47 protein-coding genes and 3 pseudogenes (1 of these 50 running past the window's edge) are annotated in these 57,671 nt (G+C 46.0%); 28 read left to right on the forward strand and 22 right to left on the reverse strand.

The genetic code is table 11. The features are described 5' to 3' along the window. Window positions 1-318 precede the first annotated feature (318 nt). The 4 genes from yqaB to luxS all read left to right on the forward strand — a co-directional run bounded on the left by yqaB (window position 319) and on the right by luxS (window position 3,733). A complete protein-coding gene (gene yqaB, locus Q1A40_RS05030) occupies window positions 319-885 on the forward strand; it encodes a fructose-1-phosphate/6-phosphogluconate phosphatase (protein WP_299998354.1) in 567 nt (188 codons plus the stop codon). Beyond that, entirely contained in the window at window positions 882-1,310 is a 429-nt protein-coding gene (locus Q1A40_RS05035; RefSeq protein ID WP_299998355.1) for a YqaA family protein, read from the forward strand. The genes yqaB and Q1A40_RS05035 overlap by 4 nt, the downstream gene beginning before the upstream one ends. Window positions 1,311-1,507: 197 nt before the next feature. Further along, window positions 1,508-3,064, forward strand: a complete 1,557-nt coding sequence (gshA, locus tag Q1A40_RS05040) for a glutamate--cysteine ligase (protein ID WP_299998356.1) — start codon at window positions 1,508-1,510, stop codon at window positions 3,062-3,064. A 153-nt stretch (window positions 3,065-3,217) separates the two neighbouring features. Beyond that, window positions 3,218-3,733: an S-ribosylhomocysteine lyase gene (gene luxS, locus Q1A40_RS05045; protein WP_299998357.1), complete on the forward strand. Its 516-nt coding sequence runs from the start codon at window positions 3,218-3,220 to the stop codon at window positions 3,731-3,733. A 120-nt stretch (window positions 3,734-3,853) separates the two neighbouring features. Here the strand turns inward: luxS and Q1A40_RS05050 are convergent, their stop codons facing one another. Together Q1A40_RS05050 and Q1A40_RS05055 are read right to left on the reverse strand one after the other, a co-directional pair. After that, entirely contained in the window at window positions 3,854-4,402 is a 549-nt protein-coding gene (locus tag Q1A40_RS05050) for a GNAT family N-acetyltransferase (RefSeq protein ID WP_299998358.1), read from the reverse strand. Window positions 4,403-4,424: 22 nt separating this feature from the next. After that, window positions 4,425-4,717, reverse strand: a pseudogene (locus Q1A40_RS05055) (LysR substrate-binding domain-containing protein); the annotation flags it as partial. A gap of 484 nt (window positions 4,718-5,201) precedes the next feature. Between Q1A40_RS05055 and Q1A40_RS05060 the strand changes: the two are divergent. From Q1A40_RS05060 to Q1A40_RS05075, 4 genes are all read left to right on the forward strand, one after another. Then, window positions 5,202-6,920: a ShlB/FhaC/HecB family hemolysin secretion/activation protein gene (locus Q1A40_RS05060; RefSeq protein ID WP_299998584.1), complete on the forward strand. Its 1,719-nt coding sequence runs from the start codon at window positions 5,202-5,204 to the stop codon at window positions 6,918-6,920. 19 nt (window positions 6,921-6,939) lie between these two features. Next, complete coding sequence (locus Q1A40_RS05065; protein ID WP_299998359.1) at window positions 6,940-15,513, forward strand: hemagglutinin repeat-containing protein; 8,574 nt, start codon at window positions 6,940-6,942, stop codon at window positions 15,511-15,513. A gap of 245 nt (window positions 15,514-15,758) precedes the next feature. Beyond that, window positions 15,759-16,406, forward strand: coding sequence for a polymorphic toxin type 28 domain-containing protein (locus tag Q1A40_RS05070; protein WP_299998360.1), 648 nt, complete (start codon window positions 15,759-15,761; stop codon window positions 16,404-16,406). Further along, window positions 16,403-16,789: a contact-dependent growth inhibition system immunity protein gene (locus Q1A40_RS05075; protein ID WP_299998361.1), complete on the forward strand. Its 387-nt coding sequence runs from the start codon at window positions 16,403-16,405 to the stop codon at window positions 16,787-16,789. Before Q1A40_RS05070 ends, Q1A40_RS05075 begins: the two co-directional genes overlap by 4 nt. Before the next feature lie 51 nt (window positions 16,790-16,840). Here the strand turns inward: Q1A40_RS05075 and Q1A40_RS05080 are convergent, their stop codons facing one another. Next, window positions 16,841-17,005 carry a SymE family type I addiction module toxin gene (locus Q1A40_RS05080; protein ID WP_299998362.1) on the reverse strand — a complete coding sequence of 55 codons (165 nt, stop codon included), beginning with the start codon at window positions 17,003-17,005 and terminating at the stop codon, window positions 16,841-16,843. Window positions 17,006-17,044: 39 nt separating this feature from the next. Beyond that, window positions 17,045-17,158, reverse strand: a pseudogene (locus Q1A40_RS05085) (IS3 family transposase); the annotation flags it as partial. 73 nt (window positions 17,159-17,231) lie between these two features. Here Q1A40_RS05085 and Q1A40_RS05090 point away from each other — a divergent pair. Then, window positions 17,232-17,996: a helix-turn-helix transcriptional regulator gene (locus tag Q1A40_RS05090; RefSeq protein WP_299998363.1), complete on the forward strand. Its 765-nt coding sequence runs from the start codon at window positions 17,232-17,234 to the stop codon at window positions 17,994-17,996. Here the strand turns inward: Q1A40_RS05090 and leuA are convergent. From leuA to Q1A40_RS05150, 12 genes are all read right to left on the reverse strand, one after another. Further along, window positions 17,983-19,653 (reverse strand): 2-isopropylmalate synthase, encoded by a 1,671-nt coding sequence (gene leuA, locus Q1A40_RS05095; RefSeq protein WP_299998364.1) that lies wholly within the window; start codon window positions 19,651-19,653, stop codon window positions 17,983-17,985. The two genes, Q1A40_RS05090 and leuA, sit on opposite strands and share 14 nt — an antisense overlap. A gap of 366 nt (window positions 19,654-20,019) precedes the next feature. After that, the gene (gene emrB / locus Q1A40_RS05100; protein WP_299998365.1) at window positions 20,020-21,555 is read right to left on the reverse strand and encodes a multidrug efflux MFS transporter permease subunit EmrB; all 1,536 of its coding nucleotides are present in this window, start codon (window positions 21,553-21,555) and stop codon (window positions 20,020-20,022) included. Window positions 21,556-21,570: 15 nt separating this feature from the next. Beyond that, complete coding sequence (emrA, locus tag Q1A40_RS05105) at window positions 21,571-22,740, reverse strand: multidrug efflux MFS transporter periplasmic adaptor subunit EmrA (RefSeq protein ID WP_299998366.1); 1,170 nt, start codon at window positions 22,738-22,740, stop codon at window positions 21,571-21,573. Between the two features lie 201 nt (window positions 22,741-22,941). Then, complete coding sequence (gene mprA / locus Q1A40_RS05110; protein WP_299998367.1) at window positions 22,942-23,460, reverse strand: transcriptional repressor MprA; 519 nt, start codon at window positions 23,458-23,460, stop codon at window positions 22,942-22,944. 169 nt (window positions 23,461-23,629) lie between these two features. Beyond that, entirely contained in the window at window positions 23,630-24,808 is a 1,179-nt protein-coding gene (locus Q1A40_RS05115) for an MFS transporter (RefSeq protein WP_299998368.1), read from the reverse strand. 344 nt (window positions 24,809-25,152) lie between these two features. Continuing rightward, window positions 25,153-26,151: a glycine betaine/L-proline ABC transporter substrate-binding protein ProX gene (gene proX / locus Q1A40_RS05120; RefSeq protein ID WP_299998369.1), complete on the reverse strand. Its 999-nt coding sequence runs from the start codon at window positions 26,149-26,151 to the stop codon at window positions 25,153-25,155. 60 nt (window positions 26,152-26,211) lie between these two features. Beyond that, window positions 26,212-27,300, reverse strand: a complete 1,089-nt coding sequence (gene proW, locus Q1A40_RS05125) for a glycine betaine/L-proline ABC transporter permease ProW (RefSeq protein ID WP_299998370.1) — start codon at window positions 27,298-27,300, stop codon at window positions 26,212-26,214. Continuing rightward, complete coding sequence (gene proV / locus Q1A40_RS05130) at window positions 27,293-28,495, reverse strand: glycine betaine/L-proline ABC transporter ATP-binding protein ProV (protein WP_299998371.1); 1,203 nt, start codon at window positions 28,493-28,495, stop codon at window positions 27,293-27,295. The genes proW and proV overlap by 8 nt, the downstream gene beginning before the upstream one ends. A 699-nt stretch (window positions 28,496-29,194) precedes the next feature. Then, complete coding sequence (locus Q1A40_RS05135; protein WP_299998372.1) at window positions 29,195-29,716, reverse strand: rhodanese family protein; 522 nt, start codon at window positions 29,714-29,716, stop codon at window positions 29,195-29,197. A 63-nt stretch (window positions 29,717-29,779) separates the two neighbouring features. Next, window positions 29,780-30,310, reverse strand: coding sequence for a DUF4865 family protein (locus Q1A40_RS05140; RefSeq protein ID WP_299998373.1), 531 nt, complete (start codon window positions 30,308-30,310; stop codon window positions 29,780-29,782). After that, window positions 30,307-30,696 carry a tautomerase family protein gene (locus tag Q1A40_RS05145; protein ID WP_299998374.1) on the reverse strand — a complete coding sequence of 130 codons (390 nt, stop codon included), beginning with the start codon at window positions 30,694-30,696 and terminating at the stop codon, window positions 30,307-30,309. Before Q1A40_RS05145 ends, Q1A40_RS05140 begins: the two co-directional genes overlap by 4 nt. Then, a complete protein-coding gene (locus Q1A40_RS05150) occupies window positions 30,696-31,004 on the reverse strand; it encodes a carboxymuconolactone decarboxylase family protein (RefSeq protein ID WP_299998375.1) in 309 nt (102 codons plus the stop codon). Before Q1A40_RS05150 ends, Q1A40_RS05145 begins: the two co-directional genes overlap by 1 nt. 88 nt (window positions 31,005-31,092) lie before the next feature. Here Q1A40_RS05150 and Q1A40_RS05155 point away from each other — a divergent pair, with 88 nt between their 5' ends. The 6 genes from Q1A40_RS05155 to Q1A40_RS05180 all read left to right on the forward strand — a co-directional run bounded on the left by Q1A40_RS05155 (window position 31,093) and on the right by Q1A40_RS05180 (window position 37,849). Next, window positions 31,093-31,998: a LysR substrate-binding domain-containing protein gene (locus Q1A40_RS05155; RefSeq protein WP_299998585.1), complete on the forward strand. Its 906-nt coding sequence runs from the start codon at window positions 31,093-31,095 to the stop codon at window positions 31,996-31,998. A 445-nt stretch (window positions 31,999-32,443) separates the two neighbouring features. Further along, complete coding sequence (locus tag Q1A40_RS05160; RefSeq protein ID WP_299998376.1) at window positions 32,444-33,421, forward strand: ABC transporter substrate-binding protein; 978 nt, start codon at window positions 32,444-32,446, stop codon at window positions 33,419-33,421. 93 nt (window positions 33,422-33,514) lie between these two features. Continuing rightward, window positions 33,515-35,227 carry an iron ABC transporter permease gene (locus tag Q1A40_RS05165; RefSeq protein ID WP_299998377.1) on the forward strand — a complete coding sequence of 571 codons (1,713 nt, stop codon included), beginning with the start codon at window positions 33,515-33,517 and terminating at the stop codon, window positions 35,225-35,227. Next, window positions 35,215-36,243 carry an ABC transporter ATP-binding protein gene (locus Q1A40_RS05170; protein WP_299998378.1) on the forward strand — a complete coding sequence of 343 codons (1,029 nt, stop codon included), beginning with the start codon at window positions 35,215-35,217 and terminating at the stop codon, window positions 36,241-36,243. The genes Q1A40_RS05165 and Q1A40_RS05170 overlap by 13 nt, the downstream gene beginning before the upstream one ends. After that, complete coding sequence (locus Q1A40_RS05175; RefSeq protein WP_299998379.1) at window positions 36,240-37,298, forward strand: MBL fold metallo-hydrolase; 1,059 nt, start codon at window positions 36,240-36,242, stop codon at window positions 37,296-37,298. The genes Q1A40_RS05170 and Q1A40_RS05175 overlap by 4 nt, the downstream gene beginning before the upstream one ends. Continuing rightward, on the forward strand, window positions 37,289-37,849 hold the full coding sequence (locus tag Q1A40_RS05180) for a histidine phosphatase family protein (protein WP_299998380.1): 561 nt from the start codon (window positions 37,289-37,291) through the stop codon (window positions 37,847-37,849). Before Q1A40_RS05175 ends, Q1A40_RS05180 begins: the two co-directional genes overlap by 10 nt. A gap of 208 nt (window positions 37,850-38,057) precedes the next feature. On the opposite strand, the gene Q1A40_RS05185 is transcribed toward Q1A40_RS05180, so the two are convergent. Next, window positions 38,058-38,372 carry a hypothetical protein gene (locus tag Q1A40_RS05185; RefSeq protein WP_299998381.1) on the reverse strand — a complete coding sequence of 105 codons (315 nt, stop codon included), beginning with the start codon at window positions 38,370-38,372 and terminating at the stop codon, window positions 38,058-38,060. Between the two features lie 625 nt (window positions 38,373-38,997). Here Q1A40_RS05185 and Q1A40_RS05190 point away from each other — a divergent pair. Further along, complete coding sequence (locus Q1A40_RS05190; RefSeq protein WP_299998382.1) at window positions 38,998-39,444, forward strand: GNAT family N-acetyltransferase; 447 nt, start codon at window positions 38,998-39,000, stop codon at window positions 39,442-39,444. Window positions 39,445-39,698: 254 nt separating this feature from the next. Continuing rightward, window positions 39,699-40,334, forward strand: coding sequence for a metal-binding protein ZinT (zinT, locus tag Q1A40_RS05195; RefSeq protein WP_299998383.1), 636 nt, complete (start codon window positions 39,699-39,701; stop codon window positions 40,332-40,334). A gap of 69 nt (window positions 40,335-40,403) precedes the next feature. On the opposite strand, the gene dcuR is transcribed toward zinT, so the two are convergent. Next, the gene (gene dcuR / locus Q1A40_RS05200; RefSeq protein ID WP_299998384.1) at window positions 40,404-41,123 is read right to left on the reverse strand and encodes a two-component system response regulator DcuR; all 720 of its coding nucleotides are present in this window, start codon (window positions 41,121-41,123) and stop codon (window positions 40,404-40,406) included. Beyond that, window positions 41,120-42,736 (reverse strand): sensor histidine kinase, encoded by a 1,617-nt coding sequence (locus tag Q1A40_RS05205; RefSeq protein ID WP_299998385.1) that lies wholly within the window; start codon window positions 42,734-42,736, stop codon window positions 41,120-41,122. Before Q1A40_RS05205 ends, dcuR begins: the two co-directional genes overlap by 4 nt. Before the next feature lie 160 nt (window positions 42,737-42,896). Between Q1A40_RS05205 and pheP the strand changes: the two genes are divergently transcribed. The 3 genes from pheP to Q1A40_RS05220 all read left to right on the forward strand — a co-directional run bounded on the left by pheP (window position 42,897) and on the right by Q1A40_RS05220 (window position 46,533). Beyond that, window positions 42,897-44,270, forward strand: a complete 1,374-nt coding sequence (gene pheP, locus Q1A40_RS05210; protein ID WP_299998386.1) for a phenylalanine transporter — start codon at window positions 42,897-42,899, stop codon at window positions 44,268-44,270. A gap of 114 nt (window positions 44,271-44,384) precedes the next feature. Continuing rightward, on the forward strand, window positions 44,385-45,293 hold the full coding sequence (locus Q1A40_RS05215) for an EamA family transporter (protein ID WP_299998586.1): 909 nt from the start codon (window positions 44,385-44,387) through the stop codon (window positions 45,291-45,293). Window positions 45,294-45,510: 217 nt separating this feature from the next. Next, window positions 45,511-46,533: a sensor domain-containing diguanylate cyclase gene (locus Q1A40_RS05220; protein ID WP_299998387.1), complete on the forward strand. Its 1,023-nt coding sequence runs from the start codon at window positions 45,511-45,513 to the stop codon at window positions 46,531-46,533. A gap of 30 nt (window positions 46,534-46,563) precedes the next feature. Here Q1A40_RS05220 and ampH read toward each other — a convergent pair whose 3' ends face one another. Beyond that, entirely contained in the window at window positions 46,564-47,709 is a 1,146-nt protein-coding gene (ampH, locus tag Q1A40_RS05225) for a D-alanyl-D-alanine-carboxypeptidase/endopeptidase AmpH (RefSeq protein ID WP_299998587.1), read from the reverse strand. Window positions 47,710-48,138: 429 nt separating this feature from the next. Between ampH and lpxP the strand changes: the two genes are divergently transcribed. The 4 genes and pseudogenes from lpxP (at window position 48,139) to Q1A40_RS05245 (ending at window position 51,974) form a co-directional block, all read left to right on the forward strand. Beyond that, complete coding sequence (lpxP, locus tag Q1A40_RS05230) at window positions 48,139-49,068, forward strand: kdo(2)-lipid IV(A) palmitoleoyltransferase (RefSeq protein ID WP_299998388.1); 930 nt, start codon at window positions 48,139-48,141, stop codon at window positions 49,066-49,068. 235 nt (window positions 49,069-49,303) lie between these two features. Further along, a pseudogene (locus Q1A40_RS05235) lies at window positions 49,304-49,934 on the forward strand (YagU family protein). 420 nt (window positions 49,935-50,354) lie between these two features. Continuing rightward, a complete protein-coding gene (sbmA, locus tag Q1A40_RS05240) occupies window positions 50,355-51,566 on the forward strand; it encodes a peptide antibiotic transporter SbmA (protein WP_299998389.1) in 1,212 nt (403 codons plus the stop codon). 192 nt (window positions 51,567-51,758) lie between these two features. Further along, complete coding sequence (locus Q1A40_RS05245; RefSeq protein ID WP_299998390.1) at window positions 51,759-51,974, forward strand: DUF2754 family protein; 216 nt, start codon at window positions 51,759-51,761, stop codon at window positions 51,972-51,974. Window positions 51,975-51,980: 6 nt separating this feature from the next. Here the strand turns inward: Q1A40_RS05245 and ddlA are convergent, their stop codons facing one another. After that, entirely contained in the window at window positions 51,981-53,078 is a 1,098-nt protein-coding gene (ddlA, locus tag Q1A40_RS05250; RefSeq protein ID WP_299998391.1) for a D-alanine--D-alanine ligase, read from the reverse strand. A 678-nt stretch (window positions 53,079-53,756) separates the two neighbouring features. On the opposite strand from ddlA, the gene Q1A40_RS05255 reads away from it, so the two are divergent. Beyond that, window positions 53,757-54,017 (forward strand): sigma-S stabilization anti-adapter protein IraP, encoded by a 261-nt coding sequence (locus Q1A40_RS05255; RefSeq protein ID WP_299998392.1) that lies wholly within the window; start codon window positions 53,757-53,759, stop codon window positions 54,015-54,017. Between the two features lie 409 nt (window positions 54,018-54,426). Here the strand turns inward: Q1A40_RS05255 and proC are convergent, their stop codons facing one another. Beyond that, window positions 54,427-55,236, reverse strand: coding sequence for a pyrroline-5-carboxylate reductase (proC, locus tag Q1A40_RS05260; protein ID WP_299998393.1), 810 nt, complete (start codon window positions 55,234-55,236; stop codon window positions 54,427-54,429). A 186-nt stretch (window positions 55,237-55,422) separates the two neighbouring features. Here proC and Q1A40_RS05265 point away from each other — a divergent pair, with 186 nt between their 5' ends. The 3 genes from Q1A40_RS05265 to Q1A40_RS05275 all read left to right on the forward strand — a co-directional run. Continuing rightward, on the forward strand, window positions 55,423-55,881 hold the full coding sequence (locus Q1A40_RS05265) for a YaiI/YqxD family protein (RefSeq protein ID WP_299998394.1): 459 nt from the start codon (window positions 55,423-55,425) through the stop codon (window positions 55,879-55,881). Between the two features lie 342 nt (window positions 55,882-56,223). Further along, entirely contained in the window at window positions 56,224-56,757 is a 534-nt protein-coding gene (aroL, locus tag Q1A40_RS05270; RefSeq protein WP_299998395.1) for a shikimate kinase AroL, read from the forward strand. 359 nt (window positions 56,758-57,116) lie between these two features. After that, window positions 57,117-57,671 carry the 5' portion of an AroM family protein gene (locus tag Q1A40_RS05275; RefSeq protein WP_299998396.1) on the forward strand. 123 nt of this gene lie beyond the right edge of the window, so the window shows 555 of its 678 coding nt (coding positions 1-555); it begins with the start codon at window positions 57,117-57,119; its stop codon lies beyond the right edge, outside the window.

Raw genomic sequence — 57,671 nt, forward strand, 5'->3', positions numbered from 1 at the left:
CATCCGTAGCTCAGCTGGATAGAGTACTCGGCTACGAACCGAGCGGTCGGAGGTTCGAATCCTCCCGGATGCACCATTTTTAATCATCAATATATAACCTCAAGTTCCACATCCTCTCTGTTTTAAACCTCCAATTAAACGCTAATTTTCATTAATGCCGCTTAGTCGTGTTTATGACCCGTATCATCTGTATCCTGTCTGGCTCTGTTTCTCTTATTCTCCCTTTCGATGATGAGGGATCCTCTCGTTACAATAAGCGACAATATTAACCATTTACGCTAAAGTAGCACCCCGGCATTTTATAATGTGAGAGATGAGATGTACGAACGCTACGATGGATTAATCTTCGATATGGACGGCACCCTTCTGGACACTGAGCCGACGCACCGTAAAGCTTGGCGTATCGTGCTTGAAGGTTATGGTATGGATTACGATGAAGAGTCTATGATAGCGCTGAATGGTTCGCCAACCTGGCGTATTGCTCAGGCAATTATTGACCGTCATGATAGCGTTCTTGATGCACATCACTTGGCTGCCGAAAAAAACAAAATACTATGCAGTATCTTACTGGATTCTGTTCAACCCTTGCCGTTGATTAATGTGGTTAAAGAGTGGTATGGCCGCCGGCCGATGGCAATCGATACGGGAAGCGAAAGCCGTCTTGCTTTAGCCCTGCTTGAAAAGCTGGACTTACGAAAGTACTTTGTCGCAGTGGTTACAGCTGATGATGTAGAACATCATAAACCTGCACCGGATACTTTCCTACGTTGTGCTGAACTGATGGGTATTGCGCCTGAGAAATGCCTGGTATTTGAAGATGCGGATTTTGGTATTCAGGCTGCACATCGGGCGGGTATGGATGCTGTAGACGTGCGTGTACTGTGACAGAGATACTGTCATTTGCTTCTCTCTTCACCAGTAGCTTCCTGAGTGCCACATTGCTTCCGGGAAGTTCTGAAGCCGTGCTGGTCGCATTATTGGTTGCAGGTGCAGGGCCGGTATGGGCACTTGTTTTAATAGCAACAATAGGTAATAGCCTTGGTGGTATGACTAACGTTATGCTGGGGCGCTTTTTTCCTGAGCGTATCCAGTCACGCTGGCAGGGAAAAGTGAAAGATTGGTTGGTTCGCTTTGGCCCGGCAACGCTCTTGTTGAGCTGGGTGCCATTAATAGGCGATCTACTGTGCCTGCTGGCTGGGTGGTTACGTTTTAGCATGGGACCGGTAGTATTTTTCTTGTGCCTGGGTAAAGCGCTGCGTTATATCATCGTAGCGGCAGCAACCTTACAAGGGATGGCTTGGTGGCAATAGTGGCGTGGTATCTACATTTATCCGTCATACTTTAAGTTGCCTGGGTATTGTCAGCGATCGGAACGCCGAATCACATAGTCAATCTATGTACATCGACGGACTGAGCTTGGCGCCCACAGGCAGTTTGAATTATTTTGGGTATATAATCGGCAAATAATTATGCTTATTACAATAAATTCAACAGGCGGGAGGTCAATTTGATCCCGGACGTATCACAGGCGCTAGCCTGGCTGGAAAAAAATCCTGAGGCAGTGACAGGTATTGGTCGTGGCCTGGAGCGCGAAACTCTTCGTGTAACGCCCGCAGGGAAATTAGCAACAACCGGGCATCCAGAAACTCTGGGCTCAGCATTGTCGCATAAGTGGATTACCACTGACTTCGCAGAAGCTCTCCTGGAATTTATTACTCCGGTCGATAACAATATTGAGCATATGCTGGCGTTCCTGCGCGATATTCATCGCTATACGGCACGTGAGCTAGGTGATGAACGTATGTGGCCGCTCAGTATGCCCTGTTTCATTGGAGACGGGCAGAACATAGAGCTGGCCCAATATGGCAGTTCTAATATTGGGCGTTTTAAAACACTCTACCGTGAAGGACTAAAAAACCGTTACGGCGCGTTAATGCAGACTATCTCTGGCGTGCACTATAACTTCTCACTCCCCTTGTCGTTCTGGCAGGCTAAATGTGGTGTTGAAGATATCCAGAGCGGCAAAGAGGCCATCTCTGATGGCTATTTCCGTTTGATCCGCAACTATTACCGCTTTGGCTGGGTTATTCCTTATCTCTTCGGAGCATCGCCAGCAATCTGCTCTTCTTTCTTACAAGGTAAACCAAGTTCGCTGCCGTTTGAAAAAACGCCCGGAGGCATGTATTACCTGCCTTATGCGACATCATTGCGCCTGAGCGATCTTGGCTACACCAATAAATCACAAAGTGCATTGGGTATTACTTTTAATGACCTTGAGACCTATGTCAAAGGTTTGAAAGCCGCGATTCATACGCCTTCTGAAGATTATGCCAAAGTGGGCTTAATGAAAGATGGCAAGCATCTACAAATCAATACCAATGTACTGCAGATTGAAAATGAGCTGTACGCCCCTGTCCGCCCTAAACGTGTTACGCGTGACGGTGAGTCGCCGTCTGACGCGTTATTACGTGGCGGTATTGAGTATATCGAAGTACGTTCGCTGGATATCAACCCGTTCTCGGCAATAGGGGTTGATGAGAAGCAAATTCGTTTCCTTGATTTATTTATGATCTGGTGTGCTCTGGCAGATGCGCCTTCGATGAGCAGCGAAGAGCTACTTTGTACGCGTGTTAACTGGAATCGCGTGATCCTTGAAGGACGTAAACCTGGACTGACTCTGGGTATCGGCTGTGAAACAGCTCAGCATCCACTTTCCGAAGTAGGGCATGGACTGTTTGCTGACCTGACCCGTGTTGCTGAAGTGCTTGATGGCATTGCCGGAAACCAGGATTACCAGCAGGTTTGTGCCGAACTGGTTAACTGTTTTGATGACCCGTCACAAACCTATTCTGCTCGTATACTACAATCTATGATTGAAAAGGGAATCGATGGCACAGGTTTGGAGCTGTCTGCACAGTATCGGCAGGAGCTGATTTCAGAGCCGTTAGAAATACTGACGATTGAGCAGTTACAGAATGAGCGTGATGCGTCTTGGCTTCGTCAGCAGTCTATTGAGGCCAGTGATTCTGAACCATTTGAACGCTGGCTGGAAAAAAACAGCTGACAGATAAAGAAAAGGCCACATACTTGTGGCCAAAAATTCATCGCTGAATCCAGTGATGATGATAATAAATGCGCGTCTTTCATGTATTAAGATGCATACTGGAAAGAATAGTTCATTTATTTTAAAAAAAAATCACTTATTGGAGGTAATGAGATGCCATTGTTGGATAGCTTCACTGTAGATCATACACGTATGGATGCTCCGGCTGTTCGTGTAGCGAAAACGATGCATACGCCTCACGGCGATACCATTACTGTATTTGACCTGCGTTTCTGCATTCCAAATAAAGAAGTGATGCCAGAAAAAGGTATCCATACTCTGGAACATCTGTTCGCTGGTTTTATGCGTGACCATCTCAACGGTAATGGTGTTGAGATTATCGATATCTCGCCAATGGGATGCCGTACTGGTTTCTATATGAGTCTGATTGGCGTACCAGAAGAGCAACGTGTTGCTGATGCCTGGCTGGCAGCCATGGAAGATGTGCTGAAAGTGAAAGAGCAGAAACAGATCCCTGAGCTGAACGTCTATCAGTGCGGAACCTGGCATATGCACTCTCTGGAAGAAGCGCAGGCTATCGCCCGTCACATTATTGAACATGGTGTTGGCGTTAACAGCAACGAAGCGCTGGCTTTGCCAAAAGAGACGTTGAAAGAACTGCATATCTAGTACAGTTCTGCTGACTCCCTGTACATTAAGAAGCCTGTTGCAATTTATGCAACAGGCTTTTTTTTTTTTGCCTGCGGCATGGCTCCGTATCTGGCATGCCGTGGGTTATTCGCTGACTGATTAAATGGATTTTTCAAGCCACCCCGTTCTGGTTATTTTATATAACCGATGCTTAGCCAGAACATGAGAGACAGCCAAGGCAGGATGCATAAAAGACGGCTGCTTTACCATACCCAGGCGTTTCATCAACCCTTCTGACGGTGTATTCTGAACCGCGGTAAACGCAACGATCTCATCAAGATATAGCTGATTAAAGGCAAAATTCAGTGCGCAGGTTGCGGCTTCCAGAGCAATTCCCTGGTGCCAGAAGTTTTTTGCCAGGCGCCAGCCAATTTCTGTACAGGGTGAAAAAGCGAAGCGCTCAGCCTGATGCAGTAAACCGACAGTTCCGACAAATTCTCCCGTTGTTTTTAACTCTACTGCCCAAAATCCCCATCCTTTGTTAGCCTCAATAATATTCTTAAAGCGGTTCGCCAGATTATCACTTTCTTCACGGCTTAATGGGGCCGGAAAATAGCGCATTACGTCAGGGTCAGCATTCAGTTCGGCGAACGGTTCTAAATCACTTGCCTGCCATTGCCTGAGGATCAAACGCGCTGTCTCTATCATATTTATAATCTCGTGAGTGGTTTCAGATCTTGAATGTATCGATGACGACTCTCAGTACGGATGATACATTATGATGAGGACAATAAAGGCACGAAACCTCCAGGCTAAGGCTTTAGTGCTCTAAGAGCCCGGTAAGCCGGCCTCGTTTTGAACCATCTGCGACAAGCTCTTCAGGAACATAGCTTAATCCCAGGCCTGGTCTGGCGGCTTCTGCCCCATATAACTATCAGAGAAGAGCCATCGTCCTTCAGGTGTATGGGTTACTTTTTTACCGTCTTGATTGAATTCCCAGAAATAGATACGTCCGTCACCAAACACACCCTTTTTAATGAATGGTATATTTCCTCACATTTCTGTGCCAGGAATAGTGGTATAAATATTCAGAATAATCATGTCAGATAAAAGTATGCGAAATTTCTTATAATTAACGAAAATCGCGATTCACAGAGATATGATTCGTTAGTTTTTCAAAAATCATTAGAACCATTTCATTTTTACTGGATGAGAAAAGCTGATAACATTTTATTTAAAATAAATATCCCTTTAAGATTCAATTCATTAATATAATCAACAAACATATTTCCCCTTGTATGAAAAGCATACCTTTTAGGATTTTTCCTTGGGTGCGATTTATGGCCGAAATAGAATGTTAACAAAAAATTTAGAATTGATAAGTAGGTTGATTTTAAAATAAAAAACACTTAATAGTGACGCTGTGGTTAAGTATGTGTTTGAATTTATTTTTACTAGAACTACAATATATAAAGCCAAATTAATGTGAAAATGATGATAAATGAAGATGGATTTTAACAAGTGGCGCCAGGGAAATGAATTTCTGACTCTATATAAAATAGGATTAATAGCCTTATTTACCTCACCTGCGGCATTAGCAGAAGTCAGCGGTGATAAAATTTTCCAGCGACAAGCACAGCAGCAAGATGTTTTACAGCAGCGGTTTGAAGCCAGTGCACCTGATATTCGCTTACAGGCTCCCGACAGCCAGTCGGCGGCAACGCATTTTCCCCAGGAATCAGTCTGTTTTGATATCTCGCGCGTTGAAATAAATGGCACAGAGGCATTTCCGCACTGGGTTCCCTTCCAGCGTCTTGCCAGCATTGCTGTCGGGCAGTGCCTGGGAGTGAAAGGCATTAACCAGTTGATTTCACTGCTGCAGAACCGACTGGTTTCGCATGGCTGGATAACGTCTCGTGTACTGGTGCCAGAGCAAGATTTATCTTCTGGCACACTTCAGTTAACCGTATACCCAGGCGTGATTCGGCAGGTTCGTTATCGCGATGATGCTAATACAGGCGCAACGCTATATAGCGCCATGCCAGCTCATTCCGGTAATTTATTGGACTTACGTGATATTGAACAGGGACTCGAAAACCTACAGCGTATACCGACCGTACAAGCTTCAATGGATATTGAGCCAGGTGACGCACCAGGAGAGAGTGATATTGTTATTACACGCCAACAAACTAAACCTTGGCGTATCAATGCTTGGGTCGATAATACCGGTACTGATGACACAGGAAAATCACAGGCGGGATTGATGCTTGCATGGGATAATCCTACAACGCTCAGCGACTTATTGTATGTCACCGTCAGTCAAGATCTCTTGTTTTCTAAAAATAAAGGTTCAACGAATTATAGCGGGCACTATTCGGTTCCATTTGGCTATTGGCAATTATCTTTTACCGGTAGTGATTATGAATATAAACAGACTGTTGCCGGACTCAACAACGATATTGAATACACCGGTAAGAGTCGTAACTTAAGCACCCAGTTAAGCCGTCTATTGTTTCGTAATAATGTGGCAAAAACGACGCTGAGCTATGGCGTGAATATCAAAGAAACCCGTAATTATGTCAATAATACTGAGATTGAAAACCAAAAACGCCGGACCAGCAGCTGGAAGGTCGGGCTTGATCATCGCCAGTATTTAGACAGAGTCGTTTGGGACACGAACTTAAGCTATCAACGTGGAACACGCTGGTTTGGCGCTATGCCGGCATTTGAAGAATATCGCACGCCGGGCAGTGAAGATTACGCTACTGCTCTGGCAAAAATTGTCAATTTTTCCACCGCCCTCAATACGCCTTTTACACTGGGCGAACAGGCCTTTCAGTACCGCGTTGAGTATAACCGACAGCTCAGCAGTACTCCTTTGACTCCGCAGGATCAGTTTAGCCTTGGAGGCCGCTGGACCGTGCGTGGGTTTGATGGCGAACGTACATTAAGTTCTGACAGTGGCTGGACTGTGAAAAATACGCTGACCTGGCAAACCCCAATTCCACAGCAATCTCTCTATCTTGGCGTAGATTATGGTCATGTTAGTGGCCATAACAAAAACTGGATGGTAGGCCAACATTTAGCGGGGGGAGCGATAGGCTTACAGGGTGTGCTTCCCTGGCATATCAGCTATGACCTTTCTGTCGGCACCCCATTTTCCAAACCCGACGGGTTTAAAACCGACAATGCGACTTTTGCCTTCAGCCTGAATTGGGCTTACTGATATCCTTGAGGCGTTTATTATGAATAAGCACTGTTACCGTATTATTTTCAACCGCGCCCGCCAGATGCTAATGGTTGTTGCTGATATTGCGAAGTCCCGTGTTAAAACCTCGTCTGCGCAGCGAACCCAGAATAGTCACTCCGTGACGTTAAATGCGATATTAAAACCGCTTGCCTGGAGCCTTGCCCTGGCAAGTGGATCGGTTGTTCTGAATACACAGGCGGCGATTGTCGCTGATGGCCAGGCGCCAGGAAATCAACAGCCAACCATTATTGCCGGAGCCAATGGCACGCCTCAGGTTAATATCCAGACCCCCAACAACAACGGCGTTTCTCACAATAAATATCAGAATTTTGATGTCGATAAAAACGGCGCGATCCTCAATAACAGTGCCGTTAACACGCAGACACAGTTAGGTGGGCTTGTTACCGGTAATCCTTGGTTAGCTAAAGGCGAAGCCAATGTGATACTGAATGAAGTTAACAGCGCTAACCCGAGCAAGCTTAATGGTTTTGTTGAGGTCGCCGGGAAACGTGCTGATGTCATTATTGCTAACCCTGCGGGTATTACCTGTAGTGGCTGCGGTTTTATTAATGCAAATAAAACAACGCTGGCCGCAGCACAGGTCTTATTAGAGCAAGGTAAAATCGCCGGATTTGAGGTTAAAAACGGGCAGATTGCCGTTACAGGCAATGGGTTGAATGATGAAAAAAGTGACTATACCCAACTGATTGCCCGTGCGGTTAAAATTAATGCCAAACTCCATGCCAAAGATCTCACAGTTACGACAGGAAAAAATCGTACTGATGCGAATGGCAAGGTTATCAGTACTGAGTCAGTAACCGACAGTGCAGAAGATTTTGCGATCGATGTTGCAAACCTGGGTGGGATGTATGCCAATAAAATTCGCCTTGTTGGGACCGAAAAAGGGCTTGGGGTACGCAATGCGGGGCATATTGGCGCTACTGTAGGGAATATTTCGTTATCCGCTGACGGGAAAATCAGTAATACCGGCGTGATGAGTGCAAACCAGGATATCGCAATTAACAGCCAGCAGGCTATTGATAACCAGGGGACACTGCTGGCAAGTAAAAATATTCAGTTAACTGCCAGAAATGACATTATAAATGCTAATAAAGGGCAGGTCATTGCGGGGCAGAATATACATCTTGATGCGGCTAAGATTCAGAGTGATCAGGCAACGTTACTTGCCGCTGGCCTTGACAGTAAAGGTCAACTAACCACTGCAGGATCCCTGACCGTACAAGGTAAAAATAAGGTTGCTTTACAAGGTGATATCATAGCGAAAGATTCGCTTACGGTGACAGGCAGTGAACTGAACCTATCCCATTCCAGCGCTCAGGCGAAAGATATCGCGTTAACTGCAACCACAGGTGATATCCGTACACAAAACACCCATTTAGTAGCAACTACTAACGCCAGACTGACTGCCCAAAAAAGAATCGATAATCAACAGGGCGAAATTGTTGCTGATACCTTAACTCTGTCAGCGCAGGAAGCGATAAATAATACCCAGGGACACCTTATCGCTAAGCGTGATTTCACGCTAAATAGCAAAAGCCTCAATAATAGCCAAGGCGTACTGGAAGGTCAGTCTCGGCTGAAAGTACAAACTGGTGAGCTTGATAATCGTCAAGGTATTATCAGCGGAAAAACGGTGGCTATTAATACCCAGGGCCATAAATTAATTAATCAGGCCACGGCAGATGGACAGGGGATTTTTGCACAGCAAGCGTTGGATCTGAATACTGGGGAACTGAGTAATTACCAGGGGAGGATACAGGGCAGCCGTATCACCCTTGATACTAACGCAAAGCAGGTGAATAACAGTGAAGGTGAAATTCTTGCCACAGAAACCCTTGGTATTGTTTCTGGTGAGCTTGATAACAAGAAAGGCCTTATTCAGGCGAAAAAACAGCTGACGATCAATACCCAAAACCAGGGGATTAATAACGATCAGACCACGCAGACTGGCGGGATACTGAGCGGCGCGGGGCTGTCGATCAGCAGCGGACAGTTGAGCAACCAGCAGGGGCTGATTCAGGGGACCCGCTCAACTACGCTAACCACCAAACAACTGAATAACCAGCAAGGGCAAGTACTTTCTGGTGGTAATCTGACGATAAACACCCAGCAACAGGTTCTGTTTAACCAAAAAGGTACTCTTGCCAGTCATGGCGAACTAGGCCTGAACTCAGGCGATATCCATAATGCACAAGGAACGATACAGGGCCAGGCGGGTATTTATCTTCGCGGTCACCAGATTGATAACCAGTCCGGGATCCTCCTGAGTCAGGCAGATCTTCATATTGAAGGAACCTCGCTGAATAATACTCAGGGGATTGCTCAGTCACAGACAAACACCGACCTGATTGTTCAAAATCATCTCAATAATACCCAGGGCAAAATTCTGTCGGGTAACAGCCTCAATATTCAGGCCGAATCAGCTGATAACCATCAGGGAACGTTGCAAGGATTAGGGGACGTTACGCTAACCCTGGAAAATTATTTCGCGAATACTCAGGGCTGGGTTAAAGCAAATAAAACCCTCACCATAACCAGCCAAAAAATCGACAATAATGAAACCGCCCAGGCCAGAATGGGTATCGAAGGGCAAAATATATTACTAACAGCAAAAGAACTTAGTAATCAGCAAGGCGCAGTCCGTTCAGGGCAGAAGATAAACGCGAACATTAGCCAGTTGCTAAATAATATTCAGGGAATGTTATCTGCGGGTAGCCAGCTAAATGTGAGCGATGATGTCAAAGGTGAGCAATTAAATCTGGCGAATGACCAGGGCGTGATGGTCAGTAACGGTTCGGCTGAGATAGCAGTGAATCAATTAACCGGTAACGGTAAATTACTTGCACAAAAAGACTTATCGCTATCAGTGAATCAAGCCTTTACCCATACTGGCCGTATCCAGGCGGGTGAGCGGCTGGCCGCCCATTTTCAGCAAGGGCTGACTAGCCAAGGGCTTATCTCCAGTTTAGGTGATTTATCGCTGACGACAACCTATCTTATTAACAGCCTGTCCGGCGAAATCACCGGAAATAATACACACATCAGCGCTTCCGGCAGCATTCATAATACCGGTTTAATCGACAGCGTATTCACACATATTATTGGCCAGTCGCTGTATAACCTCGGCACGGGTAAAGTTTACGGTGATGCGATTGCGATTGCGGTGAAAACACTGGTTAACGACAAGCAAGACGCGCAATCTGCCGTAATAGCCGGCCGCGAATCAGTGAATATCGCGGTTGGCGAACTGCTTAACCGGGATCACGGGTTGATATACAGTGACGGCGATTTAGCGATAGGTGGCGAGTTAGACGACCAGTTCAAAGCAACAGGCCACGCAAAGAGTGTTAAAAATCACAGCGCCAGTATTGAAGCTGCGGGTAACCTTATCCTTAAAACCCAGACACTGGAAAATAAAGATATTCACTTACAGTTAACGGATAACGTTGTTGAAGTCAGCAGTGAACATTTTGAGTGGTTTGATTTTGGTAATGGTAACCGCTACAAAATTCAGCCACGAAACGGTAATCAAGAGCGTTATGCCATTAACGAGGATGGTTCATTAAATACCAATGTTGGCATTAATTATGAAACCTCAAATCGCTGGCGCATGTTTGAATACGGAAATATAACCAAAGATTTTTATGAGTACAATTACGATCGTAAGACCTATGAAACTCAGGTTGTCAAACAAGATGCAGCGCTTATCACCAGTGGTAAAAACCTGACGCTGGATGGACAATCCCTTAATAACGAAAATTCGCGCATCGTGGCAGGGCAACATTTAGTCCTGACGGGGAGTGCATTAAATAATGAAGAAGCGCAGGGTATTCGGCGCGTGATAGATGAAGGGGAGACGATTTATCGTTATAAAGGCGGTGGCACCTGGAGCACACGGACCAGTACATCAAAATACCAGGGCGAGAATAGTGAACAGAGCCTGGCACTTAACCTGATGGAAGTCAGTGAGCAGGCTGGCGGTATCACACAAATACCACTCGATGCAGTAAAAGAAAACCAACTCGGCCAGCAGGCAGGGGAAGTCTCTGACTCGTCATTAAATGGTGAACAAGGACAGGATATAACGACCAAATCGCTAAAAGAGGGTAGCGATGTCGTGATTAAAACCGTTGGCCCAAATATCACCCTGCCAGACAACAGTTTATTTATCTTAAAACCGGGTAGTGATAGCCAATATCTAATCGAGACAGACCCACGTTTTACTAACAAAAAGAAATGGTTGTCCAGCATTGATATCATAACTAGCGACCAGCTCCATAAACGACTGGGCGATGGATACTATGAACAGCGGTTAGTGAGAGAGCAGCTTATTAACGCTACCGGACAGCGTCTGTTTGCTAACTACAAGAATGACGAAGAACAATACCTTGCATTACTGAATAGCGGAGTTGCGTTTGGCAAAGAGTACAACCTGATACCCGGCGTCGCCTTATCCGCAAACCAGATGGCTAACCTGACGACTGATATTGTGTGGCTGGTAAATAAAGAAATTACGCTTCCTGATGGACGCGTCGAACTGGTCAGCGTGCCGCAGGTGTATGTCCGAGCCCGTGAGGGGGATCTCAGCGGGAACGGTGCCTTATTAGGTGGCAAAACGGTCTTGGCAGATATCACCGGCAGTGCCCTGAACAGCGGTGAAATCAGTAGCCGTGAACTTACCGACCTGCGTGCTGACGATATTAAAAATAGTGGCCGACTACAGGGTAATGATATTGCCCTGACAGCACTTAAAGATATCAGTAATACTGGCGGAGAAATCCGCGGAACGAATCGCGTATCGCTCTCTGCAGGAAGGAATATTACCAGTGAAACGGTACAGCGAGGGGACGATAAATCTGCCTGGTTAGACCGCCCGGCCAGTATTTATGTGACTGGCGATAATGGAGAACTTACCCTCCAGGCAATACAGAATATCAATATTACTGCCAGTTCCCTGGGGAATTTGGGTGAGCAGGGTAAAACAACGATCAGCGCGGGTAAAGACATCACGCTGGATACCGGCAATGTTGGCTCATCTTTTGATTATACCCATAATGGCAGTAACTATTATCGCGGGGAAAGTAGCCGCGAAGTTGGGGCAGAGATTCATACCAAAGGCGACTTAACGCTCTCTGCCGGGCAGGATATCTCCTCGAAAGCGGCACAGGTCTCCAGCGAAGGAACGCTGAATGTTAATGCCGTACGGGATGTCAATCTGGTATCGGGTACTGAAGCTAGTGATTACACCAAGCATACTAAACATACCAGTAAAGGTTTTTTGTCCAGTACCACAAAAGAAAGCCATGACGAAATTAGCGAGCGTACCGCACTGGGTAGCATTTTTAGTGGTAAGACCGTCAAGATAGCTTCAGGCAATGATATCAATATTCAAGGCAGCAATGTGTTGGGTACTGATGACGTGAAGATCAAAGCGGATCGTCAGCTCAATATTGGTACGTCCGATGAGGCCCGGCATGAAACCCATATGTCAAAAACGACCAAATCGGGCCTGCTAAGCAGTGGAGGACTCGGCTTTACTGTCGGAAAACAGGCCGTTAAACAGACTACCGATACGGACAGCAACCAGAAAAAAGGCAGCGTGATCGGCAGTACGGCGGGCAGTATCGATCTGGCTGCTGGTGATACTGTACGTCTTCACGGCAGTGATGTGATAGCGGCTAAAGACGCGAGTATAACGGGGAGCGATATTCATATTACGACCGCTGAGAATACTCGCACCGACATCACTACCGTTGAAACTAAACAGAGTGGTCTGAGCGTTTCTTTAAGCGGCGCAGTAGGGAGTGCCTTAAATACGGCCGTTGAAACGGCACAAACTGCCCGGAAAACTGACGACGGACAGCTAAAAGCGCTTCAGGGAATTAAGGCCGGTCTTAAACTGGAACAGGCAAAGCAGGCGGGTCAGTTAGCCAGCGCGCAGAACCCAGATTCCGATGCAAGCAATAACGGCTCGTTCGGCGTGAATCTCTCGTATGGCAGCAGTAGTTCCAAATCTGTGACTAAAACAGAGCAGAAAACGGCATCGGGCAGTAGTTTAACGGCCGGTGATAATATTAATCTGACGGCAACCGCTCAAAGTGGACAAGGCAATATTCTTGTCCAGGGGAGCACCCTCAATGCCGATAAAAATATCAGCCTGACGGCCAGGAACGATATTGCATTAAATTCGGCAGCCAATACCCAAGTTCTGGACAGTAAAAATGACAGTAAAGGGAGTTCAGTTGGCGTAGGTATTACAGCAGGACAGGGTGGCGTGGGCTGGAATGTCAATGCCAGCATGAGTAAAGGCAGTGGTTTTGAGAAAGGTAACAGCCAGTACAACACGGATTCTGACGTCAAGGCAGGCAAAACACTTACCCTTAACAGTGGTAAAGACACGACCTTAACCGGTGCCCAGGCGAGTGGTGAGACAGTAAAAGCCCATGTGGGTGGTGACCTGATAATAAGCAGCCAGCAGGCCATCGATAAGTACGATTCTAAGCAACAAAATGTCAGTGTCAGTGGTAGCGGCGGACTAGGAAATGGCTCTTTGTCTGTCAGTGCAGACAAAACAACGATGCACAGTGACTACCAGTCGGTGGACAGGCAAACCGGGATTAACGCAGGCAAAGGGGGCTTTGATATCCAGGTGGGTGACCATACCCAGCTGGAGGGTGCCGCTATCCGCAGCGAAGCCAGTAAGGACAAGAACAGGCTGGATACCGGCACAATTGGCTTTAGCGATATTGAAAATAAAGCGGAGTTCCAGGTTCAGCATCAAAGCGCCGGGATTAGCAGCGGGGGGGATATTGGCGGACAGCTTCTGACCAATTCGGGCAGTGCGTTGCTGAGTGGAGTAAATAATCAAGGCAAAGACAGTAACATAACCCGTTCGGCGGTGGCTGAGGGTGACATTATTGTGCGTGACACGGAGGCTCAGAAACAGAATGTGGATGATTTGAGCCGTGATACCGGGAATGCGCATAAGAAACTGGATCCCTTGTTTGACAAAGAAAAAGAACAAAAACGGCTGGAACGGCATAAGCTGATTGCGGAGATAGGTCAGCAGATTAGCGATATAGCAGTAACGGATGCGAGGATAAATGCGATAGAATCAGCGGCAGCCGCCTCGGATGAAGAGCGTCAGGCCGCGAAAGAAGAACTGAAGTCGAAAGGTAAAAATAGCGATCCGGCAGCGGTTAATGACTATCTTGTCCAGCAGTCGATAAATGATTCAGGCTGGGGTGTGGGCGGGGATAATACCCGTATTGTTGATGCCGGAACGGCCCTGATACAGGGGCTGGCAAACGGGGATATTAACAGTGCGGTAGCCAACGCCAGCGCACCTTATATCGCCAATATTATTGGTCAGCGTCTTGAAAACAAGACGGGTAAACTGGCCGCCCACGCGATAGCGAATGTGGCGCTGGCGCTGGTAAAAGACGAGAATGCGTTATCGCAGGCGACAGGCGCCGTCACAGCAGAAGCGACGGGCATGCTGGCGCAGGAGTTGTACGGTAAAAAACCGGCAGAGCTGACAGAAGTTGAGAAATCGACCCTGAGCGCGTTTGCCAGCCTGGCGGCAGGGATCGCGGGAGGCCTGACAGGCGGAAATACGCAGGATGCGCTGAATGCGGCTCAGGCAGGGAAGACGACGATAGAGAATAACTATCTGAGTTCCAAAGAAGCCCGTCAGCTTGATCAGGAAATGCAGGACTGCAAAGCCTCTGGTGGAGACTGTAATAAGATCGTTGAGAAGTACATTGATATCAGCAATAAAAATAGCAAAGAACTGATTGAGGCCTGTACTGGCGGCGGCGTTGCTTGTGTCACCTGGCAAGAGCTGATCCAAGGAGCAACAAATGTTGCCAATGATGCCCATCCATCACAGATCAGGCTGGATGAAAAACTAAAAGATCCGACTGCAGCTGCATTGGTGAATTATCTTAATAGTACTGATTTAAGATTCCTGCAAGATAATATAACTCAGGGTGACCGGATACTATCTGTTGTCAGTGATCCAACTTCCTGGCCGGTAGCAATAATGGGTGGTAAAGCCATTATCAGCAACGGGTTTAATAAAGGAAAAGAACAGTTAATCGCAGTGGGAGCATCTGCAACTGGGAGTGCCGTTATTCAATATGGCGTACATGGTGAGGCGAAACTGTCGGATGTGATCGGTGCAGGGATTATCGGCGCGATTACGGCGGGTAAAGGCTATAATCCAACAGTGACATGGAATGCGGCAGGGGGATATTACCAAGCAGAACTTAAAGGTGACGATCCGTTCTTAGGGGCTCTTCTGAGTAAGGCGGGGGCAGCTACGGGTTATGCTGCTGGTAACATACTTAAAGTTCCGGCAGATAAGATATTTAATCCAGTATCGAAACAGTATGAATGGGTTCCGACTGGCGTCTGGACGATAACCAAACCAGCACCACAAAATTCTCTACCCTCAATCTTAGGTAATACGGGGAACGCTGCCGCTTCTGGAGGATTTACAGAGGGGATGAATGAGGCTCTGAAAAACAAAGAGGAGGGGCAATGATGAATAGCAGATATAGATCATTCATTGCTTTACTTTATCTATGCTCAGTCCTTTTTATTACACTGTTCATTATCGTAATGTCATTCAGTCTGCTTGGTTACTGGATTGGTGGCGGAAAAGACATATTCCCGTTTTTCGCTGATAAGTTATTTAGTTATTTTAAAGTGGGGCTTTCTGGGGTATTGATAGGTTTTATTTTATGGTTTTTTTACTATCGAAAGCTTTAAGTTGATGTTGAGAATAACTTGTTTGGTGTTGTTGCTGCGGGAGGTAGTGCAGCAAATACTGCTGCCGCAGTGGCCGGTGCTACTGGGAACGGAAGCAAAGGTTCTGTAGATGGTGATGACTGGGACGCTGACGGCGGAGGCTGTGAAGGTACCCGCGAGCAGTGTGCAGTGCGTGATCCTAACCGGGGTGATGGTACAAGAGGACCGGGTCATGTTCTGAACAATAGTGGATCAGAGGATGACAGCCAGCCAAACATTGGTAAAAACCTGACGGATGCGGAGAAGGCTGAATTAGGTGGTTCTGGCTCAGGAACGGGTACGCCTCCTCCTCCAGAAAATGATCCCAAGGAACAAAACGGAAAGTCTGTAGAAAAACTTAATCAGAAGCAAGAAAGTGCTATTAAGAAGATTGATAACACTATAAAAAATGCTCTGAAAGATCATGATATAACTGGAACTCTCAAGGATATGGATAGTAATCCTGTTCCAAAAGAGAATGGAGGGTATTGGGATCACATGCAGGAAATGCAAAATACTCTCAGAGGGTTGAGAAATCATGCAGATACGTTGAAAAATGTGGACAACCCTGAAGCACAGGCTGCATATGGCAGGGCAACCGATGCTATTAGTAAAATAGAATCAGCTTTAAAAGGACATGGAATATGATGACCTTCCGTAAATTGATAGGAAATATCAATGTAACTAAGGAACAAAGTCAGCAATCTCCGCTTGAACAGTGGTTCGATCGTGTCATCGATATACCTATAGAAGAGTTGGCAGTGGAAGATCTTTGTCGTGCTATCCGTCAGGAATTATGCATACCTCAACTTATGCCAAGAGTGTTGGAGGTTATGACTGATGATGCATTGGCTGGAGAATATTACGATGGGGAACTAATAGCAGCTTTATCAATGATAAAAGAAAGCGATCTGAAGGATCAGCGAAATATTTTTATTCAAATTCAGCAGGTTATAAATCAACTACAGCCCACAGATATTAACGATGATTTAAAAAAAGATATATTAAAAATCAATCAGATAATCTCATAATTAATCCCGGCCACCGAGCCGGGATTTTACTTTATATCCAGTCAGTTATCTTTATTCAGCTAATCGGATAATCAGTTGTCCAGACTCAGTAAACACCTCAACCTTCTGCCCGGTACTGAAACCCAACTCCGCCATCCATTGCCCTTTAAGGATAATGGCGGGTGCGGGCTGGTATCTACGCTGATCCCGGATATAACTTACCGTATAACGCCGCATTTTTAGTGGTGGGGCTTTAGTTGTGTAAGTAGACCTGTTTTAGTTCCAAGCACTTTTTGATATTTCCGGTTTTTCAGCTATCATCCGGTACTCTTCCGGCGTCAGATTATTCAGCAATTCATCAGGCAGCTCGTTGTTATATTCATTCAGCCAGAGGGCGTGATCTCGCTTTTTCTCTGGTCAGTCATTATGATAATGAGACTATTTTTCATTTAATCTGCTAACCATGTCTACAGAGCTGCTGTTTGATTTTTCAACTCGCCCGATAGTGCCTTTTGCCCAAGATTATCGACATGGAGCAAAGGAACCCTGGCATAGCCATAACTGTGCGCAGCTCTTGCACACGCTTAGCGGTGTGGTGCGTGTAGAAACGGATCAGGGACATTGGGTTGTACCGCCGAGCCGGGGGGTCTGGTTACCTGCCGGTACACGTCATCGCCTGCAGGCGACCGGTGATGTGGCTGCCAGAACCTTATTTATCGATCCTTTTGCCAGAGCGGATCTGCCTTCGGTTTGCCAGGTGGTACAGATTTCGTCTTTGTTACGTGAACTGATTATTAACGTTCTGGCACTGCCGGAACGTTACAGTGCCGGTAGCAGAGAAGAGCGCATTTATGAGTTGATTCTTGATGAGATCCGGGTAATGGATACCTTACCTTTTAACTTACCGGAACCGCAATCAGAGGCGTTACTGTCACTGTGTCGTCAGATTCAGGCCCAGCCGGGTATTCGGTGGACGACGGCACAAGCGGCGCAAAAAATTGCTGTCAGTGAAAGAACCTTGTTGCGTCATTTTCAGCAGCAGACTGGACTGGCATTCAGTGAGTGGGTCAGGCGGGCACGACTGATGGAGGCTCTTAGTCTGCTGGCTCAGGGGCAGTCAGTACTCCGGGTCGCTCTCGAATTAGGTTACGAAAGTCCCGGAGCCTTTAGTGCAATGTTTCGGCGCACGCTGGGTGTATCACCCAGCGATTACTTTACGCATCAGTAGCCGGGGGAAGGGTATTAAGCAGTGCCTGTAAAGAAGCCCGTGAAATATCGTTATCGATACCCACACCCCAGCGGCTTTCACCATTAGCAAAGTTGCAGCGAATATAGGCCGCAGAACGACTCTCGCTATGCCGTCCAAGGGTATGCTCATGATAGTTATCAATCGCCAGGGCGATATTGAATCGACTTTTCAGGGCATCAGCCGCGGCGGATAACAGGCCATTTCCTTTACCTTGTAAGGTGATAACCCCTTCCGGTGTTTGAATGCGCGCGACTAACTGCAAGGTACCATCGGCGTGGCTTTCACTGCGGTAATCCAGTAACTGACGTGGGGCTGTTTGATGTGGTCCGTACAAATCACGGAACAGCTGCCACAGTGCCGTCAGCGTCATTTCATTACCATGACGGTCAGTTTGAACCTGAACATGGTAACTAAAGTCCTGCTGCAGACCGCGCGGTAATACCAGCCCATGGTTCTGTTCAAGGATCCAGGCAGCCCCACTTTTACCCGACTGACTGTTGACGCGAATAACCGCTTCATAAGTACAGCCCATATCTTCAGGATCAACCGGCAGGTAGGGCATTTCCCACAATGGAGAAGGAGATGTCTGACGTGCAGTAAAACCTTTTTTAATCGCATCCTGATGGGAACCCGAAAAAGCGGTAAAGGCTAGCTTTCCGGCATAAGGATGACGAGGATGTACAGGCAACTGGTTACATTGTTCGACACACTCGACCACACTCTTGATATCGCTGAAATCCAGTTCAGGATCGATTCCCTGACTGTAGAGATTCATCGCCAGTGTAACCAGGCAGACGTTACCGGTACGTTCACCGTTACCAAATAAGCAGCCTTCAATTCTGTCGGCACCCGCCAGAACCGCCAGTTCAGCAGCAGCAATACCACAACCTCTGTCGTTATGAGGATGAACGCTGATACACACATCGCGGCGTCTTGAGAAATGACGACAAAAATATTCGATCTGATCCGCATAGACATTCGGGGTATTGACTTCTACCGTTGCTGGCAAATTAAGGATCATTGGACGGGTTGCGGAGGGTTCCCAGATATCAGCAACGGCTTCGCAGATCTGCAGGGCAAAATCAGATTCAGTGAAACAGAAGGTTTCCGGGGAGTATTCGTAGCTCCATTCAGTATTGGGATTTGCTTCGCATAAGGCTCTGACCTGACGTGTGGCATTGACCGCCAACTGAACAATCTCTTCCTTACTCTGACGGAAGACCAGATCACGGAATAACGGAGCAGTGGCATTATAGACATGGACGGTGGCACGCTTTGCGCCTTCCAGGGCGGCGAAGGTACGATCAATCAGATCGCTGCGTGCCTGAGTCAGCACCTGAATTGTGACATCGTCCGGAATGCGTTTTTCTTCGATCAGCGTACGGACGAACTGAAAGTCAGTTTCAGATGCAGCCGGGAAAGCCACTTCAATTTCTTTGAAACCACAGGCAATTAACAGATCCCAGAAACGTAATTTACGAGCGCTATCCATAGGTTCGGCCAGAGACTGATTACCATCACGAAGATCGGTAGAAAGCCAGCGAGGAGCCTGAGTCAGAACCTTATCCGGCCATTGACGATCGGGTAATGAAATAGGGGTATGCGGGCGATATTTTTGTGATGGAACTTGTAACATGCTGACTCTCCTTAGTTAGGTCTGTCTCTATCCTGACTGAGAGCGCTGACAGATACTCACGAAAAACTGACAACATGGCGTGAGAAACCGCCATCCGTCACTAAAGTTAGCAGGAGTGGGGAGCGATATTTTGCTGATACAAATCATTTGGGCTGCCATTTTTAGCGGCAGAATCGCAGAAAATAAAACGGGAAAGCGCTCGCTTTCCCGTTTTATTCATTCTGATATTAAAGCGTTTTTATACCCAAAATAATTTGAGTTGCTTGCAGGCTTTTAGTTCAGCCCGTCGGTGAGCACAGATAAATTCTGTGATTCGGCGGGCTGAACGCAGGCAACACCCAAGCAACTTGAAGTATGACGGGTATATTAATGAGCGCCTCCACCTTTTCCTGCCCCAAACGGCGGTCTGGCAAACCACACCAAGCCTATCAGCAGAATAAAGATCCCACCAGAAAGCCAGAATATTTCGTTGGCGGAAATAATCAGCCCTTGCTCGGTTATCTGCTGCGCAATATAGCTTGAGGCTTGCTGATGAGTCATACCTAAGTTTTCTAATTGCTGGTACGTATCGATAGCGTTCTGGTTATAAGGGGTAACCGATTCTGTCAGATGAGCATGGTGCAGTGATTCACGGTTACTCCACATAGTGGTGGTGATTGAGGTACCGATAGAACCTGCAAGCGTACGCAGGAAGTTTGACAGGCTTGACGCCGCAGCCAGTCTTTCTGGCGGTAAACCGGAAAGAATTATCGCCGTCAGTGGCATAAAGAAGCAGGCTACTGCAAAACCCTGAACAAACTGCGGCCAGGCAACACCGGCAAAGTCTATTCCTGGCTCAAAGGTATAGGCGCGCCAGTAGAAGCACACGGCATAAACAATAAAGCTGAATGTCACCAAAAGACGCATATCAATCTTATGGGAGAAACGGCCAATTATCGGTGATAGCAGTACTGGAAGAAGTCCTACCGGTGCTGAAGCAAGCCCTGCCCAGGTTGCGGTATACCCGTAAACCTCCTGCAATAGCAGCGGCAGCAGGACGATGGCGCCGAAGTAAATCAGATAGGCGAGGCTGATACAGATACAGCCCACGGTGAAATTTCGCGATTTAAACAGCGATAAATCAACGATGGGGTCTTTATCGGTCAGTTCCCAAACCACCAGAAATGTCAGCGTTACCACAGCAACCGCTGCCAGCACCACAATTTCAGTGGAGCTAAACCAACTCAGTTCCTTCCCGCGGTCGAGCATGACTTGTAAGCTTCCCACCCCGATAACCAGTAATCCAAGACCAACAGCATCGATACGGCGGTGTTCGGTCTTTGTTTCACGGTCACGTAAGGTTCTTAGCGTGAGAAGTACTACAACTGCGCCAATAGGAACGTTAATAAAGAAGATCCAACCCCAGTGATAATTATCACTGATATAACCACCGAGTATAGGGCCAAAAATCGGCGCGACCACCACGGTCATTGACCATAATGCCAGGGCCAGGCTTCGTTTAGCGGGTGGATAGTTATTCAGTAATAAACTTTGAGATAACGGGATTAACGGACCAGCAACCAGCCCCTGGAGAACACGGAAAAAAATCAGCATTTCCAGGCTATTGGACATACCACATGCCCAAGAGGTAACCACAAACAGGATTATCGACCAGAGGAACAGTTTTACCTCTCCCATCCGCTTGGCCAGCCAGCCAGTGATAGGAATGGAAATAGCATTTGCGACCCCAAAAGAGGTAATAACCCAAGTTCCCTGGCTCATTGATGAGCCAAGGTTACCGGCAATAGTTGGAATCGCCACGTTAGCAATCGTGGAGTCCAGCACTTGCATAAAGGTCGCGAGTGAAAGTGCGATGGTCATAATGACCAGTGGTGCACCCTCTAGCGGCTTTCGTTGTGCCATATAGCCTCCAATTGATTAACCCGCATTGGCCTGAATAATCTGGTCGATAAGCGTATTCACTGGAGCCATATCAAGTACACGAGCATTGCTTTCGTAAACCGGGGTCGTACGAACCTGCGTTGACAGGACAGCACCCTCAGTAGATGTCGTATCCACATTGACCAGAGCAGAAAGACCAATACGCAGAGGGTGCTCTGTTATTTGCTGTTCATCGAGTTCGATGCGGACTGGCAGGCGTTGAACAACCTTGATCCAGTTACCGGTTGCGTTCTGGGCTGGCAGTAAAGAAAATGCGCTGCCGGTACCCATATCCAGACCGACAACCTTTCCGGTAAAGACGACGTTATCGCCATACATATCCGTTACCACGGTGGCTGGCTGACCTATACGTATATTGGCAAGCTGAGTTTCTTTATAGTTTGCATCAACCCACATCCCTTTAGCCGGTACAATCGCCATTAATGGCGTTGTCGGACTGATTTGTGAGCCAACCTGTACTGCACGTTGCGAAACGTATCCAGTCATTGGGCTGATAATTTGCGTACGCTGCAGTGCCATCCAGGCATCACGAACCTCGGCTGCCGCTTGCTTAATCACAGGCTGATCTTCAAGGCGTGTTCCCAGTACCATAGCCTGATTGGCATTGTATTGCTGAATAGCGACATCCAGCTCTGCCTGGGCACTGGCCACGGCATCACGGGCATGTTGTAGCTCTTCACGACCAATCAGATTCGCCTGACCTAGTGGAATGCGTCGATTTAAATCGTGTTGCGCTTTAGCCAGTGCTGTCTTTTGTAGCTCAATATTAGCCTGATATTGTTTACTGTTAATCATCAACTGGTGTATCTGACGAACACTGGAAGCCAGCTGAGTTTGTGCCTTTTCAAAGCTCTGTTCAGCATCTGCTTGATCAAGACTGACCAGGACATCCCCTTGTTTTACAAAGTCGGTATTATCTGCCCAGACTTTTGTCACACTGCCAGAGACTTGCGCCATGATTTGCACTTGGTTACCTGATACATAAGCATCGTCGGTTTCTTGATAATGTCTTAAAACTAAAAACCAATAGACGCCATAGGCCACGGCAATAGCAACAAAAAGCAAGGTTAAGAAAAGAAGAATGCCTTTACGCTTTCCTTTCTTGCTGGGTTGCTGCGGGGCATTCATCTCCGCATTTGTGCTCATGCTAATCTCCACTTATTGATAATTTTTGACGGAAACTGTCGACAGGCAGGTCACTCGATCTTATCGGACCTGTCGATATCGGTTAAAAGAACATGTGTGCTGTAAAGAGACGAATGTCGTTATACCTTTCATACTTCAAGCCGCCTGAGGGCTGGTATTCAGGCAACATTGCGTTTTTTGGGTATACATGGTCAGGGAGCATCAACCAAGATGTGATTCTTCATCCATTTGATCAAGACGAGTCAGTAGCTTACGGGTAATGGTTTCAAGCTGTGTTTGCTCATCTTTATTAAGCGATGACCAGATTTGGTGCAGGCAACTGTGTTGCGGAGGCAGTAACTGGTTTAAAAAGTCGAGCCCTTGCTTCGTTAACTGTAAATACAAACAGCGACGGTCATTATCGCTTTCATGACGTTCAATCCAGCCACGTTTTTCCAGTTCATCTGCAATACGTGTCGCATTGGTACGCGAAGAACCTAACGCATTGCTCAGTTCAGAAGGTTGGATACTGTGATTTTCCTGAGCTTCTAAAGTGATTAACGCCATGAACAAGGTTTCGTTGATCCCTTGCGCTTTCAGCATTTTATTACGATTTTCCAAAAGTTTACCGTGCATATGCATACACAGTCGTGTCAGGAGAATTTCCTGATACGGAAAATCCTTACAACGCTGCGCGCGTGTTGTAAGCATTTGTTCAATAGGGGCAAACGAACTGTCCATTTTTAATATAACCTCATTAATTTCACCCGGTATAGTAACGGCAGTTACAAATAAAGTAAATCTCCTGACTATACAAAAATATACGTTTGTATACGTTCAATTCCTTTGTTCCGCGAATTCTTCTATGAGAAATCCCTCCGGCCATTCAGAGCGGAGGGTAATAATAAAGCTAAACGGGTTGCTTATGATAACCGAGCCACCAGACCAGCAGCCCTAGTAAAGAAACGCTGGCTCCGGCAATGCAGACCCCAGTCCAGCCAGCATGCTGATAGGCTCCTGCCGAAATTAATGAACCTGCAGCCCCGCCAATAAAATAACTGGTCATATACCCGGCAGTCAGACGATTACGTGCCTCGGGCATCATATGATAAATCACACTTTGGTTGGTGATATGTACACCTTGCACAGTCAAATCGAGGATCAGTATGCCGACAATCAGGGCGATAACAGAATACTGGCCGGCAGCGGTTGCCCCCCATGACAGCAGTAATAGCAGTAGCCCGATACTGGTGGTGAGATGAGCTTTGCCTTTATCCGATAAACTGCCTGCCGGACGGGCTCCTAACGCACCTGCCGCCCCCACCAAGCCAAACAGACCAATCATTGCATCTGAATAGTTAAAAGGCGGGGAGGCGAGCAGAAATGCCATTGAAGTCCAGAGAATACTGAAATTTGCAAAGGTCAGGCAGCCTAATAAGGCGCGTGTCCGCAGTAAAGGATGACGGGTAAAGAGACTGAAAATTGACCCCAGGAGTTGCGGATAATTAAGGTGATTATCTTGCTTCACTCGTGGTAAACCGCGCCACAGGGCTAGTGCCATCAGGATCATCAGTATACTGGCAACCCAGTAGACCGTACGCCATCCTCCCAGGCTTGCAAGTAAACCAGCCACGGTTCGGGCCAGCAGAATACCCAGTAATAAGCCGCTCATAATCGTCCCCACCACCTTTCCGCGTTTTTCCGGTGCGGCCAGTGTCGCAGCCAAAGGAACGAGGATTTGTGCGACGACGGAAAAAAGCCCGGTCAGTGCAGTTCCGAGGATCATGACCCATAATGACTGACTGCTGGCAGTAAGCAGCATGCCCCCTGCAGCCAGCAATGTCATGGTGACAATCAAACGGCGACGTTCAAACATATCACCCAGCGGAACCAGGAAGAGTAAGCCTGCCGCATAGCCCAGTTGTGCAGCGGTAACAATCAGCCCAGCCTGGTTGATAGAAAGGGAAAATGCATTTGCGATAGTGTCGAGTAGGGGCTGAACATAGTAATTACTGGCCACTGCCAGCCCGGTAGCGACAGACATCAGAATGATAAGTGGAGTACTGAGTCCGGATTGATTATTTTTCATTATTAAGATGATTAACGTCAATTTGCCAAATAGATGGAGAAGAGCATACCCAATAAGCGGGTCAGAAAAAAATAGGAAGAGGTGCTAGTTTGTGCGGTTATAGTCGAATGACATATATATACCCGTCATACTTCAAGTTGCTTGGGTGTTGCCTGCGTCCAGCCCGCCGAATCACATAGTTTATCTATGCTCATCGACGGGCTGAACTGGGCGCCTACAAGCAACTCGAATTATTTTGGGTATAGAAGGGATTGGAGATATTCAGAAACACAAAATGGATAAAAAAAAGACAGGGCGTTATCGCCCTGTCTGATATATCGCGTCAGGATTTAACTCAGACTCAGTTATTTAGCGGCCAGGGCTTCATTCACCCAGCCGTCAAATTCTGCCTGGTGTGCTTTTATCCAGCCATCAACATGGTTATTGATATCGGCTTCTGAAGATTTACCGTTGTGCATCATGGAATTCTGCGCATTGATATCTGCTAAAGGTAGTTTCATGATTGCAAAGAGTTTCGCTGCTTGTGGATTCTTCTCAGCCCACTCTTTGTTTGCCGCGATATGCATGGTGCTGACCGGGAAGCCATAGTTGGCACCGTTAGGGAGTTTGGTGTCGATATCTTTCTGTACGCCAGGCAAGGAAGAGAACGGAACTTGTAACCAGACTACATCTTTACCTGGCTTCAGTACATCACTGACCCAGTAAGGTGTCCAGGTATAGTAAAGTACCGGTTTACCTTCTTTGAAGCGCGCGATGGTATCTGCCATCATCGCTGAGTAGTTACCGTGGTTAACATGCACCGTCTTTTCAAGACCGTAGGCGGTATTCTGATGATTGAGCACTGCTTCGCAGCCCCAGCCTGGCGCACAGCCAGTGAGTTCTGCCTTACCTTCACCATTTCGGGAGAAGAGCTTCGCAATTTCCGGATCTTTCAATTGCTCTATGTTGGTAATTTTATATTTATCCGCGGTTTTTTTATCGATCAAGTAACCCTGTGCAGCTCCGGAAACCAGTACGCCTTCACGGTAAAACTTTTTGTCACCACCGGCTGCGGCATACATATCGTCATGCAGAGATTGCCAGTTAACGGCAGTGAAAGTGGCATCGCCAGAAGCGATTGAGGTGTATCCGACGTTATAATCCACCTCACTAGGTTTGTTGACGGTATAGCCGAGTTTCTCAAGGGCTCTGCTTACCAGCAATGTCTGGAAGGTTTCTTCGGCAATGGTGCTTTGTACGGGTTGTACGGTGATACCTTTACCCGGCAACTCAGCTGCAAAGGTGAGGGAGCTGGTGGTAACGAGTGTGGCAAAAGCCGTGGCTAAGATAGCGGTATGTCGCATCGTTATTCCTTTTTTATGTTGTGATGGGCTGGAGAAGTGGCGCGAGGCCACCGCTCTGGCTTATTTCATGAAGGGACGGGTTAATAAACCCAATGGGCCGGTGGTATACCAGCGGCGATTGCCTTTGGAGCGTGCGTCACGACCAACAGACTGAGTTAAGCGGTCAAGGATGATGGCCAGGATAACAATTCCGACCCCTCCGACGGTAGCCAGCCCCATATCAAGGCGGCCGATACCGCGCAGTACCATCTGACCTAAGCCACCGACAGCAATCATTGATGCAATGACCACCATTGACAGAGCAAGCATCAGTGTCTGATTGACGCCAGCCATAATGGTCGGCATGGCTTGAGGGAGCTGAACTTTAAACAGCATCTGACGTGGACTGGCACCAAATGAGCGCGCAGCTTCAATCAAGTCTTCTGGTACTTGCTTAATACCAAGAATGGTCAGACGTATAATCGGCGGCAGTGCAAAAATAATGGTGACCACAACCCCCGGCACATTACCGATACCAAATAGCATGACAATAGGCACTAGGTAAACGAAGGCCGGTGTGGTTTGCATCGCATCAAGCAATGGACGGATAATCCTGGCTGCGCGGTCACTGCGCGCCAGCCAGATCCCCATAGGCAGGCCTATTATTATGCAGAAGAATAATGCCGTCAGTACCAGAGCCAGTGTCACCATCGCTTGTGACCAGGCGCCAATTGCCCCGATAGCTATCAGCGATATCAGCGTTGCGACGCCCATGCCAAAGGTCGACATCTGCCAGGCAATCAGTGCAAAAACAATGATAGCGACGACGGAGGGCATACCCAGTAGCGCTTGCTGAAAACCACTTAAAATATAATCAACAGGAACCCGTATTCCCTGAAACAATGGACGGAAATGAATAACTACCCAATCGATCCCTTCAGTGACCCAAGTATCAAGCGGGATCAGCGTTTTATGAAAAGGATCAAGAATATTGAAATGCTCTGCCGGTGCGCTGGGGGCTGATGTCAGCCAGTCACTCGAGCTTGTGGCGGCATCAGCCCCCGTTCCCGTCGCGGCATCAGTGGCAGGACTGCCCCATGCATCTTCTGCACCCGCAGTACTTTGTACTGCTTCACTACCGGTATCCCACGGATTTGCTGTATCACTCATTATTGGTTCCCTCACGATCTAAAGCCTGCAATAACACCCCTTTAGAGATAACGCCGACATACTGTTGATTTTCTCCGATAACTGGCACTGCACATGCAGACAGGCCAACATGGGAGAGTAATTCACTGAGTGACGTATCCGCAGATACCGGGGCCGGATTCTCAATAAATGCAGAATCCAGACTTTGCCCTGCAGCAAGAGCAGCTTTTAATGAATCGCCAGAAACAATACCGAGAAACTTTTGGTCACGATCGATAATATAGCCATAGTCACGGTCTGCATCCTGTAATAACTTCAGTGCAGATCGGGGACCAAAACCGGCTGTTTTACGTAGCAGACCAGCAGGATTACGACGGGCAATATCTTTCGCGCTAAATACCTGACTAATATCCACGCCACGGAAAAAGGTACGGACATAATCATTGGCCGGATTGTTAAGAATTTCATCCGGGGTACCGACCTGAATAACTTCTCCACCTTGCATAATGGCTATTCTGTCGCCGATTCGCATGGCTTCATCAAGGTCATGAGATATAAAAACAACAGTACGTTGATGCTTGGACTGTAGATTAATTAATTCATCTTGCATCTCAGCTCTAATTAATGGGTCGAGTGCAGAGAAAGCTTCATCCATCAATAATATATCTGGATTAATCGCTAATGCTCGCGCAAGGCCAACGCGTTGTCGCATACCACCAGAAAGTTCATCCGGATAAGCGTGAGCATAATTTTCCAGCCCAACCTGACGGAGCGCATCTAATGCTTTTTCCTGGCGTTCTGCTACCGGAATACCTGCCAGCTCCATACCAAATGCAGCATTATTTATTACCGTCATATGTGGCATTAAAGCAAATGACTGGAAGACCATTGCAATTTTATTTCTGCGGACTTCACGAAGCTCAGTATCAGATATTTTCGCAATATCGACACCGTCTATCAGTACTTGACCTCGGGTCGGTTCAATCAGGCGATTGAGAAGGCGAACCATGGTGGATTTTCCTGAACCGGACAACCCCATGATGACAAAAATCTCGCCTTCTTCAATGGCCAGACTGGCGTCTTTAACGCCCAGTGACAGACCTGTTTTTTCCAGCAGTTCGCTTTTCGACATTCCTTTATCAATATATTTAAATGCGCGCTGAGGATGTTCACCAAATATCTTATATAAATTCTTCACTTCTAATTTAATTGCCATGCAATAAAAATATTCCTGTGTTTTGATTTATCTATAATTATTCCTGACAAGAAATAGTGGACGCTATCTACCCTAACATATCGAAAATCTGAGACAACCCTCAATTTTGATATTATCAAATACCCGTGCGTTTAGTGTGGGTAGTAGTTCCCCGGTATCACAGGGCTGAGCGGGGATAATGGCTGTTGAATATTTTTTCATATTGCTGAATATCAGTAGTGATATTTTGTGATATCAAGCAAAAATTTGGCTGTAGAATTAGTAATAACATTAAGATAAATGGGTATCTGTATTTGCCAAATTTATAACCAATATGGAAAGGCGATTTTTCAGAATGATGTACAATATGAATATAATATGACACAAAAAAAACAGGCTTGATATGGGCCTGTTTTTTGCTATTGATGCATCCTAATAGATAGCTGATTAAAAGCATTCATTAAGCTTGCTGCGAAGTTAAATCAGCTGTCTCTTCGGCAGTAAATAGCGTTAGCAGTGGCTGATAAACATCATCCCCAGCCTGACTCTCAGCGATCAATGTTAGCGACTCAGTCCGGGCTAATGCTGCACGTTCTTTGTCTGAAAAATACTCACTTACTTTCCAGCCTGCCAGTGCATCCAGTTCAGTCAGTTCATTAGCCAGGGGAGCTTTTCTAATCCCGAATAAAGCAATAACAGAAGCCCCTCATCCTGCTATATTCATCGGTTCCATGGCATGATATTCAGTAATCGTGCCAGTCCGCAAAAACCACTGATACCTGCAAATAATAAACCCGCTCCAACGGCACCTGAAAGTAAGAAAAAGATTGGGTTAAAGCTGTATCCGAGGGCGACGCCGAGCACCACTAAGCTTCCGGCGATAATTTGTACCTGGCGCATAATGGGTAATGGCTGGGACTTATCAATAGCCAGGGTTAATCCGGTTTGTTTCCAGTTATTCAATCCACCTTCAAGGACTAATGCCTTGGCAGGCGCGGCGATTTCCGCCAGTTTTGAGGCATTTTTGGCGGTTCGTGCCCCTGACTGGCAGTGAAAAATCACCACATCATCAGCCGTTAACTTCTCCAGCCGGGCACCTTGTTCAATTGCTGAAAGGGGCAGAAGACGGGACGCAGGAATGTTTTCACGGGCATATTCATCTGCCTCACGGATATCGACTAAAAGAGCCCCCTTAGTTTGTTGCTGTTGTGCTTCAGAGGGGGAAATTGACATTATATTCATGGCGGCCTTAAGAGTAGGAAGATGTCAGTCACCGGGTAACCGTCTGTTTACCCGGAGGCTAAATCATACCGCATTTTCAGGAAGAAGGTTTTCTTCTGCGGCAAGATAACCAATACGATAATTATCCTCGCCATGCCCGGGCTCTTCAAGGAATGTGATATCCAATAGCTGCCACAGGTAAACATCCCAGCCACAAAGTTGTCCATTCATAGCAAACGAAGTGAGAGGGCTATACGGCAAGATCTGTTGCCTGGTGATGGCTAAAAATGGTTTATAGCGGACATCTTCAACCTGAGGAGTACGCAGTGCCTGCCAGGTCTTAATGAGTGGCCAGCCAAAGTCTTGCGTCAGGCGAACAAAACCGGGGCTTTGTAGAAACCGGGTCATCGCTTCAGTATTTTTCCAGACGTATAAAGGGGCATAGCGATTTTCCTTTGCGCCAAGTCGGCTATCATCCGACCGTGAAAACAGAAAGGCTTTTAGTAATAAGCCCGGAAAACCATCGAGTTTGTGGCCATTATCTTGAATACGTTGTTCGATTATCGACATATCGTAATCGGCGGGAAGCGTAAAACTGTATTGCATAATAATCATAACGCCTCCGGGCAATACATTTCGCCATTGCTGAAGCTCCAGTCCTCAGCGTGATTAAACTGAATAATCACCATGACGTCATCGGGATTAATGTCCAATGCTGAGAAAAGGCGCTGACTCAGTACAGAGTAGAGATTTTGCTTCTGCTCCATCGTCCGTAGCTTGCCTGCTGTTATCTGAAAGAGGACAAAGTTATTGCTGCGCTTACCGCTCTGATAGTGTCGGTCAAACACGCGCTGACTGTCAGGAAGTCTTTCAAAGATCTGAAAACAGTCATTTAATGGAACGGAAAACTCTTCTGTCAGACTTTGATGCAGAATGGCAGAAATGTCTTCCAGCTGAGTATCGGTGTAATGATCGCCCAGTGTGATTCGGGTAACAGGCATCAGTCGCTCTCCTCATTAAGACAACCGAGTGCAGATACTGCCGCGGGCCAGCCTGCATAGAATGCCAGATGTGTGAATAGCTCGGTAATTTCCTCGTCACTGACGCCATTCTGACGGGCAAAACTGAGGTGCCAGGGAAGCTGCTGTAACCGCCCCATTGCGGCCAGGGCTGACAGCGTTATCAGACTGCGGTCATGCGGGGAAAGTACTCGACGTGCCCAGATATCATTAAACAGTACATCGTTACTCAGTTCGGCAAGTTTTGGTGCTACTTGAGCGAGCGTTTCTTTATCGAGAATTTTTACCATGACATTGACTCCTTATTGACATAGCAGTGATACTCGCGCAATAGTTTTATCCTGAAAATCAAATTATTTAAAACGAACAGTCCCGATAATAAGGATGATTGTGAATAAACTTACCCCTGCACTGGATTTGGATGCGTTACGGAGTTTTGTGGCAGGCATTGAGTCCGGCAGCTTTGCGCAGGCGGCTTCCCGGCTTGCCCGTTCCACCTCTGCGGTCAGCTCTCAGTTGAAAAAACTTGAGGCACAGTGTGATACCGCTTTAGTGGTGAAAAAAGGTCGTCATCTACAGCTCACCGACCAGGGTGAAATATTGCTCAGTTATGCCCGACGTATGCTGGCGCTGAACGATGAAACATTGCGGGCGATGAAAGGTGAGCTGTTAACCGGTGAACTGCGCATTGGTCTGCAGGAAGATTTTGGTGAGGCGTTGATGCCTGGCATTCTGGGGCAATTCAAACGTCATTATCCGGAATTACGGATAGTTGCCAGAGTGGATCGCAATCAGGCACTGAATACCGCACTGGATAATCAATTACTGGATATGGCACTGGTATGGCAATCAGACACGCAGCTTCAGAGTGGTAAATTACTCGGTGACTGCCCGCTCTCCTGGATCCATCATCCTGATTTTAACATTTCTCCTTTACTGGAAAATGGTGAGCCCTTGCCACTGGTGATGTTTGACAGCCCCTGTTTGATGCGTTCACGTGCTACAGCATGCCTGGACAAGGCAGGAATTCCCTGGCGTGTGGTCTTTGTGAGTCAGAGTCTGAGCGGTATTTGGGCAGCAGTCCAGGCAGGGCTTGGGATAACCGTACGTACACAAATCGGCATGCCAGCGAGTTTGCGTAAGTTAACGCATCTTTTACCCGCGCCGGGTTCGGTAGGTATTTCACTTAAACAATATCAGACAAACGGTAGCTCTCACACCGCACAAATAATGCTTGCTCAGTTGATGGAAGAGGCATTATTAAAAGAACTGCCAGTTATATAAGGGGAATACAGAATCGGGAATGATGTTATCTATTCCCGATTCTGTGGCAGGTTATAATATCAGAGACTGATAACACCTTTTATCAATAATGTGATGATAATAATATCCAGCAATAACAGAATACACTGAGTATACCCGTCATACTTCAAGTTGCTTGGGCATTACTTTTGTCAATCCTGGCGAATCACATAGTTTATCTATGCTCATCGCCAGGATTGACTCTGCGCCTACAAGCAACTTGAATTATTTAGGGTATAAATATATTCAGTGGCTGAGAATATGGGTTGTTATCCTGTTTCTTTAAAGCGCTGATGTTATTCATGGTCGTCCATGCATTATAGAAAAACTTATTAAAACGTGATTTTTATCGCGCAATATTGTTTTGTCATACTTCTGTCAAATTTCCTTGTTCTGATATGCGCAACAAAACGAAAGGGGATTGACCATGAGTAAGAAAAATGCGCTTGCAGCCTTGCTGCTCACTCTTATCAGCGCATCGGCAACTGCCAAATCTACGCTGAATCTCTATACCAGCCAGTTGAATGATGATGCGCAGATGACCGTCAACGCATTTGAAAAGGCGCACCCGGACATTGAAGTAAAATGGATCCGTGACGGAACCACTAAGCTGACTGCACGCCTACAGGCCGAACTGGCTGCTGGCGCTGCCACACCGGATGTGCTGTTGCTGGCAGACAGTGTGACCATGGAATCTCTGAAGAATCAAAATCTATTAACGCCTTATAAATCTCCGCAAACGGCGCGCTTTGATAGTGCACTGTATGATAAAGACGGCTATTACGCCGGAACGAAACTGATTACCACTGGAATCGCCTACCACAGTAAAGCCCCGGTAAAACCCGAGTCATGGAATGATTTGCTCAAGCCTGAAGTTAAAAATATGACCACACTGCCAAGCCCGCTGTATTCAGGAGCGGCACAAATTCATCAGGCCGCAATCATGGACGACCCTAAACTGGGGTGGGACTATTATGAAAAATTGAAAGAAAATGGTGCTATGCCACAAAGTGGTAATGGTGCCGTAATGAGTGCGATTGCCTCTGGTAGCAAGGCCTATGGTGTGCTGGTGGACTATATGGCTATCCGTGAAAAAGCGAAGGGGGCACCGATTGAATTCGTGTTCCCAAAAGAAGGGGTGAGCGTGGTCACCGAGCCGGTTGCCATTATGAGCAATAGCAAAAATCCTGAAGCAGCCAAAGCTTTTGTCGATTTTGTGCTCTCACCTGAAGGCCAGCAACTGGTTCTTGAGCAGGGCTTTTTACCAGCGGATGCCAGCCTGCCCGTTCCGCAAGGTTTCCCACCTCGCGACAGCATTAAGCTAATGCCATTGAATGCAGCTAAAGCGCTGGCTGATACTGAAACCAATAAAAAACGTTTTGCTGACCTGTTCGGTAACCGTTAATTCCTTTCGGTATGACTGACAATCAAATAGCCAGTAATAACGGACAGACTGTTACTGGCTTTTATCGTATCTCGTTTTGGAAGTTGTTTCGTCATGACAAGTATGACTTTGCATCAGAATGCCAGTAATCACTCTATAAAGGGGCTACTCTGGTTATTATTATGCCTCGTCGCGTTACTGAGTTTATTACCCAGTTTGCGTCTGCTTCTTTCAGCTTTAGTGGATTGGCGGCAGGGTAGCGACAGCAGTTTGTGGCGAGTATTAAATAATCAGGCCACCTGGGTGGCGTTATACCACAGTATTTATACCAGTGGATTAGGTACGTTAATTTCTTTATTTCTCGGCAGTTTGTTTGCCTTTTGTCTGGCACTGACCCCTATCCGTATGAAACAAGTATGGGTCTTTTTATTTATGCTGCCAATGATGATCCCTCCTCAAGTGACAGCATTGAGCTGGCTGCAGTTATTTGGTTCCAATAGTATTTTGCTTGACAGCATTGGTCTTGCCCCTGAATTTGGTAGCGTGAATCCACTGTATTCCCCAGAAGGTATTGCGCTGTTATTGGGTATTCAACACGCACCTCTGGTCTTTCTGGCGCTGCGCACGCAACTGCAGTGTTTACCGAAGGAGCATATTGAAGCGGCGCGTCTGAACGGCGCTTCGTTGTGGCAGGTGTTTTTCGATATCGTGCTACCACTTTGCCGTACCGCACTGTGGGGAGGCGCGACGATTGCCTTTGTTTCTGCTCTGGGCAATTTTGGCATTCCGGCGATGCTCGGTATCCCTGTCTCTTACTTTGTTCTGCCTGTCTATATCTATCAGGCACTGTCCAGTTTCGGCCCGTCGATGATTAACGAAGTTGCCGCCTTGTCAGTGCTGATGGGAATTCTGGCGATTGCGATTGTGACCTTGCAGGCAAAAATGCAGCGTCGGTATGCCTTGCCATTAATTGGCATGGCGGGGCGTTCGTTAGCATTCACTTTAGGGAAATGGCGCCTGGTGGTAGAAATTATGATGGGACTGGTGTTGTTTGCCATTCTGGTTGCCCCGTTACTGGCGCTGATTGCCACCTCTCTGGTGCCGACGATGGGGGTGCCACTCAATAGCGACACTCTCACTTTCGCTGCCTGGCGCAGTGTTTTTGATGTTCAAAGCCCTGCATGGCGAGCACTCACTAACAGTATGGTGCTGTCTGTTTCTGCGGCCATGGTATTGCTGGTGCTCAGCCTGCCTCTGGCCTGGTTACTGGTGCGTTACTCCAGTCGTCCACTCCGCTGGTTACATAGCATGATAGATATACCTTACACGCTGCCGGGAGTCGTACTGGCTATCGCTTGTATTCTCTTGTTCTCTCGCCCATTACCGATTCTGGAAATAAGTCTCAGTGGAACGCTCACGATTATTTTTATTGCCTATCTGGCCCGTTTTCTCACTGTCTGTTTAAAACCCGTTCATAGCAGCATGATGCAGTTGGATCCGGCGATGGAAGAAGCGGCCAGCCTGGCGGGGGCGAATTTCTCCCAGCGTTTAACCCATATCGTATTACCACTCCTGGCACCGGCAGCCTTTGCAGGCGCGCTGCTGGTGTTTCTGACGGCGGCGAATGAACTGACCGTTTCCGCTCTGTTATGGAGCGCAGGAAAAGAAACGCTTGGGGTGGTGATATTCAGTTTGGATGAAAGCGGTAATAAGGTACTGGCATCTGCCATTTCGGTATTCGTTGTCGTATTAGTTGCATTAGTGATGTTGCTTCTGAGCGCGCTGAGTAAGTATTTACCAAAAGGAGTTATCCCATGGCAGAGCTAAAACTGGAACAGCTTAGCAAAGTATTTGGCGACCAGACCGTTGTCCGGGGTATTAATCTGACGATTCCCCAGGGAGCCTTTACTGCGTTACTTGGGCCTAGTGGCTGTGGCAAAACGACGACATTACGTATTCTGGCCGGACTTGAGGAACTCAGTGGCGGGCGTTTATTGCTGGGGGATAAGTTGCTGGCTGACAGCCAGACTCACACGCCTCCTGAATTACGTGATATGGGGATGGTATTTCAGTCTTACGCCCTGTGGCCCCATATGACTGTTGCAGAAAATGTCGGTTACCCGTTAAAACTACGTAAGGTAAAAGGGGCGGCGCGGCAAAAACAAGTTATGGATGCGCTGGATATTGTTGAACTGGGGGCCTATGCCTGCCGTTCACCCCAGGAGCTCAGTGGCGGACAACGTCAACGTGTCGCTTTAGCGCGTTGCCTGGTTTCTGAACCTAAAGTGGTATTGCTGGACGAACCTCTGGCCAACCTCGACAGGCACCTGCGAGCTACCATGGAACAAACTTTCCGAGATTTTCATCGCCGGACGGGGGCGACCTTTGTCTATGTCACCCACGATCAGGCTGAAGCGATGGCGCTGGCCAGCCATATTGCCGTGATGCACAAAGGCGAGTTAATGCAGTGGGGGGCACCTCAGGATTTATATCTGCGTCCACAAAATGCCTGGGTGGCGAGTTTTATTGGCAAGGGGAGTATCTTGTCATTAGCCACTCCCGCAGATACTCAGCACCTGGACGGTCAGCGATTACACAATAGCTTTAGTAGTCAGACTCTCTATGCAACGCAACCTGTACTGGTGCGCCCGGAACATGTTCAGGTCGCCGATAGCGGACTGAGCGCCAAAGTTGAAGGATGTATTTATCAGGGGGAGCGCTATCTGGTTGATTTGCGTCTGCCTGATGGTCAAAGACTTACCGCGTTCCACCATGCCGCTTTGCAACAGCAGCAGAATGTTTGCGTGCGCTTACATCAGGGCTGGCGTCTGGAGGCAGCATGAAAATAGAGATTATCAGTGGTCTGAATCGTAAAGCGCCAGCCGCTATTTTACTGAGCGCTGAAGGTCTGCGTATTTTGCTGGATGCGGGCGGCGAACTTGAGTCGGATAAAGCCTTATGGCAGGTTCCTGCAGATATCGATGCTGTTTTGCTCAGTCATGACCATACCGATCATATTGCCGGACTTAATCGTTTACCACGTGATGTGCCTGTTTATTGTAGCAAGGTGACGGCGCAGGCATTACCCGTGGGGCACAATGTTCAGTGTATTGATATCAGAGGACGTTTTCGTATTGGTGGGATAACGGTGACAACCGGGAGCTGTGGTCACGCCTACGGCGGTGTCTGGTTTCATCTGGATATTGCGGGGGGCGTATTTTATAGCGGTGATATCAGTATGGAGTCTGCATTGTTTCACTTTGACTCACCGCCACCCGCCCGTATTGCTCTGGTCGATGCATCCTACGGTTTATATGATATTCCTCAGCAGCAGCAACTGGACAGGTTACGCCACTATTTATTACAGCCCAGTTTATGCCCGGTTCCTCCCTCAGGTCGTGCAGTTGAACTGGCTTTGTTAAGGGTGCGTGATAATCAGGCGAATATCGCGATGGATGAGAGCTGTCGGACAATGATGGAGCAAATGTCACATCAGAACGACGGTAGTTTACAGGCAAGTGTGGTGGCTGAATTACAATCTCTGACTCAAATATTGCCGCTATTTTCTACCGAAGCGCCTTTGGTTCTGGCCTCTGATCCTGATGGTATGAGTGGCATGGCGGGGATATTACGAGAACGGAATGATTTCCATCATCGTACCTTATTTACTGGCCATCTTAATCAATACGCTCATCAGCAGTGGCTGTCAGGAGAGGTCGATTTTTGTCGCTGGAATGTCCACCCTACGCTGAGCTGTTTAAAAAAACTGGTGGCTATGCTGTCATGCCAGTACTTCGCTCCGCTGTTTACGCCGCTGAATAGCCCGGCACAATGGCAGCAGGAACTACAATGTGAAATAATCACTCACCCCACGTTTGAAATAGAACTATGTCAATAATTTGTAAGCCTTTTGTTTTTGTTCGTCACGGCGAAACCCCCTTAAATCGTGACAAGTTAATCGGCGGTAGTACCGATGTCCCACTGACTGATACAGGCAGACGACAGGCCGAACTTGCACAGCCTCTGCTGGCACGTTTTCACTGGAGTGCCATTGGCGTGAGTTCATTATTGCGTGCCCAGCAAACTGCTCAACTGGCGGTTCCGGGTGGCAGTTACCTCACACTGGATGGATTACGTGAGCGTGACTGGGGAGATTTGGAAGGTTTGCCCGGGGCGGCAATTACCCCCTATGAAGAGACGCCTCCGGGAGGAGAAAGCTGGGAAGTTTTTCTCGACAGAGTGACAACGACAGTGAATACATTATTAACGGAGTTTGAATGCCCACTGATCGTTGCCCATTCTGGCGTTTTCCGCGTGCTGAACTATTATGCTTTTGGAACGCCTTACGGTAACCGTATTGGTAATGTCGATCCGATGTGGATTTTACCCGGAAAAATTCCGCAAGAGTGGCGTATTATGCCGCTGGAACAACGAGATACCCTGCGATGATATTTATTATCATTGGGTAGACTACACCCGTTATATCCCAGGTTGCCAGAGGCAGCCTGTATCCAGCCCACTTAATCACAGATTATCTATGCTCATCGTCGGACTGAGTTTGGCGCCTGCAGGCAACTTGAATTATTCTGAATATATGTCGTTATTGCTTAGTATGATTTAAACAACCTGGTGTTATTGTCGTAAGATAAAAATACGCTTATTTGTATACCACATGCAAAAAAGCAATCTTCTTTTCTTTATCAATGGAGTCAACGTACATATATCCTTTGTCATCAGGAAGAGGGTGGGGAGTCTTGATACCCATTTTATGAATGTTGTTATAATTAACTAGCTTCTCAGGATGAACCGTTTTACTACAATTGCCAGTGATTCTATTTTTTGACTGTGTTACCTCACAACCTCCTTCAACTATTTCACCACGGAAAATAATAATCCCATTTGAATGGGCTGTTCCCATGCTGAAAATGAAAGGAAAAGTAAAAAACAATATCTTACTCATAACCTTAATCACTGTTATCTCCAGTTGTTACCGTGCCATGATCTGCAAGGTATTTATAAAAGAACGTCACTTTTACGTCATGGTTGTATCATGACCGGGACGTTAAGATCTATATGGATATTATTGTTAAGGATATAAAATTCAGTGGGTTAGTGTATTGTTCTTTCAATTTTTGTTAAGTGAGTAAAATATCGGAAAAGCATTTATTTGGTCGCCATTTTTGGTGGGATTTAAAAATGAAAATAGTTTTTATTCGTGGGGGTGTATTTAAAAAGGTTTATATATTTTTTAATTTTAAATTCTCCGGGGAATGTATCGTGTCGAGGGTTGCATATGATATTAGCACTGTTTAAAAAATGAACTCGCAGAGCACATTCTCAATCATCAGTGACGGATCAGACCGTTTATCAACAATAAAAAATGTCTGTATGCAGAGAAATATGGCTTAAACCCGTCAATAGTGCATGCAGATATATCCGGCGTATCAGTACTTTCAATGAGCATCAGTATTATGTTTGAAGTACTATCAAGCAATTGAACGAATGCACTCAAAGTAATGTGAGTTGCCGGCAAGCAACACACTGGCAGCGTGAATTATGACGGGGATCACCGATTAATCTACTTACAGGAACAGACCATGGAGACATTTACCCTTGTCAGTAATGACGAAATAACCGATGTAGACTGGTTGCAACTATCAAACCTGTTAGAACTATGTGGTTTAAATAAACGCCCGCCAGAGATTTTGCAGCGAGCCTTTGAACAAAGTCAGTTTCGCTATCTGGGGTATTATCATGGTGAACTGGTTGCCACTGCCCGGGCTATCAGCGATCTCACCTATGCTTCCTATCTGTGTGATGTCGCGGTTCATCCGTATTACCAGGGGCGTGGATGGGGTAAGTCTCTGATGGAGAAAGTGATACATGATCTTGCTCCATTGGGAAAAGTGTTCATTTATTCGGTACCGGAGAAAATGGATTTCTATCAACGCCTGGGATTTCACCCCTTGTTGACTGCAATGGTACATGTCGATGAGAAGACGCTACCTGCCTTGATAAATGCGGGCTATATTCCGCCTGTCTAAAGCCTGACGGTGGCCAGTATCCTTTGTTGCAATAACGTGTTTTTTATTATCACTCACCGATTGTCAGCCAATATAAACTGACCGGCGCTATGACGGTTCTTTGTTTGAGCTGGCTCGTAACGGCAGTTTTACCCTCTGCTTGTCGCTGTTGCTTCATCCCACCTAAAAATTTTCCTCAGCCATTAATTGTTATTTGATAACATTACCTACTGCATGTTATAACGTAACAATTACCACTAACAGGATCGTAAAGAATGAAAAAAACAGCACTTGCTCTGGGAATGTCTCTTCTGTTGTCATCGGTACAGGCATTGGCCCATGGCTCTCACGGTAAACCGCTATCGGAAGTTGAGCGTAAAGCCAGTGAAGGCATATTTGATGATAAATCCGTACAGGATCGTAAACTTTCTGACTGGGATGGCGTATGGCAGTCTGTGTACGGTTACCTGCAAGATGGCAGTTTAGATCCGGTGCTGGAGAAAAAAGCGAAAAATGGCGAGAAAAGTGTTGCTGAGTACCGTGCTTACTATGAGAAGGGCTACGCCAGTAATGTTGATATGTTGGGTATTGAAAATAATGTGATTGAATTTCATATCGGCAAAGAAACAACTTCATGCAAATATGATTATCAAGGCTATAAAATTCTACATTACGCATCAGGAAAGAAAGGGGTTCGTTACCTTTTCGCCTGTACGGATAAACAATCAGCCGCACCAAAGTTTGTGCAGTTTAGCGATCATATCATCGCTCCACGCCAGTCACAGCACTTCCATATTTATATGGGGAATGAGTCCCAGGACGCGCTGTTAAAAGAGATGGATAACTGGCCAACATTCTATCCTTACAACCTGACCAAAGAGCAGGTTGTTGATGAAATGCTGCACCATTAATCACCACTACCGCCTTCATGCGTATTGTCTGAGTGTTAATTTTAACTCAGACAACGTTGTGACAGTCGTCTACTGACAGAATTGTTTCAGTAGTTCTGTATGCTCCAGCTGGAGGCGATAGCGATAGACAGGACGTCCGGTGACACCGTAGTGAATACGGGTATAAAGAATATCAACCTTATCAAGCCAGATAAGATATTTACGGCAGGATACACGTGAGATATTCACCGACACCGCTAACTCATCAGTAGAGAACTCTTCATGCTGGTGCTCGTCAATCCAGCGACAAATCGTACGTAATGTTTGTGCCGTAAGGCCTTTTGGCAGGCGAGACGCGTCGACGGCCGCGGGATAACTACCGTGCAATAGCCTGTCGACATCAGCTTGTTGGTAATGCTTCTGACCGCCGATTAGTGCACGTTTGTCACGCCAGAGTGTAAGAGCTTCTTCAAAACGCGCAAATTGAAAGGGTTTAATCAGATAGTCGACTACACCATAGTGCAGCGACTTCTGAATTGTGTCAAAATCAGACGCAGAGGAAATCACTATCACATCAATAGATTGATTATTCTCTCGCAACATCGGAAGCAAGGATAAACCATTATCTTGCTGCATATAGACGTCCAGTAAAATCAAGTCTATTTTTTGGTCAGGTGCGTTGATGTATTCTTGCGCCTGCTTAAGCGTTGATGCTGAACCGCAGCAGGCAAATCCCGGGATCTGGCCGATATAAGCCCGGTTTAATTCTGCTACCATGGCGTCATCATCAATCACTAAGACATTAATCATATACTGTTCCTTTCACTGTCCCAGGGAAGTGTGAGCGTAAATTGGGTAAGATAGCCAGGCGTTGATTCCACTTGAATATTCCCTTGGCAGCTTTCAATTTGTTGTTTTACCAGATAGAGCCCGAGACCACGTTGCTTCCCTTTTGTGGAGAAACCTTTCTCAAAGATTAACGAGAGGCGTTCCGGTGCCATGCCCGGACCATTATCGCTGACGACGGCGGTTAACATACCGTGATGGTAATGAAGAAAGACCTCAATTTCGCCATCCTGATTGCCTTGCAAAGCATCAACTGCATTTTCCATCAGATTTCCAAGCGCGGTGATAAGAACCATGATCTGATGCTCATTGGGATTATCGGGTAGAAAGCACTCTTCATCCAGTATTAGCCGGTGGCCTGCTTCCTGTATCCGGCTGATTTTTCCGATTAAAAATCCGGCAACGATAGGTTGTCTGATCTTACTTTGCAGAGCCCCGATTTCGACTTGATAGTTATTGGCCGTCTGTAAAACGTAGGTTTCTAGTTTGTCATAGCGTTTTAGCTGTAACAGACCCAGAATAACATGCAGTTTATTCATAAATTCATGGGAACGTTCACGCAGTGCGTCAACATAGCTCACCATGCCATTAACTTGTTGAGTAAGCTGATTAATTTCGGTCTTGTCGCGAAAAGTACAAATTGCGCCTGTAATGCGCTGACGAGTATAAATGGGCATCACATTGCACAGGATTTGTTGTCCGGAAATAATGATTTCCCGATCTTGAATGGCGTTGCCGCTTTCCAGAACTTCATGAAGTATCGACATGACGGGCTGGGGAGCAATATTATTATTGGTGCTAAAATCCTCAGGCGAAAGCAGAACTTTACGTGCAGTCTGATTCATCAAAGTAATATTACCTTGCTTGCCAATAGCAATAATGCCTTCTTTCACCGACTGTAACATGGCCTGGCGTTGCTCAAAGAGTGTCGAAATTTCGTAAGGTTCAAAGCCGAACAGAATACGCTTCAGGGTATAAATCAGTAACGCACATCCGATAGTGCCAACCAGTGCACTAAATAATACCCCCCAGAGCATATTCCAGCGGCTGTGGTTTATTTGTTCATCGACTTTACTCAGTGAAATCCCCACAATGACCACACCAATTTGCTGAGAATCTGCATTATAAACTGGGGTAAAAACACGTAACGACGTGACCAGGTTACCACGGTTGATACCAACAGACTCTTTTCCTTGTAATGCCGGCTCAAGATCGTCACCAATAAAATGGTTGCCAATATGGCGTGGGTTTGGGTGTGAGTAACGAATGCCATTCATATCGGTGACCACGACAAACAGCAAATTGTTACGCTCTTTTACCTGTTCCGCGAGAGGGGCTATTATTCTGCTCCCTTCGGGAGAAACGAGCCCCTTTTTGATTATCGGCATATCAGCCAGCGTTCTGGCAACGGCAAGGCCGATGTCTTTGACACTACTACGCGTGAGATGACTGATTTGTAAGGCGTAGAGTAAATAAACCACAAACAGCACCGAACCGATAACACCGCAGAGCATCAGGATAACGGCGGTGCTTAATTTTAGAGGAGATTTCTCTTTTGGTTTCCTGAAATCTGTCATGGATATCCTGGGGCAAAACAAAAACGCATTATCACCTAAGTACTTTTTCGATTAAAGCGACATCCTTATTTGTCCTGAACCCTTCTGCTTAACCCCAGCTTGCCACGCTTTGCTGCAAGTGTTAAAAGGTGCGCTTTATATAAAAAAAAGGAGAAGGGCGTTGAAAAATACGTCAAGTCCATCGGACGAACTTACTGTATCAGATGCCCCTATACTCAAGCGTGGCTTACAGAATCGCCATATACAACTTATTGCATTGGGTGGCGCCATTGGCACGGGATTATTTCTCGGAATTGGTCCGGCAATACAAATGGCAGGACCGGCAGTTATTTTGGGGTACGGCATTGCGGGTATTATCGCTTTCCTGATTATGCGCCAGCTCGGTGAAATGGTGGTTGAAGAGCCGGTTTCAGGTTCATTTGCCCATTTTGCCTACAAATACTGGGGCCCCTTTGCAGGATTTCTTTCCGGCTGGAACTATTGGGTGATGTTTGTGCTGGTTGGTATGGCAGAACTGACTGCCGGCGGCATTTATATGCAGTATTGGTTTCCGGACATTCCGACATGGTGTTGGGTAGCGCTCTTTTTCATTATTATTAATGCCGCCAATTTGGTCAATGTACGCCTGTATGGTGAAATGGAGTTTTGGTTTGCGATAATCAAAGTGTTGGCTATCATCGGCATGATTGGCTTCGGGATCTGGTTGCTCACTTCGGGCCAGGGCGGTGAGCGTACTGGTGTGGCTAACCTCTGGCAATATGGTGGCTTTTTTGCGACCGGTTGGCAGGGACTCATACTGTCACTGGCGGTAATCATGTTCTCTTTCGGTGGGCTGGAACTGATTGGTATTACCGCCGCTGAAGCGCGCTCGCCAGAAACCACTATTCCTAAAGCAGTAAACCAAGTTGTATACCGTATCTTATTGTTTTATATCGGCTCTCTGGTGGTGTTACTGTCACTTTATCCGTGGTTAGAGATTAAGTCGAACAGCAGTCCATTTGTTATGATCTTCCATGAAATGGACAGTAATCTTGTCGCATCTTCGCTGAATTTTGTCATTCTGGTAGCTTCACTGTCGGTATATAACAGTGGTGTTTATTCCAATAGCCGTATGCTTTTTGGGCTATCGGTACAGGGCAATGCGCCAAAATTTCTTGCGGCGGTTAACCGCCGTGGAGTACCGGTACGTTCATTGTTCCTGTCAGCCGCGATAACCTCATTAGTCGTGCTGCTTAACTACTTGCTCCCTCATTCGGCATTCGGATTGTTAATGGCATTAGTGGTCGCCACCCTGTTGCTTAACTGGATAATGATCTCTTTGGCCCACCTGAAGTTTCGCAAAGCGATGCGCCTTCAGGGTAAAGAGACTGGCTTTAAAGCCTTGTTGTATCCTTTTGGTAACTATCTGTGTATTGCCTTTATGGTCATGATCCTTGGCCTGATGTGTACAATGGATGAGATGCGTATATCTGCGATGTTACTGCCAGTGTGGATAGTCTTTTTATACGGTGCGTTTAAACTGTTTCGCCGTTAAGCTGATTTACTGGCGTGTTCACTGGATTAAATCTCCATCGTATCCGGTGAGCATGCCGCGTTGATGATTTGATTCTGTCGAGGGTGGCAGCTGTATTAAAAGGAGGAAGAAATGATGAGTGGAAGCCGGAAAGGAATGTTGTATGTATTACTTTCTGCCGTAATGTGGGGCAGTTCTGGTGTCTGTGCTCAATATATTATGGAAACCAGTCACATCTCTTCCTCTTCACTGACGATGTTACGCTTGTTATTTTCCGGCTTGATTATACTGACGTTATCGCTGACTCATGGTGACAACATTTTTGCCGTTTTTAAACAACGTGAAACGGTTATCTCATTGTTACTCTTCACCCTTTTTGGGGGAATGGCCGTTCAGCTGACCTTTTTGCTGACGATTGAAAAATCAAACGCAGCAACGGCAACGGTATTGCAGTTTCTCTCGCCGACAATCATTGTTGCCTGGTATGCACTGGTAAAAAAGAAACGTACGGGAAAATTAGTCTTTGCGGCGATTGGCACTTCGCTGTTAGGGACGTTCTTGTTAGTGACACACGGTAACCCGCTTTCGCTGAGCATTTCTGGTAGCGCGCTATTCTGGGGAATTATGTCGGCATTTGCTGCTGCATTTTATACCACCTATCCTTCGAAACTGATTGGCTGTTTCGGTACGTTACCTGTCGTTGGCTGGAGCATGCTACTGGGTGGCATAATGCTGGCGCCTTTTTATGCAACACAGACAGGCAGTTTTACCGCCAGTGGAACCACATTAGTAGCATTTTTCTATTTGATAGTGGTCGGTACAGCGATGACGTTCAGTCTCTATCTGACAGGAGCACAGATGATAGGCGGGCAGAAAGCCAGTATCCTCAGTTGTGCTGAACCCTTAAGCAGCGCGCTGTTGTCCGTTTTGTTGCTGGGGATTACGTTTACCTTACCGGACTGGCTGGGGTCATTCTTTATTATCTCTTCAGTACTGTTAATCGCTCTGGATTCCAGGGGCCGGCTACACAGTCAACAGCACTAATTTTTTAAATTATTTCTGCTGATTCCAGGGATTATTTTACGGTTAGAATAGAATATACCTGCCATACTTTAGGTTGCCTGAACGTGATACATATTTAGCTAACTGAGCGACATTGTTTATCGGTTAGCTGAACCTTTATTCGACAAGCAGCGCGATTTATCTATGACAGGGCAACATATTACATTCAGACAAGTGTTCCTCATAAAGGTATCTTATCGTGGCAATTGATAATCTGATTGAGCGTATTTCAACGGTTTTAGACGCAGAATATTCTCTTGAGGGTCTGGTGCGGCATTTACTGGAGATGCTTGAGCTGGTCACTAATATGGAATCTACCTATCTGACGCGTATTGAACCTGACGGTAGTGTGCAACATGTACTTTTTGCTCGTAATACCAAGAGTATGCAAATTCCTGAGGGACTTTCTGTTCCGTGGGGCGACACGCTGTGTAAACGCGCACTGGATGAAAAACGACGTTATACCTGCGATGTAGCAACCCTGTGGGGCGACTCAGAGGCAGCTAAAGTCTTAGGTATTATGACCTATGCCAGTACTCCGGTTATCCTTTCTGATGGCTCACTCTTTGGGACGCTGTGTGCAGCCAGTTCGTCAAAGCGTCCTTTGAACGGGCAGAGTGAACAAGTCTTGCAACTCTTTTCACAGTTGATAGCCCAACAGATCCAAAGCGAACAGCTGTTAGCGGAGCTTAAAGCGGCTAACCGGGCCTTAACCACCGCCAGCTATACTGATGAACTGACGGGCCTGGCAAATCGTCGCGCAATTTTTGAAAAGTTAGAGGGCTTGTTTGTCAATGCGCGAGACGAGTCACGCTATATCTTACTGGTTTTTGCTGACTTGGATGGATTCAAAGCGATTAATGATATTTACGGGCACGAAGCGGGAGATGAGTTTCTTTGTGCGATTGCCCGACGTTTACAAGAGCATATGCGTAGCGGGGAGTTACTGGGGCGAATGGGCGGCGATGAGTTTGTTATTGCAGGACCGGGGCCGGAAGAAAACGAAGCCGCCATAAAAGCCGCTGAGGCTTTGCGTGCCAGACTGGCAACTTTATTGGCGGGGACTTATCAGCTTTCTTCCTGTGTCATTGATTACGTCGGGCCGAGTATCGGTGCTATTGCTGTGAATCCCGCTTTTGATACGCCTGATAGCGCATTACGTGAAGCGGATGTCGTTATGTACATCGATAAAAAACGCCGAAAAAGTGCACTGACCCGATAAAAGAGAAGTCAGCCTTGCAGGCCAGCAGTCCTACGTGGCAGGACTGTTCTGGGCCAGCGGTGTTTCTATCTGATAACCACTGAGTTCAGACACTAAGTCATTGACACCATCGCTCATGTTAACGAAACGCGTTAAAGGTGAGCGGGTGATAACAACAAAAACACCGACGTTACTTTGTGGCACCATGGCCATATACGTAATGAATCCCCCAGCTCCGCCAGTTTTTTGAATAATACCCGGGCGTCCGTTTTGTGGCTGCATGTAAACCCAACCTAAACCTAATGCATCGGCTTTACCGGGGACATCCATACCAATGACTTTTGTCAGTTGAGTTCGTTGATAGATAAGGGTTTGCATTCTGTCAGCTTGCTGTGTGCGCTGATAAAGATCAGACGAGAGATACTGTTGCATCCAGCGCATCATATCGCTGGGTGTGGAATAGACGCCACCGCTGCCAATGGCTGCCAGCGCATTATTGCAGGGGCTTGCGCCCTTTTCCGCGACCATTAACCGCTTACATTGATCGGGTGAGGGCGTGTAAGTGGTGTCTTTCATACCGAGTGGGCGCGCGATATTTTCGCGAAACAGTTCAGCATAGGGCTTGCCTGATGCCCGGGAAAGGGCGTCGGCGAGTAAATCAAAAGCCAGATTAGAGTAGGCTGCTACTGTGCCTGGTGTGGCAGACAATTTCGCTTGCGATAACCAGTTCCAGCGTTGTTTGTAAGTCGGCCAGGTAAATACCGGACGATTTGCCACACCGCCTGGTTGCTCCCGGGGAAGGGCACTGGTGTGGGTCGCCAGGTTCACAAGCGTAATGGGTTGACCATTAAAAGTAGGGACCTGGGCGCCCGTTGGCGCATATTTGCTCAGTGGGTCGTCAAGTTTTACCGTACCGTTATCGAACAGTTTTACCAGCATTTCACTGGTCATCAGTTTTGTAATAGAGGCGATACGAATCACTGAATCAAGTTGGGGGAGTTGATTATTGCCTGGTCGGGTTTCCCCAAAACTATGAAAAATGCGCTGATTTCCGTCAATGACAACCATCGCCATGCCTGTGGCCCCGCTACCATAAAAAATATGATTGGCATATCGTTCAACGACTTCAGCGGCATATTCCTCTGTAGGTGATGATTGCGCCAGACTCATTCCAGAAAAGAAAATGCTGGCAAGCAAAAGAAGTTTTGGCAGGCGAATTTTCAAGGCAAAGGATCCAATTTATAAAATTAATCTATTGTGGCTATTTAACCTGCTAAGCACCTTTATTAAAAGCAGGAATATCATAATCGAGATAAGAAAAAGATAACTTTACTTTACGTTAATCAAGTAAAGCTAATAAGTGAATACCTTCATGAAAACTTCTTATTTTTTTAGAGGTTTTTTTCGTCTTGTTTATGAAAAAATAGAGTATCATCAGCAGAGGTTTGAAAATTTTGCTAACACAATATTCACATTATTTTTTAACAAAAAAAGGGTAATATTGGTGTAAGTTTTTATGCCATTAAAACTTTTCGCTTGTAGTGAATCGCAGAAAGACCAGGTGTACCGCTAATGATTGAGTTCTTTATGCGATACAATTATTTATCGCATACATGAGTAAACTATATGTCCAATAATCACTTGTTCAAACAGGGATTGTTGCACCCTCGCTATTGGCTGACTTGGTTTAGTGTCGGTATCCTTTGGCTTTGGGTTCAGCTTCCTTACCCTTTACTGATGAAAATGGGCGACTGGCTGGGGCGGTTTTCAATGCGCTTTCTTAAGCGCCGCGTGTCGATTGCTCGCCAGAATCTTCAGCTATGTTTTCCTAACTACACCCAAACGCATATTGATCATATCGTCCGTCAGAACTTTAGTTCTTTGGGACGGGCACTGATTGAAACCGGAATGGGGTGGTTCTGGTCAGATGCCAGGATACGTAAGTGGTGCACTGTCAGTGGTCTTGAACACCTTATTGCTGCAGGAGAAAAAGGCAAGGGCGTTCTGGTGATTGGGGTTCATTTTATGACCCTTGAGCTGGGTGGGCGAGTCATGGGAGTGAATCACCCGATGATGGCCGTGTATCGGCCACACAACAATAAAGTCATGGAGTTTATTCAGACTCGTGGCCGCTCTCGTTCTAATAAAGCTATGCTGGATCGCCGTAATCTCAGGGGGATCGTAAAGGCATTAAAATCTGGTGAGAAGGTCTGGTTTGCTCCTGATCAGGACTACGGCCCAAAAGGGAGTTCTTTCGTCCCCTTTTTTGCTGTTGAGCAGGCTGCAACGACCAATGGAACATTCACCATTGCTCGCCTGGCGAAGCCGGCGATACTGACTACGGTATTGATTCGTCGACCGGATGGGAAAGGCTACCAGTTAATGATTGAGCCGGAGATTGACGATTACCCACTTACTGGTAATGACGAACAGGCTGCTGCGGCTTACATTAATCGTAAGATTGAGCAGGAAATCATGCGGGCGCCAGAACAGTATTTATGGCTACATCGTCGTTTTAAAACACGACCGATCGGACAACGTAAACTTTACACTTGAAACTATGAGCAAGTCGGCGAGTCATCGGCTTGAAGAGTGATATTTTCCGCTTCATCGTCTATCTCTGTTGATTACAGCACTTCACACAATCCCGATAAGTAGAGATGGCACATATGTCGTCTCTGGCTTATGTGTTGTATGTTGATATCCCATCGATGAACTGAAAGCATCGCAGCCTTTTTTGTAACTTTTTGATACTGTAAATTAAAATATGGTTATAGAGGCGTATAGAACAATGAATATATTTGAACAGACACCACCATCCCGTCGGCGCTATGGATTGGCCGTTTTTATCGGGTTTATCTCAGGTATCGTTTCCGCATTTGTGAAATGGAGAGCAGAAGTTCCTCTTCCGCGACGTATGATCCTACCCACGTAATCCTGTAGATATGTTTACTGGCGCATGTGGACCGTAATCATTAATCAGAGCTGCAGAGCGCATTGATTGCTCAAGAAACTTTCTGAACCCTCCCTATATTTTCCTGCGAGATTTATTTGGCGTCGCGGATCCTAACTCGGCAGTCTATACCTTTGCCGGTCATGTCTTTAACTGGGTGGGGGTGACACACATCATTTTTTCTATTGTTTTCGCAGTGGGATATTGCGTCGTTGCGGAAGTATTTCCAAAAATTAAGTGATGACAGGGGTTATTTGGCGGTGCGCTGACACAGCTGTTTGTGCATATGATCTCATTTCCCCTGATGGGACTGACTCCTCCTCTTTTCGAGCTTCCCTGGTATGAAAACGTATCGGAGATATTTGGTCATTTAGTGTGGTTCTGGTCTATTGAGATAATCCGTAGAGATTTACGAAATCGAATGACTCACGAGCCAGATCCTGAAGTTCCTATCGGTGAGGCACGATAAACTTTAATAAATATAAAATGATAAATGGCGCATATTGCGCCATTTATCATTTATCCTACCCTGAAATTGATCAGACATCCTCTTTGTCAGAGTTCTTACGATGAACTTTTATCAAAAAATGATATCAATAAATGGGTTATTATGTTTGTCGTCTTGAATGTTGCATTAATGTTATGTTTTTTGACGAAGTAGACTACTTCTGTACGGTCAAGATAACAGGAGCGATGTTGGTTGCAAAAATCTTGCTGAATCACGTAGTTTATCTATGCTCATCACCAGGATTTATAAGTAGCTCGAATTATTTAGGGTGTAGATAATAGTGCTCGCGGTGTTTTTATTTTAAAATCAATTGCTTAGTTCTTTGTGTTTTTTTATTTGACGACTTGATATAAAAACAAAAATGTATTCAGGAGTGTGGCAATGTTTAAATCTTTTTTCCCGTCACCGAAGATGTTCTTCACTTCGGCGGCTATCTGGGGACTTTTAGTCGTCATTAGCTGGCAGGTTGGACTAGGCCTCTGGCTTGAAAATGCTGTTGGAGCCAGTCAGCAAGAACCTATTAATGCTACGCGCTTTTGGTCACTTAAAGCGCTGGTTTTTTATGGGTATTATGCAGCAAGTGTTGGCCTGTTTGCGGGATTCTGGTGCATTTACAGGCCTCATCGCTGGCAGCTTTGGTCAATACTGGGTTCATCGCTGATTATTTTTGTCACGTGGTTTTTGGTTGAGGTCGGTGTAGCAATCAATGCCTGGTATGCCCCGTTCTACGATCTGATCCAAAAGGCATTAAGCTCTCCCAACTCGGTCACGCTGAAACAGTTCTACTATGAGACGGGTGTGTTTTTGGGGATTGCTTTAATTGCCGTTACCGTATCAGTGTTGAATAACTTTTTTATCAGTCACTATGTTTTTCGCTGGCGTACCGCGATGAACGAATACTATATGCAACACTGGCAAATGCTGCGTAATATCGAAGGTGCTGCTCAGCGTGTGCAGGAAGATACCATGCGCTTTGCTGCTACGCTTGAGGATATGGGCGTTAAATTATTGCAATCAGTTATGACGTTGATTGCTTTCTTGCCGGTATTGGTTGCACTATCACCTCATGTAAAAAGTATCCCGATTCTGGGTGAAATGCCTTATGGTTTAGTGGTTGCTGCGATTGTCTGGTCCTTGGTAGGAACCGGTTTGCTCGCGATGGTGGGAATTAAACTGCCTGGATTACAGTTCAACAACCAAAAAGTGGAAGCTGCGTATCGTAAAGAGCTGGTTTATGGTGAAGATGATGTTAATCGCGCAACTCCGCCGACGGTGACAGAGCTATTTAGTGCCGTTCGGAGTAACTATTTTAGACTCTATTTCCACTACACCTACTTTAATATTGCGCGTATTCTTTATCTGCAAGTGGATAACATTTTTGGTTTGTTCCTGATGTTTCCCTCGATTGTCGCCGGCACCATTACGCTGGGACTGATGACGCAGATAAGCAATGTCTTTAGCCAAGTACGCAGTGCCTTCCAGTATCTGATTAACTCCTGGACCACGCTGGTAGAACTGATGTCTATCTATAAGCGTTTACGCAGTTTTGAGCATACCTTGCAAGATATCCCTCCTGAAGGTGCCAAAGCTTAACTCTCGGTATTAATTTTTCCGGATGACAGCAGAGCAGCGTTAATTTTTCTAACGCTGCTCTTGTTCTAATACGTTCAGATAATAGTAAGTTTCATTGTAAAGTTATCTACGGTATTAATGTTACTGACGACTTAATTACTTTGGTTGTGCGACAATGCCGAAAGAGTTTTTTCTAAACCAATGAGGCTATTTATGCTAACCCTGAAAATGCGTCGTGACTGGCATTATTATGCTGTAGCTGTGGGATTTATTTTTATTCTTAATGGTGTTGTAGGCATTATGGGGTTAGAAACTACGGGCTGGAAAAGCTATGCGGTAGGCCTTGTTACTTGGATTATCAGTTTCTGGCTGGCTGGATTTTTTATCCGCCGTCCCCGTGAAGAAGCAGAGAAGACAGCGGAAGAGTAGTCTGTATTAATTCATTGAACTTTTTAACGCGTTGTCTTGCTGATGACGCTCTAAAGCCAGAGTAATCAGGCGAGTAATTAATTCAGAGTAGCCAATACCGCTTGCCTGCCATAATTTAGGGTACATACTGATATTGGTAAAACCAGGCAAAGTATTTATCTCATTAATAATAATGTCGTTGTCTCGGGTCAGAAAAACATCCACACGTGCCATTCCGCTGCATTCCAGCGCCTGGTAAGCCTGGATGGCGATAGCCCGAATTTTATCGTTAATCTCTGCGGGTAGTGCCGCGGGAACGACTACTTTGGCACTCTCTTCGTCGATGTATTTTGTATCGTATGAATAGAACTCACTGTTAACGATAATTTCACCACAGGTACTTGCCTCAGGACTATCGTTGCCCAGTACTGCACATTCTATTTCACGACCATTAATACCTTGCTCAATGACGACTTTATGATCGAAAGTAAAAGCTAAAGCGACAGCATGATGAAACTGTTGTTCAGAGTTAACTTTACTGACGCCAACCGAAGAACCCTGATTAGCTGGTTTAATAAACAGAGGTAACCCGAACTGTTGCTTAATATCGGCAAAATTGGCTTGTGCGCGGTTAGCGCGAGTCAGGGTAATAAAGGGAGCGACATTCAGACCTGCATCACGTAGCAGACGCTTGGCAACATCTTTGTCCATACTGACAGCAGAACCCAGAACACCAGAACCGACAAACGGCAGGTTAGCGACCTTCAGCAAACCTTGCAAACAGCCATCTTCACCGAGGGTTCCATGAACGATAGGAAAAATAACATCCAGTTGTGAGAGAGGATGTGAATTACTGGCCTCGATTAACTGATTCTGTGCTTGTCCAGGGACGAGGGCAATATTATTTCCTGAATGATTGAGAGAAATCAGCGCTGGATCATCTGCATTTTGTAGATAACTGGTTGCATCATTAATATGCCATTGGCCTTGTTTATCGATGCCCAGTAATACTACATCAAATTTTGATTTATCAATCGCATCAACAATATTTTTTGCCGACTGCAGCGACACTTCGTGTTCTGCTGATTTTCCACCAAACACGATACCAACTCGCAGCTTTGTCATGCCTGTTCCCACCTTCATGAATACTAAAGTGGACAACATAGCATGCTCATTACAGGGATTCATGTGCTTTCCACTACTATCGTAGTGAGATTTGAATAAAATTTTTGTTGACGAACGCCCCCTTGCTCCGCTGTCGGATCCTGTGAATGTCGTTTAAGTTCTATTAGTTGAATTAGGTCGTGTATACCCGTCATACTTCAAGTTGCTTAGGGGGGCGTGCGTGAGGCCGTCTACAAGCAACCCGAATTATTTGGGGTATATATAGGGTATTAGCGAGAAAATAACACATCATCTGATGTTGCTAATTGATAACTTAAGGTAATTATAAATATTAGATGTAATTTAGTGCGTCCAGGGAATGAAAGTGGTGACTTAAATCACGTAAGGGATGTTATTCGAAAGGAAATGCAGAAGGGGAAAATTTTTTTTTGGTTTTTTATTCTTTTTAATGTTTTTTTTTAGTTATATGAACTGGTCTGGTGGTGTTTTTGTTAATGAAAAACTTCGTTTTCGCTATGATAATCTTATTTTAAGTAACAGCTTAAAAAATATCATCAATAAATAGTGTTGTATTGATGCTCTGGATATTTACTGGTTTTTCAATTAATAATATATTACCGAGCAAATTTAGTTTATCTCAGGGTAAACATCGTTTCTTAGACTATCGGAATTCGGTTCATGAAAAATTTTATTGCAGAGTTACTAATTAAACTCGCAGAAAAGGAAGAAGAGACGAAAGAATTGGTGGTTCAGATTAAAACACTGGAAGTTATCGTTACTGGATTACTGCAGAGCCTGGATCAAGAGCAAAAACTTAGATTTATTAGCAGTGTTGAGAGTTCGCTGGAGTCTTTGTCGGAGGGAGCAGAAATTGATGGCTACGATAGCAGTGAAATAAATAAAAATTTAGCCAGATTGCTTTTAATTCAATGTGAATAGTTCATCCCGTTGTCATGGTACGGTCATCAGTCGTTCTTATACTTCTTTTTGTTTGATTTATATCTAAAAGATATTTCCCAAAAAATGGTTGAAATATCCACGTTTCTTACTGCGATAAGCTCTTTTTATATTCATATCTTCTCTTACTGTCTGAGATAAACTCTCATCCCAATAAAGACCTGTCAGGTAAAAGCATATATACCCATCATACTTCAAGTTGTTTGGGTGTTGCCTGCGCCCAAGCCGCCGAATCACATAGTTTATCAGTGCTTATTGACGGACTGAACTGGGAGACTGCAAGTAACCCGAACTATTCTGGTTATAGGATAATGGCAGCAGGGCCACTTCATCATTGATAAAAAATGTAGTCACATACCGTGACTACATTCGTAAGCAACAGATCGGAAAGTTAGCTTTTACTCAACAGTTCCGATTTCGCCATACATTTCACCATGGCTTCAATCACCGCTGAACGGAACCCTTTTTCTTCCAGAACTCTGACAGCTTCAATGGTGGTGCCACCTGGGGAGCAGACCTTGTCTTTCAGCTCACCGGGATGAACATCGGTTTCCAGCACCATTTTGGCTGAACCCATGAGCGTTTGTGCGGCAAAGCGATAGGCCTGCTGACGAGGCATTCCACCTAATACTGCTGCATCAGCCATCGCTTCAATAAACATAAAGACATAGGCAGGCGCGGAACCACTTACACCTACCACTGAATGAATCAACGATTCGTTGACGACTTCCGCATATCCAAAGGAACGGAAAATATTGACTGCATCAGAAATATCTTCTGCGGTGACTAATGAGTTTGGTGTCACGGATGTCATGCCTGCATTGACCAATGCCGGAGTGTTTGGCATCGCCCGAATGATTTTCCTGTCATGGCCTAATACTTTTGCCAGTGTTTCTAATGTAATACCTGCTGCAATAGAAATGACTACAGTATCTTTGTTCAGACTGGAGTTTACTTCACTCATCACCTTTAACATGATGTTCGGCTTCACTGCGCCAAAGAGAATATCTGCAACTTGGGCCACTTGCTGAGCACTTTCAGCCGCATTGATGGCAAATTTTTCCCGCAGGGCTTCAACTTTATCGGGAGAGGGGGTGTAAACCCAAATATTACCCGGAACGACTTGACCGCTGGCTATCATACCTTCCAGAATCGCTTGTCCCATATTGCCACAACCAATAAATCCAATTTTCTTATCCATCGTCTTGACTCCATGGTGATGCATTCATGAGTTTTTGTTAAAGTTTAATAGTTTTTTAATGATTATGCTTAAGTTTACCCCATTACAATCAAATACAGTTTCCTGCAAAGATGACTCGGTTTACCTGTCAGGAAGTGAAAATAATGGCAAAATGACGTTCAATGATATTAATACTCTGGAGTGGTAATGCAAATTTGGGTGGATGCTGATGCTTGTCCTAACGTCATCAAAGACATTCTGTTCCGTGCTGCGGAAAGGGCACAGATTAACGTGACGCTGGTGGCTAATCAGTTAATAAGAACCCCGCCATCGCGCTTTATTCGCAGTCTGCAAGTCGCTTCAGGGTTTGATGTCGCTGACAATGAAATTGTTCGCCGCTGTGAAAAAAATGATCTCGTGGTAACCTCCGATATACCTTTAGCTGCGGATGTTTTGAATAAAGAAGCGATTGCGCTTAATCCGCGTGGGGAGCGATATACGCCAGCCACTATCCGTGAACGTCTCACAATGCGAGATTTTATGGATACCCTGCGTGCGAGCGGGGTACAAACGGGAGGCCCGGATAGCCTGAGTCAGCGAGACAGGCAGCAATTTGCCAATGAATTAGAAAAGTGGCTACTGATGGTAGCCAGGAAACATCAGTAATTTTTCTGGTATTGCCTCTGGGATGGCGAAAAATATTACCGGGAGACTACCCCCGGTAAATTTGGCTGTTATTAGGGATAAAACTCAACTTTTTATGTGTGGTCAGGTGGTTTTATCATTACAGAATAGGACTATATACAGGGCAAACCTTTCTGGTGGTATATTCAGTTTACACTTTTAGGTGCCTGTTACTGTGTAATTACTGGTAATAATATGAATGTTCTGATCTGTGTAACGTTATTTTTACGTTTTTCTCTTTGTTGATTCAGTGGTATTATCTTTGTCCTTATCTTGCTTTTATTATTTCTAACCTGAAGTTTGTTCTTCTGAGGATTTGCCCTGATGATTCACCCCGTATTCTTGGTTGGCGCTCGCGGCTGTGGTAAGACAACGATTGGCCGTGCTTTGGCGGAAACTCTCGGGTATTCTTTCGCTGATACTGATAGTTATTTGCTTGCCAGTACGGGTAAAAGCGTGGCAGAGATTGTTTCTGTTGAAGGCTGGCCGGGGTTTCGGGCGCGTGAATCTCTGGCATTGAAACACATCACTGCGGCTTCGACAGTTGTCGCGACGGGTGGGGGGATGATCCTTTCAGAACATAATCGTCAGTTTATGGCTGATCGTGGAATTGCTATCTGGCTTAATGTTCCTGCTGACATTCTGGCTGCGCGGCTTAATGCCTCTCCAGAAGAAGCTCAGCGCCCACCTTTAACCGGAAAAAGCGTGGTAGACGAAATTGTCGATGTATTGGCTGCGCGTGAGGAACTTTACCGGCAAACTGCTCGTCATATCATTGATGCCTCGCATTCTCCGGAGAGCGTTGTCGCATCTATTATTAGTGTATTACAGTTGTCAGATGTTAGTTCAGCTATCTAGTTATTCGTTAGCCTGCCGATAATATGATTTGATAATCTGTTATAGGCGGGCTACGTTCCCATATACGTTCCCATATACGTTATATTACGTTAATTGTTTTTCGAATAATCTTTTATTTTATGTGCTTATTTCTAAAAAAACTGTCCCGCTCAATAATAACACCTTGTTAGAATAAACAACGAATTGTTACTGATATATTGTTTTGAAATTGTTGAAATGTTGTTTAGGATTGATGTGAAGCTCCGCCTTACACTGTTCTGTTATGCCATTTTTTAGAGTATAGCCAGGACACAGTGTAGTAGCTCATGACGGATCAATACTGGACATTGAACTGATACGAAGCAGAGGCGACGCAAAGTATGAAACTCACTGTAGCGATTCTCTCCATTGGTATGGTTCCGGTGGACGAAATCAGAACGGTTTTAACAGAACATGTAGTAGATGAAAAAATTACTCATATCAGCTTATTGGGTAATATGTCACGTGAAGAAGTTTGTTTAGAGTTTTCCCCGGATATCGATGAAGAGCAATATCTTGTTTTACTAAGTGATAATCAGCTCGTTAGTGTTGGCCGTAATAAAGTCACTATTGCTATGCAAAACTTAGTTTCGTTGCTCGACAGGCTAGATTATGAAATCGTTTTATTAATGAATACTATGCCTTTACATGGACTTAAGGCCCAGAATGCGATTCTTTTAGAACCCGATCGCATACTACCACCACTTGTTGCTTCTATTGTCGAGAGCCATCAAATGGGGGTTGTTTTACCTTTTCCGGATCTTATTGAGTATCAGCAGGTTAAATGGCGCTCGCTTGAAAAAACGCCTCTTTATGAAATTGCTAACCCTGTCGATGGGGCTGATGAAGTGTTACTCCAGGCAGCCCGGCAACTGATTGCCCGGGGAGTTACTGTC

Source organism: uncultured Cedecea sp. (genome assembly GCF_947498825.1).
Classification (GTDB): Bacteria; Pseudomonadota; Gammaproteobacteria; order Enterobacterales; family Enterobacteriaceae; genus JGM124.

Bases quoted from the DNA above. Each gene is read 5' to 3' on its own strand.
- yqaB (WP_299998354.1), top strand. From the start codon at position 319: ATGTACGAACGCTACGATGGATTAATCTTCGATATGGACGGCACCCTT.
- luxS (WP_299998357.1), top strand. From the start codon at position 3,218: ATGCCATTGTTGGATAGCTTCACTGTAGATCATACACGTATGGATGCT.
- Q1A40_RS05050 (WP_299998358.1), bottom strand. From the start codon at position 4,402: ATGATAGAGACAGCGCGTTTGATCCTCAGGCAATGGCAGGCAAGTGAT.
- Q1A40_RS05060 (WP_299998584.1), top strand. From the start codon at position 5,202: ATGGATTTTAACAAGTGGCGCCAGGGAAATGAATTTCTGACTCTATAT.
- Q1A40_RS05065 (WP_299998359.1), top strand. From the start codon at position 6,940: ATGAATAAGCACTGTTACCGTATTATTTTCAACCGCGCCCGCCAGATG.
- Q1A40_RS05075 (WP_299998361.1), top strand. From the start codon at position 16,403: ATGATGACCTTCCGTAAATTGATAGGAAATATCAATGTAACTAAGGAA.
- Q1A40_RS05080 (WP_299998362.1), bottom strand. From the start codon at position 17,005: ATGCGGCGTTATACGGTAAGTTATATCCGGGATCAGCGTAGATACCAG.
- Q1A40_RS05090 (WP_299998363.1), top strand. From the start codon at position 17,232: ATGTCTACAGAGCTGCTGTTTGATTTTTCAACTCGCCCGATAGTGCCT.
- leuA (WP_299998364.1), bottom strand. From the start codon at position 19,653: ATGTTACAAGTTCCATCACAAAAATATCGCCCGCATACCCCTATTTCA.
- emrB (WP_299998365.1), bottom strand. From the start codon at position 21,555: ATGGCACAACGAAAGCCGCTAGAGGGTGCACCACTGGTCATTATGACC.
- emrA (WP_299998366.1), bottom strand. From the start codon at position 22,740: ATGAGCACAAATGCGGAGATGAATGCCCCGCAGCAACCCAGCAAGAAA.
- mprA (WP_299998367.1), bottom strand. From the start codon at position 23,460: ATGGACAGTTCGTTTGCCCCTATTGAACAAATGCTTACAACACGCGCG.
- Q1A40_RS05115 (WP_299998368.1), bottom strand. From the start codon at position 24,808: ATGAAAAATAATCAATCCGGACTCAGTACTCCACTTATCATTCTGATG.
- proX (WP_299998369.1), bottom strand. From the start codon at position 26,151: ATGCGACATACCGCTATCTTAGCCACGGCTTTTGCCACACTCGTTACC.
- proW (WP_299998370.1), bottom strand. From the start codon at position 27,300: ATGAGTGATACAGCAAATCCGTGGGATACCGGTAGTGAAGCAGTACAA.
- proV (WP_299998371.1), bottom strand. From the start codon at position 28,495: ATGGCAATTAAATTAGAAGTGAAGAATTTATATAAGATATTTGGTGAA.
- Q1A40_RS05135 (WP_299998372.1), bottom strand. From the start codon at position 29,716: ATGAATATAATGTCAATTTCCCCCTCTGAAGCACAACAGCAACAAACT.
- Q1A40_RS05140 (WP_299998373.1), bottom strand. From the start codon at position 30,310: ATGATTATTATGCAATACAGTTTTACGCTTCCCGCCGATTACGATATG.
- Q1A40_RS05145 (WP_299998374.1), bottom strand. From the start codon at position 30,696: ATGCCTGTTACCCGAATCACACTGGGCGATCATTACACCGATACTCAG.
- Q1A40_RS05150 (WP_299998375.1), bottom strand. From the start codon at position 31,004: ATGGTAAAAATTCTCGATAAAGAAACGCTCGCTCAAGTAGCACCAAAA.
- Q1A40_RS05160 (WP_299998376.1), top strand. From the start codon at position 32,444: ATGAGTAAGAAAAATGCGCTTGCAGCCTTGCTGCTCACTCTTATCAGC.
- Q1A40_RS05165 (WP_299998377.1), top strand. From the start codon at position 33,515: ATGACAAGTATGACTTTGCATCAGAATGCCAGTAATCACTCTATAAAG.
- Q1A40_RS05170 (WP_299998378.1), top strand. From the start codon at position 35,215: ATGGCAGAGCTAAAACTGGAACAGCTTAGCAAAGTATTTGGCGACCAG.
- Q1A40_RS05175 (WP_299998379.1), top strand. From the start codon at position 36,240: ATGAAAATAGAGATTATCAGTGGTCTGAATCGTAAAGCGCCAGCCGCT.
- Q1A40_RS05180 (WP_299998380.1), top strand. From the start codon at position 37,289: ATGTCAATAATTTGTAAGCCTTTTGTTTTTGTTCGTCACGGCGAAACC.
- Q1A40_RS05190 (WP_299998382.1), top strand. From the start codon at position 38,998: ATGGAGACATTTACCCTTGTCAGTAATGACGAAATAACCGATGTAGAC.
- zinT (WP_299998383.1), top strand. From the start codon at position 39,699: ATGAAAAAAACAGCACTTGCTCTGGGAATGTCTCTTCTGTTGTCATCG.
- dcuR (WP_299998384.1), bottom strand. From the start codon at position 41,123: ATGATTAATGTCTTAGTGATTGATGATGACGCCATGGTAGCAGAATTA.
- Q1A40_RS05205 (WP_299998385.1), bottom strand. From the start codon at position 42,736: ATGACAGATTTCAGGAAACCAAAAGAGAAATCTCCTCTAAAATTAAGC.
- Q1A40_RS05215 (WP_299998586.1), top strand. From the start codon at position 44,385: ATGAGTGGAAGCCGGAAAGGAATGTTGTATGTATTACTTTCTGCCGTA.
- lpxP (WP_299998388.1), top strand. From the start codon at position 48,139: ATGTCCAATAATCACTTGTTCAAACAGGGATTGTTGCACCCTCGCTAT.
- sbmA (WP_299998389.1), top strand. From the start codon at position 50,355: ATGTTTAAATCTTTTTTCCCGTCACCGAAGATGTTCTTCACTTCGGCG.
- Q1A40_RS05245 (WP_299998390.1), top strand. From the start codon at position 51,759: ATGCTAACCCTGAAAATGCGTCGTGACTGGCATTATTATGCTGTAGCT.
- ddlA (WP_299998391.1), bottom strand. From the start codon at position 53,078: ATGACAAAGCTGCGAGTTGGTATCGTGTTTGGTGGAAAATCAGCAGAA.
- Q1A40_RS05255 (WP_299998392.1), top strand. From the start codon at position 53,757: ATGAAAAATTTTATTGCAGAGTTACTAATTAAACTCGCAGAAAAGGAA.
- proC (WP_299998393.1), bottom strand. From the start codon at position 55,236: ATGGATAAGAAAATTGGATTTATTGGTTGTGGCAATATGGGACAAGCG.
- Q1A40_RS05265 (WP_299998394.1), top strand. From the start codon at position 55,423: ATGCAAATTTGGGTGGATGCTGATGCTTGTCCTAACGTCATCAAAGAC.
- aroL (WP_299998395.1), top strand. From the start codon at position 56,224: ATGATTCACCCCGTATTCTTGGTTGGCGCTCGCGGCTGTGGTAAGACA.